Here is a 57,279-nt window from a genome sequence, read left to right on the forward strand (position 1 = left end):
GACGACAGATTTACAGTCTGCTCCCTTTGGCCGCTCGGGAACCCCGCCAGGGGTATGGGTGCTACAGATACTGACCAGAATAGTGGTGGCGGGGGAAGGATTCGAACCTTCGAAGTCGATGACGACAGATTTACAGTCTGCTCCCTTTGGCCGCTCGGGAACCCCGCCAGGGGTAATGCTTTTACTGGCCTGCTCCCTTTTGGGAAGCGGGGCGCATCATATCAAATGACGCGCCGCTGTAAAGACTTCCTTTCAGGAAAATGAACCGTTTGCGCGCTTTTTGCCCATAACGTTTAAAAGCGCTGCAACGGCCATTTGACTTACAGAATAATTGTCCGATTACCGTACACGAACACACGCTGGGCAAGAACCTGATACAACGCGCGGCTGAGGACGTTTTTCTCTACGTCTCGGCCCGCACGCATCATGTCTTCCGCGGTGTAGGTATGATCGACGTGAATGACGTCCTGCATGATGATTGGGCCTTCATCCAGATTGTCGTTCACGTAGTGCGCTGTAGCACCGATGATTTTCACGCCGCGATCGTAGGCCTGCTGATACGGGCGCGCACCGATAAACGCGGGCAGGAACGAATGGTGAATATTGATAATTTTATTCGGGAAGCGTGACACGAAGGCCGGGGTCAGGACTCGCATGTATTTCGCCAGCACCACGTAATCGGGCTGATGGGCGTCAATCGCGTCGGCCATCAGGGCATCATGCTCTTCGCGGGTGTGGCCTTCGTGGCTAACCAGCTCAAACGGCACGTCGAATTTCTCAACCAACGAACGCAGGGTGTCGTGGTTACCAATGACCGCGGCAATGTCAACATCCAGGCCGCCATAATTGGCTTTCATCAGTAGGTCGCCCAGACAGTGCGCTTCTTTGGTGACCAGAATCACCACCCGACGACGGCCTGCAGGCGTGAGTTCGCGAATGGAACCTTCAGGTAATGCGCTGTCCAGATCGGCCAGCAGCGTGGAGTCGTTGAAAATGCCTTCAAGCTCAGTGCGCATAAAGAAACGCCCGGTGCGATGATCGACGAACTCGTTGTTCTGCACGATGTTCAGTTCATGCTTGTAGCAAATGTTAGTAATACGTGCGATCAGCCCTTTTTGATCCGGGCAGATTGTACGCAACACTTTTCGTTGTAATGAGTGCATTGCGGGGGAAATCCTGTTGACGGTGTTTGCTGTTTTGGTGGCGGCTTGACTAACCGCAGCACTTTTTAAATTTTTTACCCGACCCGCAAGGGCAGGGGTCGTTGCGGCCGATTAAGGGACGTGTACCATCAATATAATACCATTGTCCATTTTCTTTTAAGAATCTTGAACGCTCAATCAGGGCACTACTCTTGCTATGTTCACTAAATCGGGCGACAAAGCTGACAAAGCCCTCATCCGGGGTCTTGCCATCTTCGGCGGCAAAAATAGTGAGTCCCAACCATTCGGTTGTCGCAAAGCTTTGTTCCAGACTCTGACGAAATTGCTGGGGCTCGCAGGACGGATGCCAGGTCTTGAGCAGATAATCTGCGTCCTTCATCACAAAGGCGCTGTAGCGTGAGCGCATGAGCTGTGACGGCGTAGGCGCAAGCGTGTTACCTGAAAGATATCGCTGGCAACATAGGCTATACTCCAGAGCGCTGCCGCAGGGGCAAAGTGAATGCATAAATGCCTTCCCGTTGGTGAATAAAGAAAGGCGCAACTGCGCCGGCGGCAAATATGTTAACTGACCAGTGGCAATGTGGCTACGTTGGGAATGGGGTTCAGTACTTGCAGGAATGAGAAAGCTTAAAATTGGTTTAGCCTTGGGGTCAGGCGCGGCGCGAGGATGGTCACACATCGGCGTCATCAACGCGCTGCAGAAAATGGGCATTGAGATTGATATCGTTGCAGGGTGTTCCATTGGTTCTCTGGTGGGCGCGGCTTATGCCTGCGATCGATTACCGGTGCTTGAGAAATGGGTGTGCTCCTTCAATTCATGGGACGTTTTACGCCTGATGGACCTCTCCTGGCGACGCGGTGGACTGCTGCGTGGAGAACGCGTGTTCAGCCACTTTCGTCAACTCATTCCCGTCGACAATATCGAATCTTGCCAACGTCGCTTTGCTTCCGTTGCCACTAATCTGAGTACTGGCCGCGAACTGTGGTTCACCGAAGGTGACCTGCATATGGCCGTGCGTGCTTCCTGCAGCATTCCCGGGTTGATGTCGCCCGTCATGCACAACGGCTACTGGCTGGTCGACGGCGCGGTGGTGAATCCGATTCCGGTGTCGCTCACGCGCGCATTGGGTGCCGATATCGTGATCGCTGTCGATTTGCAGCACGACGCGCATTTAATGCAACAAGATTTGTTATCCGTGAACCTTCAGCCCGATCCACAGTCTTCTGAAAGTGATGAGGCGCTGAGCTGGCATGAACGTTTTCGCGCAAGGCTGGGCCGCATGACATCGCGCCGGACGGCAATCACACCGACGGCTATGGAGATCATGACGACCTCTATTCAGGTGCTGGAAAACCGATTAAAGCGCAACCGTATGGCAGGTGATCCACCTGATATCCTGTTGCAACCTTTTTGCCCGCAGATTTCAACGCTCGATTTCCACCGTGCGCCCGCGGCCATCGCCGCCGGACAACTCTCGGTAGAGAAAAAAATGGACGAACTTTTACCGCTCGTCCGGAGCCAGGCTTAGGGCATTTTCGATTACTTCAGCAAATTCTGACAGGCGATAGCACGAATAGCGTGCCACTATTTACTTATCGTCTGCCAGGGGAGATATCATGACGCAGCCATTGGCGGGAAAACACATTCTTATCGTCGAGGATGAGCCGGTTTTCCGCTCACTACTGGATTCGTGGCTTTCATCGCTGGGCGCAGAAACCGCCCTGGCTGAAGACGGCCAGAGTGCCCTGGACTTAATGGCAGAGGTTAATCCTGATCTGATGATCTGCGACATCGAAATGCCACGGATGAACGGACTCAAACTGGTCGAATCTTTGCGTAACAGTGGCAATCAGTTGCCGATCCTGATTATCTCCGCGACCGAAAACATGTCTGATATCGCCAAAGCGCTGCGGCTTGGCGTGCAGGATGTGATGCTTAAACCTGTCAAAGATCTCAATCGTCTGCGTGAAACCGTTTTTGCCTGTCTCTATCCTGCGATGTTCAATTCCCGCGTTGAGGAAGAAGAGCGTTTATTTGAAGACTGGGATGCGCTGGTCAGTAATCCCTCAGCGGCAGCAAAATTATTGCAGGAACTTCAGCCACCGGTCCAACAGGTTATTTCGCATTGTCGTATTAACTACCGGCAGCTGGTATCAGCGGATAATCCCGGCCTGGTGCTCGATATTGCACCACTTTCAGATAAAGATCTGGCGTTTTATTGTCTGGACGTGACGCGTGCCGGTGATAATGGTGTGTTAGCCGCACTTTTATTACGTGCTTTATTTAACGGCTTGTTACAAGAACAGCTTGCTCATGAAGGTCAGCGTTTGCCTGAATTAGGCAGTTTGTTAAAACAGGTCAATCAATTGCTGCGCCAGGCCAATTTACCAGGACAATTCCCGCTACTGGTTGGGTATTACCATAGCGAAATTAAAAATCTGATCCTTGTTTCTGCGGGTCTTAACGGCACACTTAACACCGGCGAGCATCAAATACAGATCAGTAATGGCGTTCCGTTGGGGACGTTGGGCAATGCTTATTTAAATCAAATCAGCCAACGCTGCGAATCGTGGCAGTGCCAAATTTGGGGAGCGGGTGGGCGCTTGCGCTTAATGTTGTCTGCGGAATGAGCAATTAGCCGGGGAGCCCCGGTTATTGCTTTCTCTCCTTTCAGACAGTGGTGGTACTATCAGCAGGATTTATACGTAAAAATCCTAATTCAAGGTTAACGTGTCCTTTTCAGACCAGATTGACCAATCGGTACTGATATACTCAACGCGTTATTAATTAACGAGCACGTTCAAAAGTTGAACAGTTCAGGAGATTTCAATGGCTGCATTAAATTCGAAAGTCACTAAGGCCGTAATCCCGGTAGCGGGATTGGGTACCAGGATGTTGCCCGCCACTAAAGCGATTCCTAAGGAAATGCTGCCGCTGGTCGACAAGCCATTAATTCAGTATGTTGTCAATGAATGCATTGCTGCAGGTATTACTGAAATTGTGCTGGTGACCCACTCTTCGAAAAACTCGATCGAAAACCATTTTGATACCAGTTTTGAACTTGAAGCAATGCTGGAAAAACGCGTGAAGCGCCAGTTGCTGGAAGAAGTGCAGTCTATTTGCCCGCCACACGTGACCATTATGCAGGTCCGTCAGGGTCTGGCAAAAGGCCTGGGCCACGCAGTGCTGTGTGCCCATCCGGTCGTCGGTAACGAGCCAGTGGCCGTTATTCTGCCGGACGTGATTCTGGATGAATACGAATCCGATTTGTCTCGCGACAACCTCGCGGAAATGATTAAGCGTTTTGATGAGACAGGTGCCAGCCAGATTATGGTTGAGCCGGTTGATGACGTGACTGCGTACGGCGTGGTGGATTGCAAAGGTGAAGCCCTGAACCCGGGTGACAGCGTGCCAATGGTCGGCGTGGTTGAGAAACCTAAAGCTGACGTGGCCCCATCAAACCTGGCGGTCGTAGGCCGTTACGTGCTGAGCGCAGAAATTTGGCCACTGCTGGCGAAAACGCCTCCGGGAGCCGGGGACGAAATCCAGCTGACTGACGCTATCGATATGCTTATCGAGAAGGAAACGGTTGAAGCCTATCACATGAAAGGCAAGAGCCACGATTGCGGTAATAAACTGGGTTATATGCGTGCGTTTGTTGAATATGGTATTCGCCATAATTCACTGGGTGCGGATTTTAAAGCCTGGCTGGAAGATACCGTGGGCACTGGCAAGTAATTTGTCCGCCTGCCGTACCAACCGGGGTCCTGTAAAGGCCCCGGTTTTTTATTGCCTGTTGTCGGAGGTGCTTTAAAACCAGGCAGGTTATGCGTGCCCTCGGCCAATTTCAGGATAAAAAAAATCCCGCAGGGCGGGATTTTTCAACAAACGTGCATAAGAAACAAGGAAGATTAAATCAGGAAATCGTCCAGTGATTTACCCTGCTCATCCATTGCTTTTTTGATGATTGCCGGAGTACGACCCTGGCCGGTCCAAGTTTTGGTTTCGCCGTTTTCATCAACGTAGCTATATTTAGCCGGGCGAGCTGCACGTTTAGCTTTAGCACCAGATTTGCTCTGAGCAGCAATGCTGTTCAGCAGTTCATTTGGATCAATGCCATCAGCGATCAGCATTTCACGGTATTGCTGCAGTTTACGAGTGCGCTCTTCAACTTCAGCAGCGGCCGCGCTTTCTTCTTCGCGACGTTCGTTAACAACAACTTCTAATTTTTCCAGCATTTCTTCGAGCGTTTCGAGAGTGCATTCTCTTGCCTGCGCACGAAGAGTACGGATGTTGTTCAAAATTTTAAGTGCTTCGCTCATTGTAGTATTCTCAAACTTATATTGTGGGGTGGTTTGTTGAGGTAATAATAGAGCGTTAATTTCAGATGTGCAATAGGGGGGATTGTAAGGAAGTCAAAATATCGTGTTATTTAGCGGTATTATTAATTAGGTAAAGTTAAATTTTTCGCGTGAGTTCACATTTGATGCGCTTATTGTCTGGCCGTAATCTTAAGAACACCCTTACAAAGTAAGCTCTTTTGAATGTTTCACCGCAGGTATATATCCTTGGCTCACAAATATCAGCCTTTAGTATTAGTCGTAGGGTAAGCCCTCGTTTTCCTTCATTTCAATAGAAACTGAATCATAACCCAGGTAAACCCTTTTGTTGCCTAGAGGCACCCAGGCCCCCTCATAACGCAGGGTTATCTTTAGGTTGATGCAGAACAAAAACGTCTATCTGACTGTTATTATAGATAAGAAGAACTTAATATTTTACCTTCAGCCGTAATGGATTGTGACTTTCGTGAGCGCTGAAATTGGCCCGGAATATGGTACAATTCGTGCCGTTAAATCACGATGATTGGGGTGATGCTGCGAATGGCACAGCTTTATTTTTACTACTCTGCAATGAACGCAGGGAAGTCGACTGCGTTGCTGCAGTCTTCCTACAATTACCAGGAGCGCGGGATGCGTACCCTGGTTTATACCGCAGAAATTGATGACAGATTTGGTGCAGGCAAAGTAAGTTCCCGCATCGGCCTGTCGTCACCTGCGAAGCTCTACAACCAGCAGACGTCGTTGTATCACGATATCGCCGCTGAGCACGCGAAAGAGCCGATTCACTGCGTTCTGGTGGATGAGAGCCAGTTCCTGACCCGCGAGCAGGTTTACGCCCTGTCAGAGGTCGTGGATGAGCTGGATATTCCTGTATTGTGCTATGGCCTGCGTACGGATTTTCGTGGCGAGCTATTTATCGGCAGCCAGTATTTGCTCTCCTGGGCAGATAAGCTGGTAGAGTTAAAAACGATCTGCTTCTGTGGGCGCAAGGCGAGTATGGTTCTGCGGCTCGATCAGGAAGGGCGGCCTTACAACGAAGGTGAACAGGTGGTGATTGGCGGCAACGAACGCTACGTCTCAGTATGTCGTAAACACTACAAAGAGGCGCTAGTCGAAGGCTCTCTGAGCACCATTCAGCAGCGAGTAAGGGGCAGGGTGGAGGAGTAATCCTTTCGCTTCTTTCTTGCATACAGACATAAAAAAACCCGCCATTTTGGCGGGTTTTTTATTGGGCTTTCAATTAAGCGGTTTTCTTCGCTTTTTTGTCAGCTTTAACAGCTGGTGCAGCTGCTTTCTTGTCAGCAACGTCACCTTCAGAGAACTCACGACCGTAGTAAGTATCCATCAGGATCTGTTTCAGTTCGGAGATCAGTGGGTAGCGTGGGTTAGCACCGGTACACTGGTCGTCAAACGCGTCTTCAGACAGTTTGTCAACGTGTGCCAGGAAGTCAGCTTCCTGAACGCCAGCTTCACGGATGGACTTAGGAATACCCAGTTCAGCCTTGATGCTGTCGAGCCATGCCAGCAGCTTCTCGATCTTCGCCGCAGTACGGTCACCGGCAGACGTCAGACCCAGGTGGTCAGCGATTTCTGCATAACGACGGCGTGCCTGTGGACGATCGTACTGGCTGAATGCAGTCTGCTTAGTCGGGTTGTCATTCGCGTTATAGCGGATAACGTTGCTGATCAGCAGGGCGTTGGCCAGACCGTGTGGAATGTGGAACTGAGAGCCCAGTTTATGCGCCATCGAGTGACACACACCGAGGAAGGCGTTCGCAAACGCGATACCGGCGATAGTCGCTGCGTTGTGAACGCGTTCACGGGCAACCGGGTTTTTAGACCCTTCGTGGTAAGACGCTGGCAGGTTTTCTTTCAGCAGTTTCAGAGCCTGCAGAGCCTGACCATCGGAGAACTCAGATGCCAGTACCGACACATAAGCTTCCAGAGCGTGCGTTACCGCATCCAGACCACCAAATGCACACAGTGACTTCGGCATTTCCATGACGAGGTTGGCATCAACAATAGCCATGTCCGGGGTCAGCGCGTAGTCAGCCAGTGGATATTTCTGGCCAGTCGCGTCATCGGTTACTACCGCAAATGGGGTAACTTCAGAACCGGTACCGGAAGTGGTAGTGACCGCAACCATTTTGGCTTTAACGCCCATTTTCGGGAACTTGTAGATACGTTTACGGATGTCCATAAAGCGCAGTGCCAGTTCTTCGAAGTGGGTTTCTGGGTGCTCGTACATAACCCACATGATTTTCGCAGCATCCATCGGGGAACCACCACCCAGCGCGATGATCACGTCTGGCTTGAAGGAGTTCGCCAATTCTGCACCTTTACGCACAACGGTCAGCGTTGGGTCAGCTTCAACTTCGAAGAACACTTCGGTTTCAACGCCAGCTGCTTTCAGAACAGAGGTTATCTGGTCTGCATAGCCGTTGTTGAACAGGAAGCGGTCAGTCACGATCAGCGCACGTTTGTGGCCATCGGTAATCACTTCATCCAGCGCGATTGGCAGTGAGCCACGGCGGAAGTAGATAGATTTCGGAAGTTTATGCCACAACATGTTTTCAGCTCGCTTAGCAACGGTTTTCTTGTTGATCAGGTGTTTTGGACCAACGTTTTCAGAGATGGAATTACCACCCCATGAACCACAACCCAGAGTCAGGGAAGGTGCGAGTTTGAAGTTGTACAGGTCACCGATACCACCCTGAGAAGCAGGGGTGTTAATCAGGATACGCGCGGTCTTCATTTTGTCGCCGAAGAATTTAACGCGTTCTGGCTGGTTGTCCTGGTCGGTGTACAGGCAAGAGGTATGACCGATACCGCCCATCTCAACCAATTTTTCAGCTTTGATCACTGCATCTTCGAAATTCTTGGCGCGGTACATTGCCAGAGTCGGAGACAGTTTTTCGTGAGCAAACGGCTCGGACTCGTCAACAACGGTCACTTCGCCAATCAGAATTTTGGTGTCAGCTGGAACAGTGAAGCCTGCCAGTTCAGCAATTTTGGTTGCTGGCTGACCAACGATAGCGGCGTTCAGTGCGCCATTTTTCAGGATAATGTCCTGAACAGCTTTCAGCTCTTTACCCTGCAACATGTAACCACCGTGAGAAGCGAAACGCTCACGCACTGCAGCATAGGCAGAATCAACCACGATAACGGACTGCTCAGAAGCACAGATGACGCCATTGTCGAAGGTTTTAGACATCAGGATAGAAGCAACAACACGTTTGATGTCAGCGGTTTCATCAACCACGACAGGGGTGTTACCTGCGCCTACACCGATAGCGGGTTTACCGGAGCTGTAAGCGGCTTTAACCATGCCCGGGCCACCGGTGGCGAGGATCATGTTGATGTCTGGGTGATGCATCAGCGCGTTAGACAGCTCAACAGACGGCTGGTCAATCCAACCAATCAAGTCTTTCGGCGCACCCGCAGCGATAGCAGCCTGCAGTACGATGTCAGCGGCTTTGTTGGTCGCGTCTTTTGCACGTGGGTGTGGAGAGAAGATGATGGCGTTACGCGTCTTCAGGCTGATCAGCGATTTGAAGATAGCGGTAGAGGTTGGGTTGGTGGTCGGTACGATACCGCAAATGATGCCGATTGGCTCTGCGATGGTGATAGTCCCGAAAGTGTGGTCTTCAGACAGCACACCACAGGTTTTCTCATCTTTATAGGCGTTGTAGATATACTCAGAAGCGAAGTGGTTTTTAATCACTTTGTCTTCCACGATACCCATGCCAGATTCGGCAACGGCCAGTTTCGCGAGAGGGATTCGAGCATCTGCAGCAGCCAGAGCGGCGGCGCGGAAGATTTTATCAACCTGTTCTTGGGTGAAGTTGGCATATTCACGCTGGGCTTTTTTTACGCGCTCGACGAGTGCGTTCAGTTCAGCGACATTAGTAACAGCCATAATGCTCTCCTGGATAATGTTAAACTTTTTTAGTAAATCAGCTGCGCGATACGTCATTATAGACAGCCCGCCAACAGCTTGCGTAAGAGCCATAAAACCAACAGGTTACTAACGACCTTCAATCCACTGATTTACTAAAAGAGCCTTCCATTACACCCGAATGAGTGACCGGGCTACTCCCTGGTGCGAAATCAAGATTACCCACTTCTGAGTACAAATTGCGTGATCTAAATCAAGATTACACCAAGCTGACTCCTTTCAGCAGACCGTTTTTAGCGGATTGTATCAAGTGTTAAAAGATCGTAATTTCGAACGGGAGTTACAGTAGCATAATTTATACATCTGCATAACAATATGTATTGGTAGCGTTTAATCGTAGATTTGTGGTGAAGAATACCGCCAAACAGCGTATCTTCAGCGCGTTTTTCATAATTAATGACCGTCAACTACCACAATTGATGAGGCCGCGGGGATACCGTGATTCTATCGCTGTTCGATTTTCCAACTTATATCAAATTTTTCATTGGCTTATTTGCGCTGGTAAACCCGGTGGGTATCATCCCGGTGTTCATCAGCATGACCAGCTACCAGACTGCGCCTGCGCGCAACAAAACCAATCTGACGGCGAACCTGTCGGTAGCCATTATCTTGTGGACCTCGCTGTTTCTCGGAGACGGAATTCTCCAACTGTTTGGGATCTCCATAGATTCCTTCCGTATTGCGGGCGGTATCCTGGTGGTTACCATTGCGATGTCGATGATCAGCGGGAAACTCGGCGAGGATAAACAAAACAAGCAGGAAAAATCAGAGACGGCCATTCGTGAAAGCGTGGGCGTTGTCCCTCTGGCGTTGCCGTTGATGGCCGGGCCGGGGGCAATTAGCTCGACGATAGTGTGGGGTACGCGCTATCACAATATTCCCCACCTGATTGGCTTCTCGATTGCGATTGCGATTTTTGCCGCCTGCTGTTGGGGGTTGTTCCGTATTGCGCCGTGGCTGGTGCGTTTGCTGGGGCAGACCGGGATTAACGTCATCACCCGTATTATGGGATTATTGTTGATGGCGCTCGGGATCGAATTCATCGTAGCGGGCATCAAATCCATTTTTCCGGGCCTGCTCGGGTAATGACGACTCAGGAACGGGGCTAAGCGCCCCGTTCTTTGTTTCAATTATTAGCAAAACATATCAATAAATTTGAAAAAGCTGCCGGTAATAACCTCTTGCTATTCCTGGCTAACTTCATGTTAATCAATCGATTAGCCATAAAACCCTCCAGTAGTACCCTTTGCAATAATGTTATTTCATTAACATGACACTCTTACGCTTGCCGCGAGATAATTGAAATGTTATTAGTAATTTCAGCTTTCATGCAGTGGAATGTGCTAAATAATAATCAATTGTTAAATTATTGTGTAAAAAGGCATCAGATCAGTCGTGTGTGCAGGCTGAGAGACAGTGATCTCTTTAACGTGATGATATTCAATGGCTAATTTCTCTTTAACGCGATAGAACGCGACCTGCTTCATTTGAAACAGACTCAACAAAAGAGAATTGGTTAACAAATTTGCAAATTGTATTGGCGGGCGAGAAATGCATTTGATACTTTCCGCCCAGTCATATTGCGACACAAAACGCGGAAATGAGAATAATTTTCAAATAAATCTCCTGACGCGAAAAGAATGCCGGTTATCCCGCAGGGGGGATGACCTAAAGAATCGACGTAAGGTTGCCGAATAAAGAGTGACCGTAATAAAAGAAGTCGGTGATAGCAGAAGTACACCTGACAGCCGCATTCACTCCTGCGCTGTACAGGGAACCCTTCGGGGATAAACAAAACAGGCTGGCACAACCAGCAATTATAATGAGCGGAGTATCAACACAATGTCCATCATCACAAAAAAAAGCCTCGTCGCAGCAGGCGTATTCGCTGCACTTATCGCAGGAAGTGCAATGGCTGCAGACGTTCCTGCGGGCGTTAAGCTGGCAGATAAGCAAACCATGATCCGTAACAACGGCGCAGAACCGCAGTCGTTGGATCCGAATAAAATTGAAGGTGTTCCGGAAGCTAACGTCAGCCGCGACCTGTTTGAAGGCCTGCTGATCACTTCCACCAAAGATGGCCACCCGATCCCGGGCGTGGCAGAAAGCTGGGACAACAAGGATTTTAAAGTGTGGACCTTCCATCTGCGTAAAGACGCAAAATGGTCCAACGGTGAGCCGGTAACGGCACAAGATTTCGTTTATAGCTGGCAGCGTCTGGTCGACCCGAAAACCGCGTCCCCGTATGCGAGCTATCCGCAGTATGGTCATATCCTTAACGTTGATGAAATCATCGAAGGTAAAAAACCGACTTCCGAACTCGGCGTGAAAGCCATCGACGATCACACTCTGGAAGTGACGCTGAGCGAGCCGGTGCCTTATTTCTACAAACTGCTGGTGAACCCGGCGATGTCCCCGGTAAATAAAGCCGCTATCGAAAAATTCGGTGAGAAGTGGACGCAGCCTGCCAATATCGTTACCAACGGTGCTTATAAACTGAAAGACTGGGTGGTTAACGAACGTATCGTTATGGAACGTAACCCGAACTATTGGGATAACAAAGATACCGTTATCGATCAGATAACCTATCTGCCCATTTCTTCGGAAGTGACCGACGTTAACCGCTACCGTAGCGGCGAAATCGACATGACTTATAATAACCTGCCGATCGAGCTGTTCCAGAAACTGAAGAAAGAGATTCCAACGGAAGTACATGTTGATCCGTACCTGTGTACTTACTACTACGAAATCAACAACCAGAAAGCCCCATTCACTGATGCGCGCGTACGTACCGCACTGAAACTGGGTCTGGATCGTGACATTATCACCAACAAAGTCAAAGCACAGGGCGATCTGCCTGCGTTTGGTTACACTCCTCCGTATACCGATGGCGCAAAACTGACCAAACCAGAGTGGTTCACCTGGACTCAGGAAAAGCGTAACGAAGAAGCGAAGAAACTGCTGGCCGAAGCCGGTTACACCGCCGATAAGCCGTTGACCTTCAACCTGCTGTACAACACGTCTGACCTGCACAAGAAACTGGCTATCGCTGCCGCGTCCATCTGGAAGAAAAACCTCGGCGTCAACGTGAAGCTGGTGAACCAGGAGTGGAAAACCTTCCTGGATACCCGTCATCAGGGGACTTACGACGTAGCGCGTGCTGGCTGGTGTGCGGACTACAACGAACCGACGTCTTTCCTGAACACCATGCTGTCTGACAGCTCAATGAACACCGCGCACTATAAGAGCCCGGCGTTTGATGCGATCATGAAACAGACGCTACAGGTGACTGACGAAGCACAGCGTGTGGCGCTGTACGACAAAGCTGAACAACAGCTGGGTCAGGATTCTGCCATCGTTCCGGTTTATTACTATGTGAACGCCCGTCTGGTGAAACCGTGGGTTGGCGGTTATACCGGTAAAGACCCGATGGACAATATCTACACCAAAGACTTGTACATCATTAAGCATTAATGGCAATCCGTGGGGCAGCGTAACGTTGCCCCACTGTGTCTTATTTCACGCACTATCACATGACTGCATCAGCCAGACTGATCCGCGACATGTAAAGGCACACGCCAGAAGGTACGGGCAATGTTGAAATTTATTTTACGCCGCTGTCTGGAAGCGATTCCGACACTTTTTATCCTTATTACGATTTCCTTCTTTATGATGCGTCTTGCGCCGGGGAGTCCATTTACCGGTGAACGTACGCTGCCGCCTGAAGTTATGGCGAATATTGAAGCCAAATATCACCTGAACGACCCGATCGGCGTCCAGTACTTCAACTACCTGAAGCAACTGGCGCACGGCGATTTCGGACCGTCATTCAAATATAAAGATTATTCCGTCAACGACCTGGTGGCCGCGAGCTTCCCGGTGTCGGCCAAATTAGGCTTTGCAGCCTTCTTCCTGGCGGTAATCCTCGGTGTGACCGCAGGGGTCATCGCCGCACTCAATCAAAATACCAAGTGGGATTATGCCGTGATGGGGGTCGCGATGACCGGGGTGGTTATCCCGAGCTTCGTGGTTGCACCGTTGCTGGTGATGATCTTCGCCATCATGCTGCACTGGCTGCCGGGCGGGGGCTGGAACGGCGGGGCGCTCAAATACATGATCCTGCCGATGGTGGCGCTGTCCCTGGCCTATATTGCCAGCATCGCGCGTATCACTCGTGGCTCAATGATTGAAGTGCTGCACTCTAACTTCATCCGCACCGCACGGGCGAAGGGGCTGCCGATGCGTCGTATTATCCTGCGTCATGCGCTGAAACCGGCGCTGCTGCCGGTGCTCTCCTACATGGGGCCTGCTTTCGTCGGGATTATTACCGGTTCGATGGTGATTGAAACCATTTATGGTCTGCCGGGAATCGGCCAGCTGTTCGTTAACGGCGCGCTGAACCGCGACTACTCGTTGGTGCTGAGCCTGACGATTCTGGTAGGTGCTTTGACCATTCTGTTTAACGCGATCGTCGACGTGCTGTATGCCGTCATCGATCCGAAAATCCGTTACTGACACTGGAGTTCGCCATGATGTTGAGTAAGAAAAACAGCGAGGCGCTGGAACACTTCAGTGAAAAACTGGAAGTCGAAGGCCGTAGCCTTTGGCAGGATGCCCGCCGTCGTTTTATGCATAACCGTGCCGCGGTCGCCAGCCTCTGTGTGCTGGTGGTGATTGCCCTGTTTGTGACCCTGGCACCAATACTGTCACAATTTAGCTACTTCGATACCGATTGGGGCATGATGTCGAGTGCGCCAGATATGACGTCTGGTCACTATTTCGGTACCGATTCCTCTGGCCGTGACCTACTGGTCCGTGTCGCTATCGGCGGGCGTATCTCTCTGATGGTGGGTATTGCCGCCGCGCTGGTGGCGGTGATTCTGGGCACGCTTTATGGCTCACTTTCCGGCTACCTCGGCGGAAAAGTGGATTCGGTGATGATGCGTCTGCTGGAGATCCTGAACTCCTTCCCGTTCATGTTCTTCGTTATCCTGCTGGTGACCTTCTTTGGTCAAAACATCCTGCTGATTTTTGTGGCTATCGGGATGGTCTCCTGGCTGGATATGGCGCGTATCGTGCGCGGTCAGACGTTAAGTCTGAAGCGTAAAGAGTTTATCGAAGCGGCGCAGGTGGGCGGCGTTTCCACGGCCAACATCGTCGTACGTCATATCGTGCCAAACGTCCTGGGCGTGGTGGTGGTGTATGCCTCACTGCTGGTGCCGAGCATGATCCTGTTTGAATCGTTCCTGAGCTTCCTCGGTCTGGGTACCCAGGAGCCCCTCAGCAGCTGGGGCGCGTTACTGAGTGATGGTGCCAACTCCATGGAAGTGTCTCCGTGGCTGCTGCTGTTCCCGGCTGGTTTCCTGGTGGTAACCCTGTTTTGTTTCAACTTTATCGGCGATGGCCTGCGTGATGCCCTCGACCCGAAAGACCGCTAAGGAGTGATGCCATGAGCACGATTGAAATGGTTAACGCCCCGCAGCAGCAAAAGTCTGGACTGCTGCTGGATGTGAAAGATTTGCGTGTGACCTTTGCCACGGCAGACGGCGATGTGACGGCGGTAAACGACCTTAACTTCAGCCTCAAAGCGGGCGAAACGCTGGGGATCGTTGGCGAATCCGGTTCCGGGAAATCCCAGACCGCATTTGCCCTGATGGGCCTGCTGGCGCAGAACGGTCGCATTGATGGTGTGGCGGCGTTTAACGGTCGCCAGATCCTCAACCTGCCGGAGAGAGAGCTTAACCGCCTGCGCGCTGAGCAGATTTCGATGATTTTCCAGGATCCGATGACCTCGCTGAACCCGTATATGCGCGTTGGCGAGCAGCTGATGGAAGTCCTGATGTTGCATAAAGGCATGGGCAAAGCCGAAGCGTTTGAAGAGTCGGTGAAAATGCTGGATGCGGTCAAAATGCCGGAAGCGCGTAAGCGTATGCGTATGTTCCCGCATGAGTTTTCTGGCGGGATGCGTCAACGTGTGATGATCGCCATGGCGCTGCTGTGTCGGCCAAAACTGCTGATTGCCGATGAACCGACCACCGCGCTGGACGTGACCGTTCAGGCGCAGATCATGACCCTGCTGAATGAACTTAAGCACGAATTCAACACCGCCATCATCATGATCACCCATGACCTCGGCGTTGTGGCTGGCATTTGTGACAAAGTGCTGGTGATGTATGCCGGACGTACCATGGAATACGGTCAGGCGCGCGATGTGTTTTACAGCCCGGCGCATCCCTATTCGATGGGCCTGCTCAATGCGGTGCCGCGTCTGGATGCCGAAGGTGAAGCGCTGCTGACCATTCCGGGTAACCCACCCAACCTGATGCGACTGCCGAAAGGCTGTCCGTTCCAGCCGCGTTGCCCGCACGCGATGGAAATCTGTAACACTGCTCCGCCGCTGGAGGAGTTTGCGCCTGGCCGTTTACGCGCCTGCTTTAAACCGGTGGGGGATCTGGTATGAACGCCGTAACTAATGAAAGAAAAGTTCTGCTCGAAATTGCCGACCTGAAAGTCCATTTTGACATTAAAGATGGCAAACAGTGGTTCTGGCAACCCTCGAAAACCCTGAAAGCCGTCGACGGCGTGACCCTGCGACTGTACGAAGGCGAAACGCTGGGCGTGGTGGGGGAATCGGGCTGCGGTAAATCGACTTTTGCCCGCGCCATTATCGGCCTGGTGAAAGCCACCGAAGGCAAAGTGGCGTGGCTGGGCAGAGATTTACTGGGTATGAAACCCGATGAGTGGCGTGCCGTGCGCAGTGACATTCAGATGATTTTCCAGGATCCACTGGCATCGCTGAACCCGCGTATGAACATCGGGGATATCATTGCTGAGCCGCTGCGCACCTATCATCCGAAGATGTCGCGTCAGGAAGTGCGTGACCGTGTGAAGGCGATGATGATGAAGGTGGGGCTGCTGCCAAATCTCATCAACCGTTACCCGCATGAATTCTCCGGCGGTCAATGTCAGCGTATCGGGATTGCCCGCGCGCTTATCCTTGAACCGAAGCTGATTATCTGTGATGAGCCGGTGTCGGCGCTGGACGTGTCGATTCAGGCGCAGGTGGTAAACCTGCTACAACAGCTTCAGCGTGAAATGGGGCTGTCGCTGATTTTCATCGCACATGATTTGGCAGTAGTAAAACACATTTCCGATCGCGTGCTGGTGATGTATCTGGGCCATGCGGTAGAGCTGGGCACCTACGATGAGGTGTATCACAATCCGCTGCATCCTTATACCAAAGCCCTGATGTCGGCGGTGCCAATCCCTGACCCGGATTTGGAAAAAAACAAAAAGATACAATTGCTCGAAGGGGAGTTACCGTCGCCAATCAATCCGCCGTCAGGCTGCGTATTCCGCACCCGCTGCCCGATTGCTGGCCCGGAATGCGCGAAAACGCGACCAGTTCTGGAGGGTAGCTTCCGACATGCTGTTTCCTGTCTGAAGGTTGACCCGTTATAATCTCAAGGGCTGACAATTGTCAGCCCTTTTTTATTGTGAGGTTATTGTGTCCGTCGCTCCGGTTTCACTCCGCCTGCGCCTGTACCAAATTCTCTTTGACCAAAATACTCGTTCAGGACGTCGCATAGAGGCGCTCTGCGGTTTTTTTGCGTTATTCAGCGTGGTCATTATTTTTATCGAGTCGGGAGTAGACTCCCACTACCATTTGTCCTTCGACCAGTGGCACACGTTTATCTATCTGGAACTGCTGATAACCCTGGTCTTTACCGTTGAGTATGTACTTCGGGTACTGTGCTGGCCGCAGCCCGCTAAATATGTTTTCAGCTTTTGGGGCATCATCGATTTGGTGACGGTGCTGCCGCTGTATGTGCTGTGGCTATGGCCAGAAATCGGCGTGAATTATGTCTTCGCCTGGCGAGCCTTGAGGACCATTCGTGTCCTGCGGGTGCTCAAACTGCTGCGTTATATGTCGTCGCTGCGTATATTCTGGCTGGCGATTGTCAGCGCCCGCCATCAGTTGATGGTGTTCTATTTCTTAATTGCCATTGTGATGGTGGTATTTGGGGCGCTGATGTACGGCATTGAAGGCCCGGAGAATGGCTTTGTGACGCTGGGCGCATCGGTATATTGGGCAGTGGTGACAGCGACCACGGTCGGCTACGGCGATATTACCCCGCATACCCCGGTCGGGCGTATGATGGCGTCGATGCTGATTTTAATTGGCTACTCGGTGATCGCAATCCCAACCGGTTTGATTACAACCCATATGAGCAACGAATATCAGACCCGACGCAATGCGCGTATTTGCCCAAACTGTCGGCATACCGGGCATGATAAAGGGGCGCGTTTTTGTAACGCCTGCGGAACCGAATTACAAAGCGTGGAGGCCCGATAGGCATCAGCACCATCGGGCAAAAAAGAGATTACGGATTATTCACGCCACAGAATATGGCAGATTTTGTGGTCTTTATCGCGGCACAGCAGAACGCGGGCAAAGATATCGTTGATATCGCCGCCGTCGGTGTCGGCCAGGCCAATCACCACTTCTGCGAAAAAGTCAGGATTCAAATCGAAATCGACATGTTCCTGCCAGTCTTCCGCCGGGTCGAAAAGCTCGGCACCGCCACGTTCTTCAAACTGCAAATTAAAGAGAATGATATCCGCAGGATCGAGGTTATCTCCCGCCAGCTCAAGAAAAATATCGTAAGCCTGCTCGAGCGTTTCGTCTTCGGTCAGGCGATTGTTTAAATCCATATCCATGATGACACCTAGGTTTTCAGCTTATGGGCACGTTTTACAGCAACGGACTAAAGAAGTAAAACAGTCGCTCGGCGGCGCGATGCCACAGCGGACGTTTTAACCAGCGCTGCTCATCCAGCAGGCGTGAACGCGAAATATAGTCGTCCTGTACGGCGGCCAAATCACCACCAAAACCGGCATCGTCAATCGCCAGCGTAATTTCGAAATTCAGCCACAGACTGCGCATATCGAGGTTCACGGTGCCGACCAGACTCAGCTCACCATCGACCAGTACGCTCTTGGTGTGCAGTAACCCACCTTCGAACTGATAGATTTTGACGCCCGCCGCCAGCAGTTCCGTGAAGAAGGCCCGGCTGGCCCAGCCGACCAGCACCGAATCGTTCTTATGCGGCATGATAATGCTCACATCCACGCCGCGTTGGGCGGCGGTGCAGATAGCATGCAGCAGGTCATCGCTGGGCACGAAATAGGGCGTGGTCATAATCAGGTATTCACGCGCAGAATAGGCCGCGGTGAGGAGCGCCTGATGAATCAAATCTTCCGGGAAGCCGGGACCAGAGGCAATGGTATGGATTGTGTGCCCGCTGGCCTCCTCGAACGGCATAATATTGGCGTCGGGAGCTGGGGGTAAAATGCGTTTACCGGTTTCAATTTCCCAGTCGCAGGAGTAAACAATACCCATCGAGGTGGCGATAGGGCCTTCCATGCGGGCCATTAAATCCACCCACTGCCCGACGCCTGAATCCTGCTTGAAGAAGCGCGGGTCGACCATGTTCATGCTGCCGGTGTAGGCAATATAGTTATCGATCATCACCATTTTACGATGCTGACGCAGGTCCATCCGGCGCAGGAACACACGCATCAGGTTAACCTTCAGCGCTTCCACCACTTCGATACCGGCATTGCGCATCATGGTGACCCACGGGCTGCGGAAAAAGGCCACGCTACCGGCGGAATCCAGCATCAGACGGCAGTGTACGCCCCGACGCGCGGCGGCCATGAGTGATTCGGCGACCTGATCGGCCATTCCGCCCGGCTGCCAGATGTAGAACACCATTTCGATATTGTGGCGGGCGAGCTGGATATCGCGGATCAGCGCCTGCATTACGTCATCAGATTCGGTTAGCAGTTGAAGCTGATTACCCTTTACCCCCGCGATGCCCTGGCGGCGTTCACACAGTTTGAACAATGAGCTCGCCACGGCGCTGTTTGATTCAGCAAAAATATGATTGCAGGCTTTGAGATCGTTGAGCCACTTGGCGGTAGAGGGCCACATCGCGCGGGCGCGCTCGGCGCGTCGCTTCCCCAGATGCAGTTCGCCGAATGAAAGATAGGCGATGATCCCAACCAACGGCAGAATATAGATGATCAGCAACCATGCCATCGCTGAAGGTACCGCGCGTCGTTTCATCAGGATGCGCAACGTCACGCCTGCGATTAACAACCAGTACCCCAGAATGACCAGCCAACTCACCACGGTGTAGAAGGTTGTCATAAAAAATCCTTTTGAAAGCCTGTCGTGAGAGTTTACGCGTACGGATTCATCTGGCAAATAAAAACAGGCGGCAAAACCACTGGTCACCCGGGAACAAGGGTTTATAATGTGCGCTCTTTCATCTCTGAGATGTTGAAATGAAGCGTAGCAGAAACGAAGTGGGGCGTTGGCGGATGCAGAGACAGGCAAGCCGTCGTAAAGCGCGTTGGCTGGAAGCCCAGTCGCGACGCAACATGCGTATCCACGCCATCAGAAAATGTCTGGGGGCCCGGCAGCGAAATTCACTGCTTTTTGCCATCTACACTTTCTGAACACAAAAAAAGGGCACCGCATGCGGTGCCTCTTGTTTTTGGCGGTTCAGAAGACTTTTTTGTACGGACGCACTTTCACTTCAGCGTACACACCAGCGGCAACATAGGGGTCAGCTTCAGCCCAGGCCTGTGCCGCTTCAATAGATTCGAATTCCGCAATCACCGTCGAACCTTTAAAACCGGCCACACCCGGATCGTTACTGTCAACGGCGGGCATCGGGCCTGCGGTCAGCAGACGGCCTTCGTCATGCAGCAGCTGCAAGCGGGCGAGGTGAGCAGGACGGACCGACGAACGTTTTTCCAGAGAGTCGGCGACATCTTCAGCATAAATCACATAAAGCACGGGCACAGCTCCTTAATGATAAATAGTCGAAACACGTTATTTCAAAGCGCTGGCGACTGCAATGCAAAGATCCCTCAAGCCTGACGGGCGTGTGACGACTGTGCTTTTTTTCATCAACGGTTGCAGAAAGTTGACCCAGGATAAGATGGCTTATTGAATATGATTGCTATTTGCATTTAAAATCGAGGCATCATTTTTCAACCGCAGCGATTATGACTTCAATGACCCTCGATTTACCTCGCCGTTTTCCGTGGCCTACATTGCTCTCTGTGGCTATCCACGGAGCCGTAGTGGCGGGATTGCTTTATACCTCGGTACATCAGGTTATTGAACTGCCCGCGCCCTCGCAGCCTATCACCGTGACGATGGTCGCCCCGGCGGATCTGGAGCCACCGCAGGCGGTACAACCCCCACCGCAACCGGTCGTTGAACCTGAGCCAGAGCCTGAAGTGGTACCTGAACCGCCGAAGGAAGCGCCGGTGGTGATTCACAAGCCCGAGCCGAAACCTAAGCCAAAGCCTAAACCGAAGCCGAAGCCAGTCAAGAAAGTCGAGCCGCCGAAGCGTGAGACCAAACCGGTGGAGCCGCGTCCGGCCTCGCCATTTGAGAGTACCACCACCCAGAGCCGCCCGGCGACCAGCACAGCGCCTGCCACCACAAAACCTGTGGCGGCGGCCCCGACCGGGCCGCGTGCATTAAGCCGTGGTGAACCGCAATACCCAGCGCGCGCCTATGCGTTACGCATCGAAGGTAAAGTACGGGTGAAATTTGACGTCACTGGCGATGGGCGGGTTGAGAATGTGGAAATTTTATCGGCTCAGCCTTCCAACATGTTTGAACGCGAAGTGAAAGCCGCGATGCGCAAATGGCGCTACGAACCGGGTAAACCCGGTACCGGCTTGATCATGAACTTCGTCTTTAATATGAAAGGCATTCAGGTCAACTAACTGCCTGACGTTGTCACCGTTTTCTGGCTGACAGGGTCAATGTATTCCAGTTTGATAACCTTTGGTGACACGCCGCTGATAGTGGCGGCGTGAATATCCAGGCTTTCGTCGGCATACACACTTTTATTGATTTTGGTCCACCGGCAGTGGCTGCTATTGCGACAGTCGCCGACCCGGGTGACAACGGCGTGAATATTGCCCCGATTAACGAGACGTTGAGCGGAAGTATCTAACACCAGTTTGACCTCCGGATGCTCCGGTGGCACGTTCACGACCACCCCCCAACTCATCGCAATACCGACTGCCGTGCTGACATCGTCATTCCCTGCCGGGACGATCAGGTCTGGTGAGGATCCTGGCACGGCATTGAGCCATACCCGGTAAGAGACTTCTTTTTGCAGCGGTTGGATGTTCACTATGCGCAATGCCTGCGTGGCTCCGGCCGGAAGGGCAAAACGTGCGGGTGTGACCACCAGGCTGTCGGCGCTGCCCATTTTCACCTTCACTTCTTTTTCTTGCGCCGTAGCGGGATGATCAACTCGCCTGATGTCGACTGTCATAAAGCGGGTATCCGTGCTTTTTGATAGCACATGAACCACGCCGCTGCCTTGCGGGTTAAGCATCATTCGCATCGGGAATACGTTTACATTGGCCATTGCGGGTAGGTAACTGGTGGTCATTGCCAACACAAATAAGGCTTTTAGCTTAGTTTTCATCACAACCTCAGATTCACATTTCTGTCGTTAATTTCAGATGCAAAGTGCCGGTGTAACGCCCGGCAGTTTTACTGGTGAGCGTGAATCCTGGAGTGACAAAACGTAATACTGTAGGCACACAGACTACCGCCTGAGGGATGCCTGGAAGATGTACCGAGCGCAGCGGTGCTTGCGCAATATTCGTCGCAACATAATTTTGCCAGTTGTCGAGTTCGACAAATTTTCTGGATGTCAGATCTAATATCTGAAGTTGATAGTCAATACGGTTAGCATCATCGGTTTTACCGTTGTGATAAACGGAGTACTGGCCAAACTCACGTCCAGGAAGCCCCGCGTAATTATCTTTTGGCGAAATAATGAATTCACTACTATTGGAGTTGTAACCATCATAAAGGCACATATCCAGCGATGCCGTGCCGCTTAGCATAGTCTGGTTGTCAGACGTGCCAGGCAGCGGGCGAAGGTTTAGATCCACATGCGGTTCTGCGGTGCCAAATGCGGGCAGGTAGATTTGTTGATTGCCAAAATCCGTGACGTTTAACGTGATTTTCGCAGTCCAGTTATAGCGCTCTGATTCATTACTGTTAGATTCAATAATCTTTAACGTTGCTGTCCACACGCCACCCACAGGAATTTTATTGAGTTCACTCGCTTCGGCGTACAACATGAGCAAGGTTCCGCTGGTCTTTTGACCGCCGCAACTATTCTGCGCCTCAATATTCATTCGTTTCGGATCGCCCGTTGAACCGCAATCTGAACCTGGGACCCAATTCGCTGTACGAATCCCTTTGAGATTAAGGACGGTTTTTATTCCGCTGCGTTTCTCAGTAAATTCCAGCTCTATCGGTTCGTAGGTGCTATACCCTTGGCTAACGGTGGAACATTTGCCAAATTCGGCTGATTCATCCGACGTACATACCCAGTAATTGAGTCCCCAGCGAGCAGCGTTAGACGTATCGTAACCACCCTGTTGTTGATTCCAGATATAAAGGGTCCCAGCCGCACCGCCTTTAACAAACTCAGAAGTATTTGAAATATCCTGATTTGAAGGGGCGAGAATATCCGCCTTTACCTTGGGACAGGCCAAAAGCAATAGCATGCTCATGATCAGACAGATTAAGAACGTACGAATGAAATTCTGCATATTAATCTCGTGAATCCGCTGAGACCTGGCGCTGTGCCAATGTCTCCGGAAGTAAATTTTCAGGAAGCTCGGCGGGTGTTATTGGCGAGCAGCGTGTTTCGCCGATATAACGCACCACATCGCGTTTAGACTCTACTTTCACCGGGCACTGATACAGCGTGTTGTTATTTTTCAAATAGAGGTTTTTCGGCTGCTGGGTCAGTTCGGCGGTGAAACCACCGTCTTCTTCAGCGATAAAGGCGTGTGCATTCAACATTTTGCCTTCGATCAGCGGTTGACCTGTGGAGGTAAGCAGCGTACCGATGTAGGTATAGTGGGATTCCATCTGTACCTCGCGAACCTTCATCTTACCCGGCAACAGGAACACCGATTGGTTACCCGCTCCACGGGTAATGTCGACCATGCTGGTTTGACGTGGGTCGTTGTTCTCATTCACGGAAACCTTGTCAGCCTCAAATCCATTGACCGGGAACAACGCTTTACTGCCCTGGCTCATTTGCGCGGAGCCACCGCCGTCAACGTCAACGTTTACTAAGGCATCGTTATCTTCATTTGCTTCGTCGTCGGTCTTAACTTCGACCGCGACCGCAGCACCTGGGGAATTAGTTCCTGCTGGACCCCAGAAAAAGCCAGAACGTGATAAGGCCATCGACGAACTGTAGCTGCCACTGAATGCTGCCTGGTGGGTTTGCTGTGTGCGATCGTAACTGTCTGATAGCGTGGCCGAGGCGTCGCCGTACTGACCATTAATATGCCCATGCACGTCGGCGTTCATATTGGTGTTATTGTTGCCACCCACGGTCACGCCTATCTGTTGTTGATTGTTATCGCCCCAGTTCCAGTCCTGCGTTGCCGAATAATTGAACTCATCGTCACCGGATTGGCTGCTTTGATAATCGGTGCTGACTGACGTATGGCTGGCGCGGCCCTCGGTGTTGGCAGGTGTACTGCGTGTCAGGGTAAAACCAAGGTAAACGCCTTTATCATCATTGGCATCATCATCGCCGGTGCGGTTATACGCTCCCAAACGCGTACTGACTGACATGCCTTTCCACAGGAAGCTGCGGTTAAGCGTCAACTGCACCGTGCGAGAAGAAGAATCGGCTTGTGTTGCGTTGGCCATGTTGTCTTCAAAAGAGCGTGAAGTATCATAGTTATTATTGGTCAGGCTGGTGTTGGTATTGAGCGTATAGCCCAGAGACACCGACCATTCTTTTATCGGTACTGCAACCGTGGCATTCAGGGTCTCGTAGCACCCGATATCGGCATAATCCTGACGGTCACTCCCCGTTGTGCACTCGTTGCCATAGGCCGCGTTACGATACGCACTGAGGGATACACCATCGCTGTAACTGAGCTGTTCGGAGTCACCTTTTGTACCGTCGCTGCCGGTCAGAAGGTTGGTCTGAATATCAAGCACACCGTCTAATAATCGATTATCAAAGCCGTGTGTCCATTCGACACCGCCTTCAACAAAATGCTGATCGGCTATCTTCGCCACCCCTGCGGTTAACGTAGTCGACGTTCCGACGGGCAGACGAACGCCCGCCTGAAAAGCACTCTCATTATCAGTTTCATCGTGAGCACTTTCGTTACTGCTGACCTGACTGGCCACTTTGCCACCCTGAATAAACCACTGCATATGGCCATCCCCGATGCCGCCGGTTCGGCTGAAGGGTTGTACTTCGGTACGCGCCAGGGTGTTATCTTCGTATACTTTTAGCGTAACGCTGTAGCTACCAGCCGGAAAATTACCGGTATCAAGCGTGTTGGAGCCGCTATTGAGATAAAAGGTGCCAAGGAGCTGATTACCGCGATAGGCATCTACGCGGGATTTGCGCGACAGCAGAATGACAAGGGGTGAGCCTTTGCTGGCTTCCTCTCTGTTCAGGTAACTCAAGGAACTGCCAGCTCGTACGCCGTCGATGGCACCTAAGGGCAGCATACTGAAGCTGATATTGCCCCCCAGATTGCTGGATAAATCGCGGGAGTCCATACGCCCGACCTGGACGTAATGACGTTGGCCCAGGCTCTGGCGATAGTAAAAATCATCCACATTGACGGTTTGATCGGTAGCATCGTCGTTGCGATACGCATTCAGTGACCAGTCAAAACCGACATAACCGTTGGTCAGAATGCCGAGCGCACCTGCGCCTTGCAGTGAGAGGTTGCTGTACTCTTTTTCGGCGACCACATTGAGCGTTTGTTGATGGATAAAGGCGTTTTCGGTTTCGCGAGTGGGAGTGTAATAAAGCGCATGTTTATCCCCCTCTGGTAACAGTTTTTTGTCAACAAACACGCTGACTTTTGCATCGTTTTCATCATAAATGATCGCCAGTTTGTCGGTGGCAAGAAAGCCGCATCCTGTCGCGTTGTTGTTACTGCCACAAGCAAGATTGCCATTGCGAGCTAGCGGTAGTGTCATCGCATCGGCCAGTTGTTTATATTCCTGGCTTTCTTTTTTTATGGGTAGGTTCAAAGCGTTCAGCACATCCAGTGGCTTTACAAACTGTACGGTCTCAAGTGTGACATTGGCTTCAAACAGGCCCGCTGATTGGCCCAATAAATTGACATCAATCCAGACTTTTTGCCCGGTAACGAGTTCTTCAAAACCGGGAGGCACATCTGATGCAGCGAAAGCGGTGGCTCCGAACAAGGCGAAATGAATAGCGAGGCAGCAAAAAGATGCTTTCCATGAACTCATACATTTCCTCTTTTCGGAAAAATTTCAAAAAAAAACCTGCCACCCCGAAGTCGATAAGGGGGCAGGTTGGATGACAAATAATCAGGGCAAAACTTATTCAGTCGCCTGAGTAAGAACCAGAGACACCATGCCGGTGTAGTTACCTGAGTTTAATGGCTCGGTGGTCGCCTGAATAATTTCCAGTGGCAGGGTGACAGAACCTTGATCCACTTCCCCTGTAGGGAACAGGGTCGCGGAATCCAGAGTGGATGGGGCCGGCGTAATGGCCTGGGTACCCAATTTCACGGCCAGCGTGGCTGTACCGCTCCCGGTGGTATTGGTCAGAACAGGTGTGGCTGCGAGGCGGGCTTTAATATCTTTGCCTGCATCGTTTGACCAAATCTTAGTCTCCAGAGTGGTCGGAGCCAGACCTACGCCCGGGGTATACTGCATTTCGACACTGGAAGGTAACGGTTGACCGTCTGACAAAGTCATATCCAGGGTTGAATCCACGGTGGCATTCACTGTGATATCTTTCTCAACGGCAAAAGCATTTACTGCAACACCAAAAGCGATAGCCGCAATAACTGATTTCATAACAGCGTTCATAATAAAATTCCTTTAGATGAAGTTGATTTGCACAGTCACTGTGCATGAGAGTTTTTAAAAACAATGTGATAAATAAAATAACCAAGGGTTTTTTATTTAGGACACTGCAAATTCCTTTTTAGCCGAAGTCTTCTCTACCCAGTTATGATATTCCACTTTAATCACACCTGGTGATGTGATCGAGAAGGATGCGGGTAGTGTGAAAGATTGCTGTGGGTAAATCTTTTTGGTCATCGGCGTCCATTTACATCCAGTATCGCTATTCTGAGCTGGACATAATCCTATGCGAGATAATTCAATGTGAATTGTCCCTGTGTTATCGATACGCCTTTGCTGCGCATCAAATGTAAAGTTTATTTCTGGTTTCTGTGGTGGAACAAAAACCAACGCGCCCCAACTAATATTCACTCCAACTTTGTTCTTCACATTGGTGGTATCAGGCGCTTGTTCATTATCCAGGCTGGTGATTGGGCTGAAGTAGATGCGATAGACCTGTTCTGTTGTCGGTGTCTGCATATTGACGAGACGTGTAATGCGCGTTGTGCCGCCCGCTAATGCAAATTTTTCCGGAGTAATCACCAGGTTTTGGCTGTCACTTTTTGTCGCCTCTATCTCTTTCTCCTGGGGAGTTCCTGGGTTATTAATTTTTTTTATCGCAGCTTTGACATATTCAGTCTGCTTTGATCCGGAGATAACTTTAATTTGCCCGGCACCATGCTCATTCATTTTTACAGACATCGGGTAAACGGTAATGGCTGCAAATGCAGAGGAAGATATAAGCAGTCCTGCCACAGTGGCACTGGACGTGAAGCGTAAAAAGTTATTCATGTTTGGATTGCACTCATTACAAAATAATTATTAATTCCATTCTGGAGTGTTAACTATTCTAATTCAGGATGCTTTTCGCTGACTGATGATACTCTCAATACGGAGTGGGAAAACATCTTGAATTATTGGTCAGTCCGTTGTGTGAGATGAATCATACATATTTAATATGATTTAGGAAAGCGACTGGATTTCCGTGAATGAAATTTGACTCAATGCACGGACAAAAAATAACATAATGGATACCTACGTTGTATCCATCATCATGATGAATGCTAAAGATTAATTTTAGGCGGGGGAGGGTTATGTTAATGAAGTGTTCTTTCGGTTATTTGGTTATTAATTTATCTTAATAAATAATGAAGTTAAAAGAGATGGATTCCATCCTATATCCCATTTGTAGTTTTGATTTACAACTTTGATTTAAAATCAACGGGTTATGGCTGTTGATCCCTGCTGTTATATTGATGGTGTCTATAATGGGGTTCGCCATTCACATCTCAGGGATCGACGGTGAGGCCTTCAAACAGGCCTCACCGTGAGAACATTGACGTCATAAGAATGCTCTTTATGCGGCCAGTACCCGGTCCAGCGCTTTTTGCGCATTGACCAGGTGCTGTCCCCCAAACAAAATCGCGCGGTTGAGCAGCGTATACAGTTGATACACCGGCTGACGTTCAAGGAAGTCTGGTGGCAGCGGGGACACCGACTGATACCCATCGTAGATTTGCGGCGGTTGTTCGGGGTGAAGTGGCAGCATTGCCAAATCACACTCTCGGTCGCCCCAATAGCAAGCCGGGTCGAAAATATAGGGACCGGAAGGCCCAAGCGCGCAGTTACCAGACCACAAATCGCCGTGGAGTAAAGATGCCTGAGGTTGATGAGAGCTTAACCGCTGATGGATGTGCTCAACGATGCTATCAATATTGCCGAAGGCTAAGCCTTTCTCCGCCGCGAGTTCTAGCTGCCAGCCGATGCGCTGTTCTGCAAAGAACGTCGACCAACGGCGCTGCCAGGTATTGGGTTGGGGTGTGGTGGAAATGTCATTGTCGAAGTCGAGGCCGAACTGCGGCTGATCGCTCCATTGATGAAGGTGTGCTAACTGCTGGCCCAGTAAAAACGCATTATGGGCATCCAGCGGGCGGGGAGGGAGAAATTCCATCACCACGAAGCTGTAATCGCGGTCGCTGCCCACGGCGTACACCTCGGGTACGGCGACGGTGTTACTGCGTGAAAGCAGCTCGAGTTGATCGGCCTCCGCAGTGAAGATGGGCAACATGGCCCGCTCATCGCATTTGACGAAATAATCCTGACCGCTAATGCGCAAATGCCAGGCAGCATGTATTTCGCCCCCCGGCAACTCGGTGCGCAGCTCGATTTCGCCGTCTCCGTGCTCTTTCAACAGGCTACAGATCGCTTGCCACATGCTCTCTCTCCCCATGTTTTCTGCCAGATCATAAGGTTAGTGCATAAATGCAGTGGAAAAACTCGAACTGACGCACAACTGTGCGTTTTAACGTGTCGTATTGGTCGCGTTATTTTGCAACCAGTGCTCAAACGTCACAATATTGACATCAGGCCGCTGTCCGATCGCCGTCTCTGCCAGACCCACTGTCAGGGCTTTAATATCGTCTTCACTTTGTGGGCTGACAAGTCCGAAGGTATTGATACCCAGATCGTGTACTTTACCGTCGTCGTCGCTCAGCGTCAGGGTAAACCCCGCGCGCGTCAGATGATTGTTTAACTCATTGATTTCGGTCAGCGTCCGTTCATGAAAATTGACCGTCACCACATAACGCGTGATATCACCGCTCATCAGCAACCTCGTTGTTAACAATGGAGTTTTGATAGCATAGTCGATTACCCACATTTTTCGACTCCCGCCACGTTAGCAGCGGGAGCCTACCGGCATCAATGTCGGCAAAGATAATCATAAATGTTGCGCGTATTTTCCAGGGAGCACAAACGGGTGCCCTGATTGATGGTTGCGGCACTACCCGCGGCTACACCGTAGCGAATCATTTCATCCAGCGGGGCATTTTCGGCGAGTTTCAGCGTCATCGCGCCGACCATGCTGTCACCCGCTCCGACAGTACTTTGGCTTTTGACCGGGGGCGGAACCACCTGCACGCTGCCGCTGGCATCGACGCCCAACGCACCCTGTGGCCCCAGTGAGACCACCACGCGTTTCGCCTTGCCGCTGCGAACGATCTCCTCGGCCGCTTTACGCACGTCATCCGGTTGGGTTAATTCCCGCTGCACCAGGGCGCTGAGCTCTTTTTGGTTCGGCTTCACCAGTTCAATCGCGCCGACTTCAAGCGCAGCGGCCAATGCGTCACCGGAACTGTCGACCACGCAGCGGATCCCATGCTGTTGCGCGGAACGAATCAACGCGACCAGGTTTGATACTTCCACTCCCGGCGGCAGGCTCCCGCTGACAACTAAAATTGCGCCAACTTCTATTTGCAGCACCTTATGTTCGAGCTGATGGAATTCTTCTGTACTTAACGTCGCCCCCGGCATGACGAAGCGGTACTGTTCGCCGCTGGTCTCCACATGCACGTGCAGGTTTTGACGCGTCCAGTCATGGGCTTGCACTGCATCGACAGGAACGTGCTCATCGGCCAACAACGATACCAGATGTTCCCCCGTGGCACCGCCTGCCGGGAAAATCGCCGTAGCCTCCCCGCCCAGAAAGGTAATCGCCCGGGCGACGTTGATTCCGCCCCCGCCGGGTTCAAAAATGGGGGCGCTACAGCGGAGTTTACCTTCTGGATAGATTTGCGGCGTCTGCGTTGCGCTGTCGAGGGACGGTGCCAGCGTAAGCGTATAGATTTTAACCATTCGATTACCTCCATTTATGACCCTGACGAGTCGCCGATTTAATGGCTAGCGCTAAGCCTGGCATCTGAAAGCCGTTTAAGAAAGTGACAAGGATATGATTTTGCGCATTTTTACAATACTTTTTGCCCGGATAGCTATATGAAATAAAAGCTGTTTTGAGATCCTTCTTATTCAAAAAATGAAATAAGAATTCATTGCTATGTTATTCACGCCTTTTTATAATTTGTTACCTTTCTTAGGACCGCCTGTCGTTGATCCTCGCGAAAGTTTCCGGGACCGTAATGGTCTCTTTTTTTGTTGTACGGACTCTTAATAAATGAAGCTTTTCAAGACAGTACCCGCAGTTGTAGTTCTGGCGGGGGGCCTTTTTGCGTCATTGCACGCGCTGGCTGATAATACCGTTTTTACTGTCATGGATGACCCTTCCACGGCGAAGAAACCGTTTGAAGGTAAGATCAACGGGGGTTACCTGGCACAGTCTGGCAATACTAAAAGCTCTTCCCTGACTGCTGACTCCACGCTAACCTGGTACGGCGACACCACCGCTTGGTCGCTGTGGGGAAATGCCAGCAACACGTCTTCTAACGATGAACGTTCTTCTGAAACTTATTCAGTCGGCGGTCGTTCGCGTTACAACATGACTGACGCAGATTATTTGTTTGGTCAGGCCAGCTGGCTGACAGACCGTTATAACGGCTACCGTCAGCGTGATATTTTCACCGCCGGTTACGGTCGTCAGATCCTCAATGGGCCGGTACACAGCCTGCGTTTTGAATTCGGTCCTGGTGTGCGTTATGACGAATACACCAATGACGAAACCAAAACTCAGCCGCTGGGTTATGCTTCCGGCACTTACGCCTGGCAGATGACCGACACCACTAAATTCACGCAGGGTCTTTCGGTATTTGGTGCAGATGACACCACCCTTAACTCCGAGACCGCGCTGGATGTCGCCATCAATGATAATTTTGGTCTGAAAGTGGCCTATAACGTGACCTGGAACTCCGAACCGCCAGCCTCGGCACCGGAGCATACCGATCGCCGCACCACGGTGACGCTGGGCTACAAGATGTAATTTTTCAGGCCGGAGCAATCCGGCCTGATTGTTTCTGCGTTATGAGAAAAGATTCGCCAGCCAGGGAATGCCCAGGGCACCAGGTGCCAGAATACCGAATGCCCACACCATCGCCGAGGTGATATTGGCGAGCTGGAATTTAGCCGATGGCATTCTGCAAATCCCGGCAACCAGCGGAACGACTGCCCGTAGCGGCCCAAAGAAACGTCCGATAAACACCCCCCAGGCACCCCAACGCTCAAAAAAAGTATGTCCTCTCTGCACGAGCATCGGCTTGCGCGATAGCGGCCAGACGGTAACTGCGCGGTGGCTATAATGAAAACCAATCCACCAGGAAAGCCAGTCACCGACAAATGCTCCCAGTGCCGCCGCCAGCCAGACCGGGAAAAAGCGGAGTTCGCTTTCGCCGATCAGTGCCCCGGTTGCCAGCAGGATAACCGTCGCGGGCAGCAGTAAAGAAATAAACGCCAGCGATTCTCCAAACGACAGGATGAAGATAACCCCCAGAGCCCATTGCGGGTGGGCGCTGATAAAATCAGTGATGGTCTGTATCATTCCGGTGAAGTCCATTTTTTGTCCCTCGTGGTAAAACGGATGATTCAGTGATACACCGTTAAACCTTAACGAAAGCCGAACAGTCTGGAGATCCTCAGATGTCTGTTGTGCGATACATCGATTTAAATAGCGACCTGGGCGAAAGCTACGGTCAGTGGAGGATGGGGGACGATGCCGCCATTTTACCGCTAATCAGCAGTGCCAACGTGGCCTGTGGCTTTCATGCGGGTTCTCCGGCAGGCATCCTGGCAACGCTTCGTGCCGCACAACGCCTGGGTGTTACCGTCGGGGCGCATGTTTCTTATCCCGATTTGGTCGGTTTTGGTCGGCGTAATATGGATGTCGCGAGCGATGAACTGACGGCAGACGTCATATATCAGATAGGTGCATTGCAGGGATTAGCGGCAGCGGCAGGTACGCGGGTGAGGTACGTCAAACCGCATGGTGCGCTGTATAACACCATTGCCCACGATGAACGACAGGCGAGGGCGGTTATTGATGCCTTACTGGCGCTGGATAATTCCTTCTCCCTTGTTGCGCTGGCGGGGTCACCGTTGATCGGTTGGGCACAGGCGTCAGGGATTCATACCGTGGCGGAGGCTTTCGCAGACCGGGCTTACCATCGCAATGGAACGCTGGTTTCGCGGCGTGCAGCCGGCGCGGTTATCCACGATCCGCAGGAGGTCGCCCGGCGAGTGGTCCAGATGGTAACGGAAGGGGGCGTAACGTCTGTCGAGGGCGAATTTACCGTCATCAGGGCTGATTCCGTGTGCATTCATGGTGACAGCCCTGACGCAGTCGAAATGACTCGCCAGATCCGTCAGCGTTTGGATGCCGAAGGCATCTTGATCCGCGCGTTTAAGCAGGGCACATAACGTACCCTGAGGCGAGTCATCAGCAGGCCAGCGCTTCAGGACGAAGATCGTTCCCGGAAGGGCGCTGGTAAATGCGCAGGCCAAATTCTTCAATTACCGCGTAGATGTGGTCGAAAATATCGGCCTGAATCGCTTCGTATTTCAGCCATTCAACGGTGTTGGTGAAGGCATAAATTTCTAGCGGAAGGCCTTCAGCACCGGGCGGAAGCTGGCGCACCATCAGCGTCATGTCTTTACGAATTTTTGGATGCTGATGCAGATACTCTGTCAGCCAGGCACGGAAGGCACCAATATTGGTGATACTTTCGCCATTGAGTACGCTGTTGTTCGTATCACAATGAGCGATTTTTTGGTTTTGCTCTTTCAGCCATGGCTTCAGCAGGTCAACCTGACCCAGACGCTGCTGCTCATCGGCAGAAATAAAGTGAATACTGGTGCTATCGATGAACACGCTGCGCTTGATGCGACGCCCGCCGGAGGCAGACATATTGCTCCAGTTTTTAAATGCATCAGATACCAGCGCATAGGTCGGGATGGTGGTAATGGTGTTATCCCAGTTCTGTACTTTAACCGTCGTCAGGCCGATATCTATAACCGTGCCGTCTGCGCCGTATTTCGGCATTTCCAGCCAGTCACCCATATGCAACATGGTATTCGCAGAAAGTTGAATTCCCGCCACCAGGCCGAGGAGCGGATCTTTAAATACCAACATTAATACCGCAGCCATTGCACCAAGGCCGCTGAACAGAATGGTTGGGGATTTACCAATCAGCAGAGAAATCATCAGGATCGCGACAATCGATGCGGCGACCAGTTTTACGCCCTGGAAAATCCCGCGCAGCGGGAGCTGACCGGCAAACTTATACTGACGGGAAAGCTTGAGAATAACGTCCAAAAGCGAAAAGAAAGAGAGCAGGGAGAACAGCAGAACCCACAGCTGTGTGCAAATGCTGAGTAGCGTTCCGGCGTGACTGCCCGTCGCCAGGTAAAACATTAACTGCGCATTGACCAGAACGCCCTGCAACATCAGCGATACGCGGTGAAATAATTTATGTTGGGCAAATATTTTCAACCACGGTTTTGAACCGCTTTCTGCGTGTTTTTCTATTTTGCGCAGTGTCAGTTTGAAAATAAAATGCACCACAACTGCAGTGATAAAAATATATCCGAAGACAATGACTAAGGATGAAGGGTCGTTCAGGTCAATGCCATAGCGTTGGAGGATAGCCAGAAGGTGACGCATAACTGCTCCGGTCAAAGGCAGTTATGATGGGGAAACGCGTGTTGGCTGGCAATCAACGTGCTGTTTCAAATCTTTTATTACATTTCCACAATTAAAGGCGGGCTTTTAACCCAGGCCCAAGACGTGTAGTATGTCCGGGTACTTAATGGCACCTATCGGGCTGGCCGAGGGCGATATATCGTTCAGACGTCTTTTTCCGCAGAGTGAAGCGAGAAACCCGGTAATCCCTGCTGTTAACTTTTCAAAAATTGTTTTGCATGTGCTCTTTCGTGCGGGGCACCACTGCGAATAAGGATATAACATGCCTGTAATTACTCTTCCTGATGGCAGTCAACGCCATTACGACAACGCGGTAAGTCCAATGGATGTTGCCCTGGATATTGGTCCGGGTCTGGCGAAAGCCACCATTGCTGGCCGTGTTAACGGTGAGCTGGTTGATGCTTCCGATCTCATTGAACAGGACGCTACGCTGTCGCTGATTACCGCGAAAGATGAAGACGGTCTGGAGATCATTCGTCACTCCTGTGCGCACCTGCTGGGACACGCAATCAAACAGCTTTGGCCGCATACCAAAATGGCTATCGGTCCGGTCATTGATAACGGTTTCTACTATGACGTTGACCTTGACCACACCCTGACTCAGGAAGATATCGACGCCCTCGAAAAGCGCATGCACGAGCTGGCGGAGAAAAACTACGATGTCATCAAGAAAAAGGTGAGCTGGCACGAAGCGCGCGAAACGTTTGTATCGCGTGGTGAAAGCTATAAAGTCTCCATTCTCGATGAAAACATCGCCCATGATGACAAGCCTGGCTTGTATCATCACGAAGAATACGTCGACATGTGCCGCGGTCCGCACGTGCCGAATATGCGTTTCTGCCATCACTTCAAACTGATGAAAACTGCCGGTGCCTACTGGCGTGGCGACAGCGATAACAAGATGCTGCAACGCATCTACGGTACCGCTTGGGCAGATAAAAAAGCGCTTAATGCCTATTTGTTGCGTCTTGAAGAAGCCGCCAAACGTGACCACCGTAAAATCGGCAAGCAGCTTGACCTGTATCACATGCAGGAAGAAGCGCCGGGTATGGTGTTCTGGCATAACGATGGCTGGACTATTTTCCGTGAACTGGAAACTTTCGTACGCTCTAAGCTGAAAGAGTACCAGTATCAGGAAGTGAAAGGCCCGTTCATGATGGACCGTGTCCTGTGGGAAAAAACAGGTCACTGGGACAACTACAAAGATGCGATGTTCACCACCTCTTCTGAGAACCGTGAATACTGTATCAAGCCGATGAACTGCCCGGGCCACGTGCAGATCTTCAACCAGGGTTTGAAATCCTATCGCGATCTGCCGCTGCGTATGGCGGAGTTCGGTAGCTGCCATCGTAACGAGCCATCAGGTGCGCTGCATGGTCTGATGCGTGTTCGTGGGTTTACCCAGGACGATGCACATATCTTCTGTACTGAAGACCAGGTGCGTGACGAAGTTAACGCCTGTATTCGTATGGTCTACGATATGTATAGCACCTTTGGCTTCGAGAAAATCGTGGTCAAGCTGTCGACTCGTCCGGAAAAACGTATCGGTAGCGATGAAACATGGGATCGTGCGGAAGCCGATCTGGCCGTGGCTCTGGAAGAAAACAACATCCCGTTTGAGTATCAACTGGGTGAAGGTGCCTTCTACGGCCCGAAAATTGAATTTACACTGTATGACTGCCTCGATCGTGCTTGGCAGTGCGGAACAGTACAGCTGGACTTCTCCCTGCCGCAGCGTCTTAACGCCTCTTATGTAGGTGAAAGCAACGAGCGTCAGGTGCCTGTGATGATTCACCGCGCCATTCTGGGTTCCATCGAGCGCTTCATCGGTATTCTTACCGAAGAGTTCGCTGGATTCTTCCCAACATGGCTGGCACCGGTGCAGGTCGTGGTGATGAATATCACTGATTCTCAGGCTGAATACGTTAACGAATTGACGCATAAACTACAAAATGCAGGCATTCGCGTAAAAGCAGACTTGAGAAATGAGAAGATAGGCTTTAAAATCCGCGAGCACACATTACGTCGTGTCCCGTATATGCTGGTTTGTGGCGACAAAGAGGTTGAAGCAGGCAAAGTTGCCGTGCGCACCCGTCGCGGAAAAGACCTCGGCACTGTGGACGTAAACGAAGTGATCGAGAAGCTGCTGACAGAAATACGCAGCCGTAGTCTTCAACAACTGGAGGAATAAAGTATTAAAGGCGGAAAACGAGTACAAACGGCACGTCCGAATCGTATTAATGGCGAGATTCGAGTTCAGGAAGTTCGCTTAACAGGTCTGGAAGGCGAACAGCTTGGTATTGTGAGTCTGAGAGAAGCTCTGGAAAAAGCTGAAGAAGCAGGAGTGGATCTGGTAGAGATCAGCCCTAACGCCGAACCGCCAGTTTGCCGAATCATGGACTACGGCAAATTCCTCTATGAAAAGAGCAAATCTTCTAAGGAACAGAAGAAGAAGCAAAAGATTGTTCAGGTTAAGGAAATTAAATTCCGTCCTGGCACCGACGATGGCGATTACCAGGTAAAACTCCGCAGCCTGGTACGCTTTCTCGAAGAGGGCGATAAGGCCAAAATCACACTGCGTTTCCGCGGTCGTGAAATGGCCCACCAACAGATTGGTATGGAAGTGCTTAACCGCGTCCGTGACGATCTGAGTGAACTGGCAGTAGTCGAATCCTTCCCAACGAAGATCGAAGGCCGTCAGATGATCATGGTGCTCGCGCCTAAGAAGAAACAGTAAGGCCTTCAAGTAGCATTGACCGTGGGGCTCTCGGGCCTCGCAGTCTTTGTTCGCCTATGTTTCATTTTTCAACAATGCGAAGTGGAAGTTATTAAAATGCCAAAGATCAAGACCGTACGCGGTGCTGCTAAGCGCTTTAAAAAAACCGGTAAAGGTGGTTTTAAGCACAAGCACGCTAACCTGCGTCATATTCTGACCAAAAAAGCTACTAAGCGTAAACGTCACCTGCGTCCAAAAGCCATGGTTTCTAAAGGCGATTTGGGTCTGGTAATCGCGTGCCTTCCGTACGCATAAGTCGTTAACGTTTAACTTTTTTAACTAAGAATATAGAGACAGGAGAGCACATATGGCTCGCGTAAAACGTGGTGTAATTGCACGTGCACGTCACAAGAAAATTTTGAAACAAGCTAAAGGCTACTACGGTGCGCGTTCACGCGTATACCGCGTTGCCTTCCAGGCTGTTATCAAAGCTGGTCAGTACGCTTACCGTGACCGTCGTCAACGTAAGCGTCAGTTCCGTCAACTGTGGATTGCGCGTATCAACGCAGCAGCACGTCAGAACGGCATTTCTTACAGCAAATTCATCAATGGCCTGAAAAAAGCCTCTGTTGAAATTGACCGTAAGATCCTGGCTGACATCGCAGTATTCGACAAAGTAGCGTTCACCGCTCTGGTCGAAAAAGCGAAATCAGCTCTGGCTTAAGCCAGTTGAAGAGGGAGGCTTGCCTCCCTCTTTTCGTTCGGACCGTCACTCACCGTATCAGACAAGGTAATGCAAGCATGAATGCTGCTATTTTCCGCTTCTTTTTTTACTTTAGCACCTGATTCCAGGAGGCTAGCGCGTGAAAGACGAAACGGAAAACAGCGCCAGAAAGCCTCCCCAGGGAGGCTTTTTTCGTATCTGTGCTCGTATTAGTTAGGACAAATCGGTCTCGGTACCTATACCGACATTATTGAGGAAAACCATGTCACATCTCGCAGAGCTGGTTGCCAGTGCCAAGGCAGCCATTAACGAAGCTTCAGATGTTACCGCGCTGGACAACGTGCGCGTCGAATATCTGGGTAAGAAAGGGCACCTGACCCTTCAGATGACCACCCTGCGTGAACTGCCGGCGGAAGAACGTCCGGCTGCGGGCGCCGTTATCAACGAAGCGAAAGAGCAGGTTCAACAGGCGCTGAACGCGCGTAAAGCCGACCTCGAAGGCGCTGCGCTGAATGCCCGTCTGGCTGCAGAAACCATCGACGTTTCTCTGCCTGGCCGTCGCATTGAAACCGGTGGCCTTCACCCGGTCACGCGCACCATCGACCGCATTGAAAGTTTCTTCGGTGAGCTCGGCTTTACCGTGGCGACTGGCCCGGAAATCGAAGATGATTATCACAACTTCGATGCCCTGAACATTCCAGGCCACCACCCGGCACGTGCTGACCACGACACTTTCTGGTTTGATGCGACCCGTCTGCTGCGTACCCAGACATCTGGCGTGCAGATCCGCACCATGAAAAACCAGCAGCCACCTATCCGTATCATTGCACCGGGCCGCGTCTATCGTAATGACTACGATCAGACTCACACCCCGATGTTCCATCAGATGGAAGGCCTGATTGTTGATACCAACATCAGCTTTACCAATCTGAAAGGCACCTTGCATGATTTCCTGCGTAACTTCTTTGAAGAAGACCTGCAGATCCGTTTCCGTCCTTCCTATTTCCCGTTCACCGAACCCTCTGCGGAAGTTGATGTGATGGGTAAAAACGGCAAGTGGCTGGAAGTGCTGGGTTGCGGCATGGTGCATCCGAACGTACTGCGCAACGTCGGTATTGACCCGGAAGTCTATTCCGGTTTCGCCTTTGGGATGGGAATGGAGCGTCTGACCATGTTGCGTTACGGCGTCACCGATCTGCGTGCATTCTTCGAAAACGATCTGCGTTTCCTCAAACAGTTTAAATAAGGGCAGGACAGAACAATGAAATTCAGTGAACTGTGGTTACGCGAATGGGTCAACCCGGCAATTGACAGCGAAGCGCTATCGGGCCAAATCACGATGGCGGGTCTGGAAGTCGATGGCGTTGAGCCAGTCGCTGGCGCATTCAACGGCGTGGTTGTCGGTGAAGTGGTCGAGTGCGGTCAACACCCGAACGCAGACAAACTGCGTGTCACCAAAATCAACGTCGGTGGCGAACGCCTGCTGGATATCGTCTGCGGCGCTCCAAACTGCCGTCAGGGCCTGAAAGTAGCCGTCGCTACCATCGGTGCGGTTTTGCCGGGCGATTTCAAAATCAAAGCGGCAAAGCTGCGCGGCGAACCGTCCGAAGGCATGCTGTGCTCGTTCTCAGAGCTGGGTATTTCCGACGATCACAATGGCATTATCGAACTGCCTGCTGATGCGCCGCTGGGAACCGATATCCGTGAATACCTGAAGCTTGATGACAATACCATCGAGATCAGCGTCACCCCAAACCGTGCAGACTGCCTGGGAATTATCGGTGTGGCTCGCGATGTCGCGGTACTTAACCAGCAGCCGCTGAACGTGCCAGAAATGGCTCCAGTTGCAGCGACCATCAATGATACTGTCTCCATCAAGGTTGAGGCCGCTGAGGCCTGCCCACGCTATCTGGGCCGCGTGGTTAAGGGCATTAACGTTAAAGCCGCAACGCCACTGTGGATGAAAGAAAAACTCCGTCGCTGCGGGATCCGTTCCATCGATGCGGTTGTCGATGTAACTAACTATGTGCTGCTCGAACTGGGTCAGCCGATGCATGCTTTTGATCTGGATCGCATTGACGGCGGGATCGTAGTACGTATGGCGAAAGAGGGTGAAACCCTGGTGTTGCTGGACGGCAACGAAGCCAAACTGAACGCGGATACGCTGGTTATTGCCGATCACAGCAAAGCACTGGCGATGGGCGGCATCTTCGGTGGCGAGCACTCTGGCGTCAATGACGAAACGCAAAACGTACTGCTGGAATGTGCCTTCTTCAGCCCGCTGTCCATCACCGGTCGTGCGCGCCGCCACGGTCTGCATACTGATGCATCCCACCGCTACGAGCGCGGGGTGGATCCGGCGTTGCAGTATAAAGCCATGGAGCGAGCTACCCGCCTGCTGGTTGATATCTGCGGCGGCGAAGTTGGCCCGGTTATCGATGTGACGAACGATGCCACGCTGCCGAAACGTGCCACCATCACGCTGCGTCGTAGCAAACTGGACCGCCTGATTGGCCATCATATTGCCGATGAACAGGTCAGCGATATCCTGCGCCGTCTGGGCTGCGAAGTGACTGAAGGTCAGGACCAGTGGCAGGCCGTTGCGCCGAGCTGGCGTTTCGATATTTCAATCGAAGAAGACCTGGTAGAAGAGGTGGCCCGCGTATACGGCTACAACAATATCCCGGATGCGCCGGTTCAGGCGGGTCTGATCATGGGTCATCATCACGAGGCTAACCTGTCCCTCAAGCGTGTGAAAACCATGCTGAATGACAAAGGCTACCAGGAAGTGATCACCTACAGCTTCGTCGACCCGAAAGTGCAGCAGCTTGTTCATCCAGGTGAAGAAGCACTGATCCTGCCAAGTCCAATTTCCAGCGAAATGTCGGCCATGCGTCTGTCGCTGTGGACCGGCCTGCTGGGCACCGTGGTCTACAACCAGAACCGTCAGCAGAGCCGCGTGCGTATCTTTGAAAGTGGTCTGCGCTTCGTGCCGGACACCCAGGCCCCGTTGGGCATCCGCCAGGATGTGATGCTGAGCGGCGTTATCTGCGGTAACCGTTATGATGAACACTGGAACCTGGCGAAAGAGACAGTTGATTTCTATGATTTAAAAGGCGATCTCGAATCCGTTCTGGAGCTGACCGGCAAACTCGGTGATATCCGGTTCAAAGCCGAAGCCAACCCAGCGCTGCATCCGGGGCAGTCCGCGGCGATTTATCTGAAAGGCGAACGTATTGGTTTCATTGGGGTTGTTCATCCAGAGCTAGAACGTAAACTGGACTTGAACGGTCGCACGATGGTATTTGAGCTGGAGTGGAACAAGCTCGCAGACCGCGTGGTTCCTCAGGCGAAAGAGATTTCTCGCTTCCCGGCGAACCGTCGCGACATCGCTGTGGTCGTGGCTGAAAACGTCCCAGCCGCTGATATTCTCAACGAGTGTAAGAAAGTTGGCGTAAATCAGGTAGTTGGCGTAAACTTGTTTGACGTGTACCGCGGTAAGGGCGTAGAGGAAGGTTTCAAGAGCCTCGCTATCAGCCTAATCCTTCAGGATACCAGCCGTACACTCGAAGAAGAGGAGATTGCCGCTACCGTTGCCAAATGTGTAGAGGCATTAAAAGAGCGATTCCAGGCATCATTGAGGGATTGAACCTATGGCGCTTACAAAAGCTGAAATGTCAGAATATCTGTTTGATAAGCTTGGGCTTAGCAAACGGGATGCCAAAGAGCTGGTAGAGCTGTTTTTCGAAGAGATCCGTCGCGCTCTTGAAAACGGTGAGCAGGTAAAACTCTCCGGTTTTGGTAACTTCGATTTGCGCGATAAAAATCAACGCCCCGGGCGCAACCCGAAGACGGGCGAAGATATTCCCATTACAGCCCGGCGCGTGGTGACCTTCAGACCCGGCCAGAAGTTGAAAAGCCGAGTCGAAAACGCTTCGCCCAAAGCAGAATAATTTCTGATTAACTAAAAAGGCCGCTCCTGCGGCCTTTTTTCTTTCCTGCGGCCGTCAGGCACAATAAAATCAGACACTTCACCTCAACATTTCAGGACGCTATGCAACGACTCGCCCAACGCCAGCAGCAACGAAACCAGCGATGGCTGGGTGTCTTACTGTTGCTGCTCTTGCTCGCCGTATTCATCAGCCTGTGCGCGGGTGAACAGTGGATAGCCCCCGGCGATTGGTTTACGCCGCGTGGCGACCTGTTCGTGTGGCAGATTCGCCTGCCGCGTACCGTAGCGGTAGTGCTGGTTGGTGCGGCGCTGGCGGTCTCCGGGGCTATCATGCAGGCGTTGTTTGAGAACCCGCTGGCGGAGCCCGGGCTGCTCGGGGTTTCTAACGGCGCGGGCGTCGGGCTGATTGCAGCGGTGCTGCTGGGGCAAGGGCTATTGCCCGGCTGGGCGCTGGGCCTGTGTGCCATCGCGGGTGCGCTGATTATCACCGTTATCCTGCTGCGCTTTGCCCGTCGTCATCTGTCGACCAGCCGTTTGCTGTTAGCCGGCGTGGCGCTGGGGATCATCTGTAGCGCGGCGATGACCTGGGCGGTCTATTTCTCAACGTCTTTTGACCTGCGCCAGCTGATGTACTGGATGATGGGCGGGTTTGGCGGCGTAGACTGGCATCAGGGCTGGCTGATGGTGGCGCTGCTACCGGTTATCGGCTGGATTTGCCTGCAATCGCAGCCGCTGAATTTGCTGTCGCTCGGCGAAACCTCTGCCCGGCAATTGGGCCTGCCGCTATGGTTATGGCGCAGGCTGCTGGTGCTGGCGACAGGCTGGCTGGTGGGCGTCAGCGTGGCGCTCTCGGGTGCCATCGGCTTTATAGGCCTGGTTATCCCTCATATTTTGCGCCTGTGCGGCCTGACCGATCACCGTGTGCTGCTCCCGGCCTGCGTTTTGGCAGGAGGGGCAGCGTTGTTGTTCGCTGATATTATTGCCCGTCTGGCGCTGGCCTCGGCAGAGTTGCCGATCGGCGTCGTCACCGCTACCCTGGGCGCACCTGTATTTATCTGGCTACTATTAAGGGCTGGCCGTTAGGCGCTAGCTGATAACCCAAGAGGACGCTATGCAACACGATATTCTCAACACAAATGTCACCACCATCGACGGTGAAAACGTCAGTCTCGAGCAGTTTAAAGGTAACGTGCTGCTGGTGGTGAACGTCGCCTCCCAGTGTGGGCTGACGCCACAATACGAACAACTGGAGAACATCCAGGAAGCATGGAGTAAAGAGGGTTTCACCGTCCTCGGTTTCCCATGCAATCAGTTCCTTGGTCAGGAACCGGGCAGCGACGAAGAGATCAAAACCTTCTGCAGCACCACCTACGGCGTGACGTTCCCCATGTTCAGTAAAATCGATGTGAATGGCGAGCATCGTCATCCGCTGTATCAGAAGCTGACCAGCGCCGCCCCTGTCGCCGTCGCGCCGGAAAGCAGCGGGTTCTATGAACGCATGGCCAGCAAAGGCCGCGCGCCAAAAGTACAGGGCGATATCCTATGGAACTTCGAAAAATTCCTGATTGGTCGTGATGGCGAAGTCGTCCAGCGCTTCTCGCCGGATATGACCCCGGAAGATCCGATCGTGATGGAAGCCATCAAGCTGGCGCTGGCGAAATAATCGTGTCGCTGATGCAGTTGCAGGGCGTGCAGGAGGCAGGGCGGTTACAGCCACTTAACGCGGAGGTTTGCTCCGGTGAAATGGTGCATCTTGTAGGTCCAAACGGTGCCGGGAAAAGCACGCTGCTCGCCAGAATGGCCGGTTTGAGCCAGGGCAAAGGGCAGATAACGCTAGAGGGCAAACCGATAACCGACTGGCCAGCGCCAGAGCTGGCACGTCATCGGGCGTATCTGATGCAACATCAGACCCCGCCGTTTGCCATGCCGGTCTGGCATTACCTGACGCTGCATCAGCCCGATAAAACACAGCACGCCCTCCAGCAAGAAATCGCTGAAAAATTGGGCCTTGACGATAAGCTGGCGCGTCAGGTTAACCAGCTTTCGGGTGGCGAATGGCAGCGCGTGCGCCTTGCGGCGGTGGTGCTGCAAATTCATCCGCGAGGCAATCCACACGGGCAATTATTGCTGTTGGATGAGCCAATGAATAGCCTCGATGTCGCACAACAAGCGGCGCTGGATCGGTTGCTGGCAGAACTCCGGCTCGCTGGAATCACCATTGTGATGAGCAGTCATGACCTGAATCACACGCTACGTTTTGCCAGCCAGACATGGCTAATGCGTCGCGGGCAACTGTTGGCCAGCGGTGAAACGCCGCACGTTTTGACCGTCGAAAATTTGACGGCTGCGTATGATATGCCGTTCAAAAAGCTTAATGCGGATGGCGTACAAGTATTGATTTCTGCGCTATAACCGGAAGGTTTCTTGCAAAATCACAAATTCGCAGGCTACATTATTTCTATAAAAAATATCAGAGGAAACGCCAGGATATGCGTCTCTTATTTATTTTCGTGGCAGCGTTAATTTTAGCAGGATGTAGCAGCCACCGGGCACCGCCACCGAACCCGCGGCTTTCGGACTCTATAACCGTCATCGCCAACCTTAATGAACAGTTGGCGAACTGGCGTGGAACACCGTATCGCTACGGCGGCAGCACACGTCGAGGCGTGGATTGTTCCGCGTTCGTGATGATGACATTCCGCGATAAGTTTGATTTGCAGCTGCCACGAGAAACGAAGCAGCAGTCGAAAATTGGCACCGAAATCGACAAGGACGATTTATTGCCGGGGGACCTCGTTTTCTTTAAGACCGGATCCGGGGGCAATGGTCTGCATGTCGGGATCTATGATACGGATAATCAGTTTATCCATGCCTCAACCAGTCAGGGCGTCACCCGTTCCTCGCTGGATAATGTGTACTGGCGCAAGAACTTCTGGCAAGCCAGACGCATTTAGCAGAAAACAAAAAGGGGCTAGCAGCCCCTTTTTAGTGGTGAAAATAAAATATAAAAACCGTCAGGGAAATAATTATCGATCGCCATCTCATTCAGCTAATGAATCTCTGGATTGTGCGGCTATACGAATATGGATTACAATCATCCTAATGATAATGCAAAGGAATTCCTGAAGTAAAAAGGAACGAATGAAATTAAACTTCTTAAAATCAAAGATTTTGTTTTCTACTGGATCAACACAGCCGCGACCAGGGATGTCCCTTGAACAGGGGTGGGCGCAATGATTGTTACTCTCGATAAAGCCTGGAAAACCGAATTGTTATTCGTGCCTGCCAAAAATGGCGGGGGTCAACTCATGGGTCTGGAAATAATCGCCAACTTTGTTGGCGTCGACGACGGGGTACGCACCCCGACCAGTCTGGTGACAGCACGACTTAACGGTGAACAGGAAATCTCTCTGTTTCGTGAAAAACTTGCGGTCCTTGAAAACTGTCAGATCTTTTTTATTCAGCAGAAAATCATTGCGTGGATTAATATAACCCCCGCAATTGCCTTGGCGTTGTTAACACAAAAAGCCCTGGCAGATGAAGCCGCTCGGTTTTCCTTTTTGGAATTGACGGTTGAAGAAAACTTTCCCGAACTGAACGCGGTCGATAACACTCATTTGCTGGCTCAGTTAGCGAATCATTTTCCTCTGGTACTGGCCAATTTTGGTGCCGGACATGCCTCAACGCAGGCCGTTTTTTTCGGGCTGTTCAAACGTGTCGTGCTGGATAAAAACTTTATTCAGCAGCAGGCGTTATTATTATCTTTTGATCCCTTTATGCGGGCGATCATTGCCCAGGTTCAGCCCTGTTGCAGTGCCATCATGGCCGCTGGGGTCGATAATCAACAAATCCTCGAACGCCTTGAGCCATGGGGCCTGAGCGCTATGCAGGGCGCACTGTGGCCCGCCGTGGATATGGCCGCCTTAACCCGCCTGGTGCAGCAATAACCCTGCATCCCGCCCGTGTTTTTCCACTCGCACAGGCACTACACTACAGACAGGAGGAACCATGACCCTGTCTTTTACCCATCACTGGCGCGATGAGCTGCCAGATTTTTATACCGAACTGTCACCAACCCCGCTGACTAACGCGCGGCTGATATGGCATAACGCTCCGCTAGCCGAGAGCCTCGCGCTACCGCCTGCATTGTTCAGCCCTGAGAAGGGGGCAGGCGTGTGGGGCGGTGAAGTGCTACTCCCCGGGATGCAACCGCTGGCCCAGGTCTATAGCGGACATCAGTTTGGCGTCTGGGCCGGGCAACTGGGTGACGGGCGCGGGATCTTGCTCGGCGAACAGCAACTGGCGGATGGTCGTCGCTACGACTGGCACCTGAAAGGTGCGGGCCTGACGCCGTATTCCCGCATGGGTGACGGGCGCGCTGTACTGCGTTCGACGCTGCGTGAAAGTCTGGCCTCCGAGGCGATGTTTGCCCTTGGCATCGCGACCACTCGTGCGCTGTCGGTAGTCACCAGCGATACGCCGGTGTACCGCGAAACGGTTGAGCAGGGCGCGATGCTGATGCGTCTGGCAGAAAGCCATGTCCGTTTCGGTCACTTCGAACATTTCTATTACCGTCGTGAGCCTGAGAAGGTTCGTGAGCTGGCAGATTATGTGATTCGTCATCACTGGGCGCACCTGCTGGAAGAGGCCGATAAATACACCCTGTGGTTTCGTGACGTTGTCACAAAAACGGCGCAGATGATTGCCCGCTGGCAGACCGTCGGCTTTTGCCACGGGGTGATGAACACCGACAATATGTCGATTCTCGGGCTGACTATGGACTACGGTCCGTTTGGATTCCTTGACGATTATCAGCCCGGCTTTATCTGTAACCATTCTGATCATCAGGGTCGCTACAGCTTTGATAATCAGCCTGCGGCGGCGCTGTGGAATCTTCAGCGGCTGGCGCAGTCGCTATCGCCGTTTATTGCGGTGGATGCGCTTAACGACGCCCTCGACGGCTATCAGGAAGCGCTGCTGGTGGAATACGGACAGCACATGCGCCGCAAACTCGGTCTGATCACTGAGCAGAAGGGCGATAATGAATTGCTCAACGGCCTGTTTGGCCTGATGGAGCGCGAAGGGAGTGATTACACTCGTACCTTCCGGATGCTGGGTGAAACCGAACAGCACAGTGCGGCTTCGCCGTTGCGCGATGAATTTATCGACAGGGCGGCATTTGATGCGTGGTTTAGCGGTTATCGGGCACGTTTGCAGCAGGATCAGGTGGATGACGCGACTCGTCAGCAGAGCATGAAGCAGCATAACCCGGCGATCGTGCTGCGCAACTGGCTGGCACAGCGCGCTATAGAGCAGGCGGAACGCGGAGAGTATGAAGAGTTTATTCGTCTGCATGACGCGCTGCGTAACCCGTTTGCCGACTGCGGCAGCGATTACGCCAGCCGCCCACCCGAGTGGGGCAAGCGGCTGGAAGTAAGCTGTTCGAGCTGAGGTTACGGGGCTAAAAAGACCTGTGGCGTCGGGCTGCCGGGGTGCTGACCGATATGCACCTCGGCACCGTACCAACGGCGCAATGTATCGGCCTGCAGCACCTGCTGCGGGCTACCCTGGGCGACAATTTCGCCCTGATGCAACAGCAGCAGTTTATCTGCCCACAGTGCGGCGAGGTTCAAATCGTGTAGCACGGCGCAGACGTGAAGCTGACCCGTGGCGGTGAGTTGTTTAAGTAAGCGCAGCAGATGCTGCTGATGATACAAATCCAGCGCCGAGGTCGGTTCATCCAGAAACAACCAGCCCTGAGGCGCATCTTTCACCCATAGCTGTGCCAGGGCTCGTGCCAGCTGAACCCGCTGCTGTTCTCCGCCGGAAAGGGTGTTGTATTTCCGCGCTGAAAGCGGTGCACAGCCGGTGAGATCCATCACCTGTTTGACTACCCGACGGCTGTCGGCCTGTTCCCAAGGCGCACGCCCCATCGCAATTACCGCATCAACCGGCCAGTCAAACCCGAGCTGGCTTTGTTGGCGCATCACCGCCCGATGGCGGGACAGTGCCTGTGCAGACCATTCGCAAAGGGATTTTCCGTGCAGCAGGCACTGTCCGTTATCCGGCGACAAATAACCGGTCAGTACCCGCAGCAGGGTGGACTTCCCGGCACCATTAGGGCCAATCAGCGCCACCAGCTCGCCGGGTTCAAGGCTGAGGTTGATATCACGTAGCACGGGCGAATAGCAGAGATTCAGGGCCTGTAAGTGATTAGCCATGCTGGCCCCCTCGACGGAAAATCATCCATAAGAACCACGGCGCGCCCATCAGACTGGTGAGCAGCCCGACCGGCATCTCCGCCGGTGCAACCAGCGTGCGTGCCAGTGTATCGGCCACCAGCAGCAGAATGGCACCGACTAACACCGAACCGGGGATCACCGCTCGATGGTCAGCCCCGAGCCACATCCGGAGTAAATGTGGTACGACCAGGCCAATGAAGCCAATTACCCCGCTGACGGCCACCGCCGCTGCGACCAGCAGGGCGCTGCACAGCAACAGCCGCCGCTGGATCTGCTGGACGTTGACCCCGAGGTAATGCGCTTCTTCATCCCCGAGCTGCAACAGATTCAGCGGTTTCGCCAGCCGCCAGATAATCGTCACCGTCGGCAGCATGACTGAGGCGGTCACCAGTAGGGTTGACCATTGCGCCTGACCCAGGCTGCCCATTCCCCACAGCGAAAGCTGACGTAGCTGCGCGTCGTTACTCAACCACGACAGTACGCCCACCGCCGCGCCGCATAGGGCATTGATAGCAATCCCGACCAGCAGCAGGCGCGATAACGAATTTTCATGCCTTTGGCTGAGAACAAAAATCACCATCGTCACCGCCAGGCTGCCGAGAAATGCCGCCAGCATCGGGGCGTAGAGCATTAACACCAGCGGCAACGAGAAAGGTAATACCACCCACAGCGCGACCGCCAGCGCCGCACCGCTGCTGATCCCCGGCAGGCCCGGATCGGCTAACGGGTTGCGAAATAAGCCCTGCATCACGCAGCCCGCCAGCGCCAGCGACCCGCCAATGGTCAACGCCAGCAGCACGCGCGGCAGACGAATGGTGAACCAGATCTGGCGCAGTACGCTGTCGCCGTGCCAGAGCAAATCCAGCGGCAGCTTCAGCGCACCAAAAGTGGTAGCAGCCAGTGTTAATAGCATCAGTAGCGCCAGCAGCGACCACAGCGAGCGGTAAATCCACGGCGTCATCAGGGGAGTTGCTCCGCTTTATGACGCAATTGTTGGATAGCCTCCGCGGTGCGGATGCTGAAACCAAGCAACGCCATATCATCAACCAGCAGAACCTGCTTATTGCGCCCGGCAGGCGTCTGCGCCAGACCCGGAAGTTGCCACAGCCCGGCTTCACCGCCCATGCCTTTGACGCCGTCGGACGAAATCACCACCAAATCCGGCTGGCTGGCGATCACGCCTTCCTGCGAAAGCGGCTGGTAGCGGTTAACGCCCTGCATGGCATTTTGCAAGCCCGCCGCGCGAATCGCCGCGTCCGCACCGGTTTGCTGTCCTGCAGCCATGGCACTCATGCCGCCGTGGCTGAGAATGAATAGCACCCGCTTATTAAGTCGCGTTTTAGGTAATGCCTCCAGTGCCTGTTTCAAATTCTTGCGAAGCTGTTCACCTTCGGCATCTTTATGCAGCGCCGCGGCAACGATCCGGACTTTGTCATCAATCACCGACAAATCGTTATTGCCGGGAATACTCACGACGGTCACGCCGTTTTGCGCCACCTGCTTTAGCGCTAGCGATGGCTGTGCCTGCACGCTTGCCAGCACGGTGGTTGGGCGGGTGGCAAGAATACCTTCGGCGTTCAGCTGGCGCAGGTAGCCGACGTCCGGCAGCTGGAGTGCTTCAGGGGGCCACTGGCTGGTGCTGTCTCGCGCCACAAGGGCGCTTTGCGCCCCTAGGGCATAGACAATCTCGGTCACGTCGCCGCCAAGCGTCACCACTTTTTGTGCTGCCGCACCTGCCAGTAACGGCAGGATGGCTGTCAATGCGACGACGGCTCTCATGCGGCTAACCCTTTCGCCATCAGCGCTTCAATCTGTGCGCGCCACTGCGTTTGCTCCGGTTCGCCTTCGGTCCGCTGGCCGTACAACTGCGCAATCTGCGTCCCATCGGCGGCGAACAGCTCCAGGCTGGTGACGTGCCCATCGGCGGTCGGTTTACGGGTCACCCAGGTTTCGGCGATGGTGTCTTCCCGCAGATGCAGGGTAAACGCAGGGTTGAAGATGTTCAGCCAGCCTTTCATGGGCACCACTTTTTCGACTGCACCGGTGAAAATCTGTACGCAGCCACGGTTGCCGACGAAAATCATAATCTCGTTGGCATCCTGATGGGCGCTGGCTAACAGACGGGTGACCGCGTCGTTATCAACCTGACAGGCCAAATCGTCGGCGACCAGACGGAACGCCTGCTGGCGGCTGAGATTGTGACGCTTGAGCAGGGTGAAAAACTGATGCACATCGGTCATTGCTCGCCATTCGCCATCGAGTGTTTTTCCGTCAATTTCGCCGCGGGTAGCGGGGGTGTCGGCTGCTTTCAGTTCGAGTGGCGGGTTATCAGCATGGATAAAGCGGGCCAGAATATTGCCCCATGCGGTCATATCGGTGGCGTCAGTGGGGTAAACCTTCAATAGCGCGTCACCCTGATTATCGAAGAACTGAATGCTCTGACGTTCCCCATGGGCGCTGGTTTCGCTAATGTGGAACATGCTGGCCCACTGGTTAAGGAACAGACGCAGATCCAGCGCGCGCGGGTTCAGCACCAGCCCAGCGTGACCGCTGAGATGCTGGTTGGTGAAACTGCCCGTCTGTTCGTGGACGGCATATTTGTTGCGGCAGATGCACTTCACGTCCCCGGCGGATTCCAGCGCTGCCAGCACGTCGCGGATGGCACCCTGTAAGCGCCAGGCATCGTGGCCTACGCGCGCCTGAGTCAGTTCGGCTTCGCTGATGTGCATCATCGCGGCGATCTCACGTGCGTATGTGCCGGGGTTTTCTTGTTTAAGGGCGAGCCAACGAGTGTAGAGAGTCATAGTTCTTTTCCTTGCAGATAAAATGCCCCGGCGAACCGGGGCCGGGCGATTACCACTGATAACTCACGAAAATTTTTCCATTACGACCATCCTGCGGGATGCCCTGCGGCGAGGAGTATTGCTTGTCGAAGGCGTTACCGAACACCAGTGAGGTGGTCAGGCCGCGCAGCTGCTGTTGGCCTTTGTAGCTGACGTAAAAGTCATTCACGCCATAGCCTGCCTGCGGCGTAGCGCTGATGCTCTTCGTATCGTCTGCGAAGGTCCCGACCCAGCCCACGGAGAAACCGCTGTGCGCCACCGGCACGTCGAGGCGGGAGGTGACGGTATCCGGATTAATGGCGGTCAGCCAGTCGCCGGTATCGGTGTCTTTCCCACGGGTACGGTTGTACGCCAGGTCGAGGCTGAACAGGTCGGTGGTATATTTTGTCATCAGGTCCCAGCCCCAGATTTTGGCGTTAGGCACGTTGATGGAAGTGGTCGTGGCCGCAGCGAAATCAACCGAGGTGGTGATGTAATCTTTGGCATTGGTGTCGAAGTAGCTGGCTTTAAACTCAAGGCCGTCGTTGGCCATCAGCAGATCCTCAAAGCGCAGACCGAAACCATACTCCTGCGTTTCGTTGGTTTCCGGGCGAAGATTGGGGTTCGGCACCCAGTAGTTAGTGTAGAAACTGCTAATGGAGAAGTGTTTTGAATCGTTATACATCTCGCCCATCGTCGGGGCGCGAAACGCCTGGGCGTAAGAGCCAAACAGCATCAGCCAGTCGGTCGGGTTGATGGTCATACCCGCCCGGGACGACCATTTATCGGCGTCAACGTCGTCGTAACCGTCGCTGCTGCCGCGATAGTTGTCGTAGCGCGTGCCGCTAAGCAGGGTGACCGGCAGGTCGCGCAAGGTAATTTCATCCTGCAACCAGCCGGAGCTGAAGTTGATGCGCGCATCAGGGAAGCCGGTGGTCATGCCGCCAGGGTTTTGCTCCTGGCGATAGTACTCGCCGCCGTAGGTCAGCAGGTGGGAGGCGAAGCTGTCGGTGAACAGGCGGGTGCGGTTCTCAACCTTGGCACCTTTGGTGGTTTGCTTGCGGAATTCCCCGGAGCCGTCGAGATTTTCCGCATTGATGCGTGCTTCGGACCAGTAGCCCGTCAGGTTGGCGTTCAGCCAGTCATTGCCTGCTGGCGCAATCTTGTAGTTCACCTGTGCGTCACGCTGAATGGTTGAGCGATCGGTCATTGGGTTACTGCTGGTGGATGCGCCCGGCGTTTGCGGATTTTTCGGCTCCTGGGCGGCGTTATTATAGTAGCGCAAGGAACCGGTCAGCGTCTGCGCCGGGTCGATTTTCCAGCTGCCTTTGGCGAGGAAGTTGCTGATGCTTTCGTCGTTAGGGGCGGTGAAACCGTCGCTCTGCTTCAAATCACCACGATCACGGCTGGACCACGACACGATCCCGTCGAGGGTGTCGGTGCGACCAAAGGCGCTGGCACCCATACCCAGGCTGTGATCGCCTGTACCGCCGGTGCCAAACACGCGGTAGCCGCTGTTCTGACCGAGATAGAGTAGGTCGGCCGCATCAACGGTTTGATAGGAAATCACCCCGCCAAGTGCACCGCTGCCGTACAGCAGAGCCCCCGGGCCGCGCACCACTTCGATACGCTTGATCAACGCTGGATCGAGGAAGGTACTGTTCAGGTGTCCGGTGTCGGTGCCCTGACGAATGCCGTCGACCATCACCAGCACACCGCGACGATCGTAGCCGCGCAGATTAATATCCTGACCGTTGGTGCGACCGGTGCCGTCCAGGGTGATGCCCGGCACCTGACGCAGCATATCGGCGGCGGAACGGGCGGTTTGGCCTTCAGGGGTGTCGGCGTCAATCACCGAGACCATCATCGGCGCTTCAAACGCGCTGCGCTCGTTCCCGGTGGCGGTGACGGTCATTTGTTCAGAGGCGGCAAGCGCCGGGTGGCTGATGGCACCGAAAACAGCTAACGCAACCAGAGACGGGCGCAGCGATGCGCAATGCAGGTGTAGCATGCAACTCTCCATAAAGTGAAAAGCGCTGGCTGCCTCGGCATGTGTCCTGGGTGGCTGGCGAAATGTTGTGGTGGTGTAAATCTATTATTTGGTGAGGATCAGTTTTCCGGCGTGGGTCTGGCGCAGTAGATACTGGTGCCCGTCATGCTCGATGATAACCCGGCCTTCCTTGCCAAGCAGGCTTTGGCTGCTCACTCGACGATCGGTAGGCTGCGGTGTCGGGGACGCTTTGCCGGGGGCGGTAGTGGTATCCAAAGATGTCATAATGTTAAAAATAGCAATCAAAGTAACAATGATAATCATTATCAACAAATCAAAAAACTCAGCAACCTTTTTTATGAAAAATAGGTGAGTGGATCAAAAAAAGGGTTATGTGACGCGGGTATAGGTCGGGTGACAGGGTGCCACCCGACTGAAAAACAGACTCAGAAGCGGGTATCAATGGCGGCGGAAAGTTTATCCAGCAGAATTTCGCTATCTTCCCAGCTCAGGCATGGATCGGTAATCGACTGGCCGTACACCAGCGGCTGTCCGGCGACGATTTTCTGGGTTCCTTCACGCAGGAAACTTTCAGCCATTACCCCAGCAATTGCGCTGGAACCGTTGCGGATCTGCTGGCAAATATCGTCACACACGTCGAGCTGACGGCGATGCTGTTTCTGGCAGTTGCCGTGGCTGAAATCAATAACCAGCTGCTCCGGCAGGTCAAACTCATGCAGCGTATCGCAGGCGGCAGCGATATCCGCCGCATGATAGTTCGGCTGTTTACCGCCGCGCATGATGATGTGCCCGTACGGATTACCGCTGGTCTGGTAAATGGTCATCTGACCGTTTTTATCCGGCGACAGGAACATATGGCTGGCGCGGGCAGCACGAATCGCATCCACCGCAATACGGGTGTTGCCGTCGGTGCCGTTTTTAAAGCCAACCGGGCAGGAGAGCGCCGAGGCCATTTCACGGTGGATCTGGCTTTCGGTGGTGCGGGCACCAATCGCGCCCCAGCTGATTAAATCGGCGATGAACTGACCGGTCACCATATCAAGAAACTCGGTGGCAGTCGGGACACCCAGCTCGTTAACCTGCAACAGTAGTTTACGCGCCTGCTCGATACCGTGATTTACGCGATAGCTACCGTTGAGGTCCGGATCGGAAATCAGGCCTTTCCAGCCCACCACGGTGCGCGGTTTTTCAAAATAGGTGCGCATCACGATTTCCAGACGTGTCTGGTGCTTCTCACGCAGCGCCTGCAAACGGCGGGCGTACTCCATGGCCGCATCCAGGTCATGGATCGAGCACGGGCCAATGACCACCAGCAGGCGGTTATCTTCACCGTTAAGGATTTTTTCAATGCGACGACGGGAGGCGGTGACGTGGCTCGCGACCTCAGACGAGACAGGGTAGCGCTGCGCCAACTCAGCAGGCGTTACCAGACTGTCGATGCGCGCCGAACGCAGTTCATCAGTTTTGTTCATTGTGGCTCTCAGAATTGGGTGGCTTCTACGGCAGGAATACCGGAAGTGATGCGCATCACGATAAACCAATCCCCGATGAATTCAAGGTTGAAAAATTTTCAGTGACCTGATGCGCAATCATTGCAAACGGATTCTAGCGTATTTCACCATGCTGTACTAGTGTATTAGTACATGCGCCGACTGAGACCCATAATGTCGAGGATTTTGGTGGCAATTTCTTCCACCGAATAGTTGGTGCTGTTCAGCCAAGGGATCTGATTCTTGCGGTACAGCGCCTCAACTTCGGTGACTTCCATCCGACACTGGCGCATTGAGGCGTAGCGACTATTTTCACGGCGTTCTTCGCGAATGGCGGCGAGGCGTTCCGGATCGATTGTCAGGCCAAATAATTTGTGCTGCAACGGTTTCAGCGCGGCGGGCAACACCAGGTTATCCATATCGTCGGCGATGAACGGATAGTTGGCCGCGCGGATACCAAACTGCATCGCCAGATAGAGACTGGTCGGGGTTTTGCCACAGCGTGAGACGCCGAGCAAAATCACCTGCGCCTGATCAAGGTTTCGCAGTGAAATGCCGTCATCATGCGCTAACGTGTAGTCAATGGCGGCGATACGGGCATCATATTTGGTGAGGTTGCCAGGGGTCAACCCGTGGGTACGATGGGCGATAGGCGTCGGGTCGAGTTTCAGTTCTTCCTGCAACGGAGCCACCAGCGCCTGCACGATATCCTGACAGAAGCCTTCGCTTTGTAAAATGATGGTGCGAATTTCTGGCAGAACGATGGAGTAGAACACCAGCGGACGCACGCCAGATTGCTGATAGATGGCATCAATTTGTTCTTTCACCGCCTTCGCCCGGCCTTCGCTTTCGACAAACGGCAAAGTAATGCTGTTTACCGACACCGGGAATTGCGACATCACCGCATGCCCCAGTACCTCGGCGGTAATCGCGGTGCCGTCTGAAATGTAAAATACGTGGCGATCGACATTTATATCCATTTTGACCATCCGGTAAGATTAAGTTAATTCGCTGAAGCCTATATTTATTTTAATCATATCCGTGTCGGTTTTGTCTTAAATTTAAAAATGAAAGCGTGTTTTTATTTTTAGTGAAAAGGGGTGTTCATTTTTCGGGATGCGGGCTATAGACCGCCATTCTTTGTGGGATTTCTCATAAATCATGGGGTTAAGGCCAGCAGGGGAACAGTCTTAAAAAACAAAAAAATAATTTGCTTGAACGATTCACCGTTTTTTTAAGCGGGTTAATTATGACAGTATAAATAACGAAGCCGGTTCATTTCTGGCACTTTTCTTAAATAACTTATCTTAAATAATTCGAGTTGCAGGTAGGCAGCAAAAGAGCGAATCCCGGGAACTTACTGAAGTAGGTAACTGGGGGGAGCGAGGGTCGCCAACACCCCTGCAACTTGAAGTATGACGGATATAGAAGGAATTGTTTCGATGTCCAACAATAGCTCGTCACCGCTGGTGCTTTGGTACAACCAACTCGGCATGAATGATGTAGATAGCGTTGGGGGCAAAAATGCCTCCCTGGGTGAAATGATTACGAATCTGTCCGATTTGGGTGTATCCGTGCCCAACGGGTTTGCTACCACGGCTGATGCCTTCAATCAGTTTCTCGACCAGAGCGGCGTTAACCAGCGCATATATCAACTGCTGGATGAAACCGACATTGACGACGTGACCGCACTGGCGAAAGCCGGGACGCAGATCCGTCAGTGGATCATCGATACACCGTTTACGCCAGAGTTGGAGAAGGCCATTCATCAGGCTTATGACCAGCTCTCTGCTGACGATGCCGACGCGTCGTTTGCCGTGCGTTCTTCTGCCACCGCTGAAGACATGCCTGATGCCTCCTTTGCCGGGCAGCAGGAAACCTTCCTCAACGTGCAGGGCTACGACGCCGTGCTGGTGGCGGTGAAGCATGTGTACGCCTCACTGTTTAACGACCGGGCGATTTCTTACCGCGTGCATCAGGGCTATGACCACCGTGGCGTGGCGCTCTCTGCGGGCGTCCAGCGAATGGTGCGTTCAGACCTCGCGTCTTCCGGGGTGATGTTCTCCATCGATACCGAATCCGGCTTTGACCAGGTGGTGTTCATCACTTCCGCCTTCGGTTTGGGCGAAATGGTGGTGCAGGGCGCGGTCAACCCGGACGAATTCTACGTCCACAAACCGACGCTGGAGAAAGGTCGCCCATCGATTGTGCGCCGTACCATGGGCTCGAAAAAGATTCGTATGGTATATGCCCCGACCCAGGAACATGGCAAACAAGTCCGGATTGAAGATGTACCGCAGGCTGACCGCGATCGCTTCTCGTTGACCGACGACGAGGTGCAGGAACTGGCGAAGCAGGCGGTGCAGATCGAGAAACACTATGGCCGCCCGATGGACATCGAGTGGGCGAAAGACGGCCACACCGGGAAACTGTTTATCGTGCAGGCACGTCCTGAGACGGTGCGTTCCCGTGGCCAGGTGATGGAGCGTTACACCCTGCATTCTCAGGGGAAAATCATTGCCGAAGGCCGCGCGATCGGCCATCGCATCGGCGCGGGGCCGGTGAAGGTTATCCACGACATCAGCGAAATGAACCGCATACAGCCTGGTGATGTGCTGGTGACCGACATGACCGACCCGGACTGGGAACCGATCATGAAAAAAGCGGCGGCGATTGTTACTAACCGTGGCGGACGTACCTGCCATGCGGCAATTATCGCCCGTGAACTGGGGATCCCGGCCGTGGTTGGTTGTGGGGATGCCACCGAGCGCATGAAAGATGACGAGAAAGTCACCGTCTCCTGTGCCGAAGGTGATACCGGCTACGTTTATGCAGAAATGCTCGACTTTAGCGTGAAAAGTTCCAGCGTCGATACCATGCCGGATCTGCCGCTCAAAATCATGATGAACGTCGGTAACCCGGACAGGGCCTTCGACTTTGCCTGCCTGCCAAATGAGGGCGTAGGGCTGGCGCGTCTGGAGTTCATCATCAACCGTATGATTGGCGTGCATCCGCGTGCGCTGCTGGAGTTTGATGCCCAGGAGCCGAAGTTGCAGAACGAAATTCGCGAAATGATGAAGGGCTACGACTCGCCGAAAGAGTTCTATGTGGGGCGTCTCACCGAAGGGATCGCCACCCTTGGCGCGGCGTTTTATCCGAAGCGCGTGATTGTGCGTCTGTCTGACTTCAAATCCAACGAATACGCCAACCTGGTGGGCGGCGAACGTTACGAGCCGGAAGAAGAAAACCCAATGCTCGGTTTCCGGGGGGCAGGACGCTACGTGGCTGATAGCTTCCGCGATTGCTTCGCACTGGAATGCGATGCGGTAAAACGCGTACGTAACGAGATGGATTTAACCAACGTCGAAATCATGATCCCCTTCGTGCGCACCGTGGACCAGGCGAAAGCGGTGATTGATGAACTGGCGCGTCAGG

At 52.8% G+C, this 57,279-nt stretch carries 55 protein-coding genes, 1 tRNA gene and 1 other annotated feature (1 of these 57 only partly in view); of the genes, 30 read left to right on the plus strand and 26 right to left on the minus strand.

Going from position 1 to position 57,279, the window contains the following annotated elements; translation table 11 throughout:
* Positions 1-83: 83 nt before the first annotated feature.
* From SIK69_RS14795 to SIK69_RS14805, 3 genes are all read right to left on the minus strand, one after another.
* Positions 84-168: transfer RNA gene (locus SIK69_RS14795), tRNA-Tyr, on the minus strand.
* 152 nt (positions 169-320) lie between these two features.
* Positions 321-1,163 (minus strand): formyltetrahydrofolate deformylase, encoded by an 843-nt coding sequence (gene purU, locus SIK69_RS14800; protein ID WP_319627542.1) that lies wholly within the window; start codon positions 1,161-1,163, stop codon positions 321-323.
* A 49-nt stretch (positions 1,164-1,212) separates the two neighbouring features.
* On the minus strand, positions 1,213-1,668 hold the full coding sequence (locus SIK69_RS14805) for a YchJ family protein (RefSeq protein ID WP_319786430.1): 456 nt from the start codon (positions 1,666-1,668) through the stop codon (positions 1,213-1,215).
* A gap of 112 nt (positions 1,669-1,780) precedes the next feature.
* On the opposite strand from SIK69_RS14805, the gene rssA reads away from it, so the two are divergent.
* The 3 genes from rssA (at position 1,781) to galU (ending at position 4,902) form a co-directional block, all read left to right on the plus strand.
* Positions 1,781-2,692 carry a patatin-like phospholipase RssA gene (gene rssA / locus SIK69_RS14810; RefSeq protein ID WP_319627540.1) on the plus strand — a complete coding sequence of 304 codons (912 nt, stop codon included), beginning with the start codon at positions 1,781-1,783 and terminating at the stop codon, positions 2,690-2,692.
* An 88-nt stretch (positions 2,693-2,780) separates the two neighbouring features.
* Positions 2,781-3,794 (plus strand): two-component system response regulator RssB, encoded by a 1,014-nt coding sequence (rssB, locus tag SIK69_RS14815; protein ID WP_319627539.1) that lies wholly within the window; start codon positions 2,781-2,783, stop codon positions 3,792-3,794.
* Positions 3,795-3,993: 199 nt separating this feature from the next.
* Positions 3,994-4,902, plus strand: coding sequence for a UTP--glucose-1-phosphate uridylyltransferase GalU (gene galU / locus SIK69_RS14820; RefSeq protein ID WP_319627538.1), 909 nt, complete (start codon positions 3,994-3,996; stop codon positions 4,900-4,902).
* 173 nt (positions 4,903-5,075) lie between these two features.
* On the opposite strand, the gene hns is transcribed toward galU, so the two are convergent.
* Positions 5,076-5,486: a histone-like nucleoid-structuring protein H-NS gene (gene hns, locus SIK69_RS14825; protein WP_319627537.1), complete on the minus strand. Its 411-nt coding sequence runs from the start codon at positions 5,484-5,486 to the stop codon at positions 5,076-5,078.
* Between the two features lie 558 nt (positions 5,487-6,044).
* Between hns and tdk the strand changes: the two genes are divergently transcribed.
* Positions 6,045-6,671: a thymidine kinase gene (tdk, locus tag SIK69_RS14830; protein WP_319627536.1), complete on the plus strand. Its 627-nt coding sequence runs from the start codon at positions 6,045-6,047 to the stop codon at positions 6,669-6,671.
* Positions 6,672-6,744: 73 nt separating this feature from the next.
* On the opposite strand, the gene adhE is transcribed toward tdk, so the two are convergent.
* Complete coding sequence (gene adhE / locus SIK69_RS14835) at positions 6,745-9,423, minus strand: bifunctional acetaldehyde-CoA/alcohol dehydrogenase (RefSeq protein WP_319786431.1); 2,679 nt, start codon at positions 9,421-9,423, stop codon at positions 6,745-6,747.
* Between the two features lie 477 nt (positions 9,424-9,900).
* Between adhE and SIK69_RS14840 the strand changes: the two genes are divergently transcribed.
* The 7 genes from SIK69_RS14840 (at position 9,901) to SIK69_RS14870 (ending at position 17,818) form a co-directional block, all read left to right on the plus strand.
* A complete protein-coding gene (locus SIK69_RS14840; protein ID WP_319627534.1) occupies positions 9,901-10,548 on the plus strand; it encodes a YchE family NAAT transporter in 648 nt (215 codons plus the stop codon).
* Positions 10,549-11,304: 756 nt separating this feature from the next.
* Positions 11,305-12,936: an oligopeptide ABC transporter substrate-binding protein OppA gene (gene oppA, locus SIK69_RS14845; protein ID WP_319627533.1), complete on the plus strand. Its 1,632-nt coding sequence runs from the start codon at positions 11,305-11,307 to the stop codon at positions 12,934-12,936.
* Between the two features lie 120 nt (positions 12,937-13,056).
* Positions 13,057-13,977, plus strand: a complete 921-nt coding sequence (gene oppB / locus SIK69_RS14850; RefSeq protein WP_319627532.1) for an oligopeptide ABC transporter permease OppB — start codon at positions 13,057-13,059, stop codon at positions 13,975-13,977.
* Positions 13,978-13,991: 14 nt separating this feature from the next.
* Positions 13,992-14,900: an oligopeptide ABC transporter permease OppC gene (gene oppC, locus SIK69_RS14855; protein WP_319627531.1), complete on the plus strand. Its 909-nt coding sequence runs from the start codon at positions 13,992-13,994 to the stop codon at positions 14,898-14,900.
* A gap of 11 nt (positions 14,901-14,911) precedes the next feature.
* Positions 14,912-15,922, plus strand: coding sequence for an ABC transporter ATP-binding protein (locus tag SIK69_RS14860; RefSeq protein WP_319627530.1), 1,011 nt, complete (start codon positions 14,912-14,914; stop codon positions 15,920-15,922).
* Positions 15,919-16,923 (plus strand): murein tripeptide/oligopeptide ABC transporter ATP-binding protein OppF, encoded by a 1,005-nt coding sequence (gene oppF, locus SIK69_RS14865; RefSeq protein ID WP_319627529.1) that lies wholly within the window; start codon positions 15,919-15,921, stop codon positions 16,921-16,923. Before SIK69_RS14860 ends, oppF begins: the two co-directional genes overlap by 4 nt.
* Before the next feature lie 46 nt (positions 16,924-16,969).
* On the plus strand, positions 16,970-17,818 hold the full coding sequence (locus SIK69_RS14870; RefSeq protein ID WP_319786432.1) for an ion transporter: 849 nt from the start codon (positions 16,970-16,972) through the stop codon (positions 17,816-17,818).
* A 35-nt stretch (positions 17,819-17,853) separates the two neighbouring features.
* Here SIK69_RS14870 and SIK69_RS14875 read toward each other — a convergent pair whose 3' ends face one another.
* Both SIK69_RS14875 and cls read right to left on the minus strand, forming a co-directional pair.
* Positions 17,854-18,183 (minus strand): HI1450 family dsDNA-mimic protein, encoded by a 330-nt coding sequence (locus SIK69_RS14875; protein WP_319627527.1) that lies wholly within the window; start codon positions 18,181-18,183, stop codon positions 17,854-17,856.
* A gap of 34 nt (positions 18,184-18,217) precedes the next feature.
* On the minus strand, positions 18,218-19,678 hold the full coding sequence (gene cls / locus SIK69_RS14880; RefSeq protein WP_319627526.1) for a cardiolipin synthase: 1,461 nt from the start codon (positions 19,676-19,678) through the stop codon (positions 18,218-18,220).
* 137 nt (positions 19,679-19,815) lie between these two features.
* Here cls and SIK69_RS14885 point away from each other — a divergent pair, with 137 nt between their 5' ends.
* Positions 19,816-19,989, plus strand: coding sequence for a YciY family protein (locus SIK69_RS14885; RefSeq protein WP_319627525.1), 174 nt, complete (start codon positions 19,816-19,818; stop codon positions 19,987-19,989).
* 46 nt (positions 19,990-20,035) lie between these two features.
* Here SIK69_RS14885 and SIK69_RS14890 read toward each other — a convergent pair whose 3' ends face one another.
* A complete protein-coding gene (locus SIK69_RS14890) occupies positions 20,036-20,332 on the minus strand; it encodes a YciI family protein (RefSeq protein WP_319627524.1) in 297 nt (98 codons plus the stop codon).
* A gap of 221 nt (positions 20,333-20,553) precedes the next feature.
* Here SIK69_RS14890 and tonB point away from each other — a divergent pair, with 221 nt between their 5' ends.
* Positions 20,554-21,279 (plus strand): TonB system transport protein TonB, encoded by a 726-nt coding sequence (gene tonB / locus SIK69_RS14895; protein ID WP_319786458.1) that lies wholly within the window; start codon positions 20,554-20,556, stop codon positions 21,277-21,279.
* Here the strand turns inward: tonB and SIK69_RS14900 are convergent.
* From SIK69_RS14900 to pfkB, 8 genes are all read right to left on the minus strand, one after another.
* Complete coding sequence (locus tag SIK69_RS14900; RefSeq protein ID WP_319786433.1) at positions 21,276-21,995, minus strand: hypothetical protein; 720 nt, start codon at positions 21,993-21,995, stop codon at positions 21,276-21,278. The genes tonB and SIK69_RS14900 overlap by 4 nt on opposite strands.
* Positions 21,996-22,008: 13 nt before the next feature.
* Complete coding sequence (locus tag SIK69_RS14905; protein ID WP_319786434.1) at positions 22,009-23,139, minus strand: CblD like pilus biogenesis initiator family protein; 1,131 nt, start codon at positions 23,137-23,139, stop codon at positions 22,009-22,011.
* Between the two features lies 1 nt (position 23,140).
* Complete coding sequence (locus SIK69_RS14910) at positions 23,141-25,843, minus strand: TcfC E-set like domain-containing protein (protein WP_319786435.1); 2,703 nt, start codon at positions 25,841-25,843, stop codon at positions 23,141-23,143.
* Between the two features lie 93 nt (positions 25,844-25,936).
* Positions 25,937-26,431: a CS1 type fimbrial major subunit gene (locus SIK69_RS14915; protein WP_319786436.1), complete on the minus strand. Its 495-nt coding sequence runs from the start codon at positions 26,429-26,431 to the stop codon at positions 25,937-25,939.
* Positions 26,432-26,527: 96 nt separating this feature from the next.
* Positions 26,528-27,259 (minus strand): pilus assembly protein PapD, encoded by a 732-nt coding sequence (locus SIK69_RS14920; protein WP_319786437.1) that lies wholly within the window; start codon positions 27,257-27,259, stop codon positions 26,528-26,530.
* A gap of 565 nt (positions 27,260-27,824) precedes the next feature.
* Positions 27,825-28,682: a fructosamine kinase family protein gene (locus SIK69_RS14925; RefSeq protein ID WP_319786438.1), complete on the minus strand. Its 858-nt coding sequence runs from the start codon at positions 28,680-28,682 to the stop codon at positions 27,825-27,827.
* Positions 28,683-28,769: 87 nt separating this feature from the next.
* Positions 28,770-29,075 carry a type V toxin-antitoxin system endoribonuclease antitoxin GhoS gene (ghoS, locus tag SIK69_RS14930; RefSeq protein WP_319786459.1) on the minus strand — a complete coding sequence of 102 codons (306 nt, stop codon included), beginning with the start codon at positions 29,073-29,075 and terminating at the stop codon, positions 28,770-28,772.
* Between the two features lie 92 nt (positions 29,076-29,167).
* Complete coding sequence (gene pfkB, locus SIK69_RS14935; protein ID WP_319627516.1) at positions 29,168-30,100, minus strand: 6-phosphofructokinase II; 933 nt, start codon at positions 30,098-30,100, stop codon at positions 29,168-29,170.
* Between the two features lie 316 nt (positions 30,101-30,416).
* Between pfkB and SIK69_RS14940 the strand changes: the two genes are divergently transcribed.
* Positions 30,417-31,175, plus strand: a complete 759-nt coding sequence (locus tag SIK69_RS14940) for a DUF481 domain-containing protein (RefSeq protein WP_319627515.1) — start codon at positions 30,417-30,419, stop codon at positions 31,173-31,175.
* Positions 31,176-31,214: 39 nt separating this feature from the next.
* Here SIK69_RS14940 and SIK69_RS14945 read toward each other — a convergent pair whose 3' ends face one another.
* A complete protein-coding gene (locus SIK69_RS14945; protein ID WP_319627514.1) occupies positions 31,215-31,745 on the minus strand; it encodes a DedA family protein in 531 nt (176 codons plus the stop codon).
* An 83-nt stretch (positions 31,746-31,828) separates the two neighbouring features.
* On the opposite strand from SIK69_RS14945, the gene SIK69_RS14950 reads away from it, so the two are divergent.
* The gene (locus tag SIK69_RS14950; RefSeq protein ID WP_319786439.1) at positions 31,829-32,605 is read left to right on the plus strand and encodes a LamB/YcsF family protein; all 777 of its coding nucleotides are present in this window, start codon (positions 31,829-31,831) and stop codon (positions 32,603-32,605) included.
* Positions 32,606-32,624: 19 nt separating this feature from the next.
* Here SIK69_RS14950 and SIK69_RS14955 read toward each other — a convergent pair whose 3' ends face one another.
* The gene (locus tag SIK69_RS14955) at positions 32,625-33,848 is read right to left on the minus strand and encodes a mechanosensitive ion channel family protein (RefSeq protein WP_319786440.1); all 1,224 of its coding nucleotides are present in this window, start codon (positions 33,846-33,848) and stop codon (positions 32,625-32,627) included.
* Positions 33,849-34,149: 301 nt separating this feature from the next.
* Between SIK69_RS14955 and thrS the strand changes: the two genes are divergently transcribed.
* From thrS to selO, 14 genes are all read left to right on the plus strand, one after another.
* Positions 34,150-36,078 (plus strand): threonine--tRNA ligase, encoded by a 1,929-nt coding sequence (gene thrS, locus SIK69_RS14960; protein WP_319627511.1) that lies wholly within the window; start codon positions 34,150-34,152, stop codon positions 36,076-36,078.
* 3 nt (positions 36,079-36,081) lie between these two features.
* The gene (infC, locus tag SIK69_RS14965) at positions 36,082-36,624 is read left to right on the plus strand and encodes a translation initiation factor IF-3 (protein ID WP_319627598.1); all 543 of its coding nucleotides are present in this window, start codon (positions 36,082-36,084) and stop codon (positions 36,622-36,624) included.
* Positions 36,625-36,720: 96 nt separating this feature from the next.
* Positions 36,721-36,918 carry a 50S ribosomal protein L35 gene (rpmI, locus tag SIK69_RS14970; protein WP_001124225.1) on the plus strand — a complete coding sequence of 66 codons (198 nt, stop codon included), beginning with the start codon at positions 36,721-36,723 and terminating at the stop codon, positions 36,916-36,918.
* Between the two features lie 52 nt (positions 36,919-36,970).
* Entirely contained in the window at positions 36,971-37,327 is a 357-nt protein-coding gene (gene rplT, locus SIK69_RS14975) for a 50S ribosomal protein L20 (RefSeq protein WP_000124852.1), read from the plus strand.
* A 72-nt stretch (positions 37,328-37,399) separates the two neighbouring features.
* Positions 37,400-37,523: a sequence feature (Phe leader region), on the plus strand.
* Positions 37,405-37,449, plus strand: coding sequence for a pheST operon leader peptide PheM (pheM, locus tag SIK69_RS14980; RefSeq protein WP_001386830.1), 45 nt, complete (start codon positions 37,405-37,407; stop codon positions 37,447-37,449). It overlaps the preceding feature by 45 nt.
* Positions 37,524-37,589: 66 nt before the next feature.
* Positions 37,590-38,573, plus strand: coding sequence for a phenylalanine--tRNA ligase subunit alpha (pheS, locus tag SIK69_RS14985; RefSeq protein WP_319627510.1), 984 nt, complete (start codon positions 37,590-37,592; stop codon positions 38,571-38,573).
* A 15-nt stretch (positions 38,574-38,588) separates the two neighbouring features.
* A complete protein-coding gene (gene pheT, locus SIK69_RS14990; protein WP_319627509.1) occupies positions 38,589-40,976 on the plus strand; it encodes a phenylalanine--tRNA ligase subunit beta in 2,388 nt (795 codons plus the stop codon).
* A gap of 4 nt (positions 40,977-40,980) precedes the next feature.
* The gene (ihfA, locus tag SIK69_RS14995; RefSeq protein ID WP_006820203.1) at positions 40,981-41,280 is read left to right on the plus strand and encodes an integration host factor subunit alpha; all 300 of its coding nucleotides are present in this window, start codon (positions 40,981-40,983) and stop codon (positions 41,278-41,280) included.
* Positions 41,281-41,381: 101 nt separating this feature from the next.
* Positions 41,382-42,362 (plus strand): vitamin B12 ABC transporter permease BtuC, encoded by a 981-nt coding sequence (gene btuC / locus SIK69_RS15000; RefSeq protein ID WP_319627508.1) that lies wholly within the window; start codon positions 41,382-41,384, stop codon positions 42,360-42,362.
* 28 nt (positions 42,363-42,390) lie between these two features.
* The gene (locus tag SIK69_RS15005; RefSeq protein ID WP_319786441.1) at positions 42,391-42,942 is read left to right on the plus strand and encodes a glutathione peroxidase; all 552 of its coding nucleotides are present in this window, start codon (positions 42,391-42,393) and stop codon (positions 42,940-42,942) included.
* On the plus strand, positions 42,942-43,691 hold the full coding sequence (gene btuD, locus SIK69_RS15010; RefSeq protein WP_319786460.1) for a vitamin B12 ABC transporter ATP-binding protein BtuD: 750 nt from the start codon (positions 42,942-42,944) through the stop codon (positions 43,689-43,691). Before SIK69_RS15005 ends, btuD begins: the two co-directional genes overlap by 1 nt.
* A 77-nt stretch (positions 43,692-43,768) precedes the next feature.
* Positions 43,769-44,233, plus strand: coding sequence for an NlpC/P60 family protein (locus tag SIK69_RS15015; RefSeq protein WP_319627506.1), 465 nt, complete (start codon positions 43,769-43,771; stop codon positions 44,231-44,233).
* 279 nt (positions 44,234-44,512) lie between these two features.
* Positions 44,513-45,226, plus strand: a complete 714-nt coding sequence (locus SIK69_RS15020) for an EAL domain-containing protein (RefSeq protein WP_319786442.1) — start codon at positions 44,513-44,515, stop codon at positions 45,224-45,226.
* A gap of 61 nt (positions 45,227-45,287) precedes the next feature.
* Positions 45,288-46,730 (plus strand): protein adenylyltransferase SelO, encoded by a 1,443-nt coding sequence (selO, locus tag SIK69_RS15025; RefSeq protein WP_319786443.1) that lies wholly within the window; start codon positions 45,288-45,290, stop codon positions 46,728-46,730.
* A 2-nt stretch (positions 46,731-46,732) separates the two neighbouring features.
* Here selO and SIK69_RS15030 read toward each other — a convergent pair whose 3' ends face one another.
* From SIK69_RS15030 to ppsR, 8 genes are all read right to left on the minus strand, one after another.
* Positions 46,733-47,458: a heme ABC transporter ATP-binding protein gene (locus SIK69_RS15030; protein ID WP_445582685.1), complete on the minus strand. Its 726-nt coding sequence runs from the start codon at positions 47,456-47,458 to the stop codon at positions 46,733-46,735.
* A 34-nt stretch (positions 47,459-47,492) separates the two neighbouring features.
* A complete protein-coding gene (locus SIK69_RS15035) occupies positions 47,493-48,482 on the minus strand; it encodes a FecCD family ABC transporter permease (RefSeq protein WP_319786445.1) in 990 nt (329 codons plus the stop codon).
* Positions 48,482-49,300: a heme/hemin ABC transporter substrate-binding protein gene (locus SIK69_RS15040; protein WP_319786446.1), complete on the minus strand. Its 819-nt coding sequence runs from the start codon at positions 49,298-49,300 to the stop codon at positions 48,482-48,484. The genes SIK69_RS15035 and SIK69_RS15040 overlap by 1 nt, the downstream gene beginning before the upstream one ends.
* Entirely contained in the window at positions 49,297-50,325 is a 1,029-nt protein-coding gene (locus SIK69_RS15045; RefSeq protein WP_319627500.1) for a hemin-degrading factor, read from the minus strand. The genes SIK69_RS15040 and SIK69_RS15045 overlap by 4 nt, the downstream gene beginning before the upstream one ends.
* A gap of 49 nt (positions 50,326-50,374) precedes the next feature.
* On the minus strand, positions 50,375-52,354 hold the full coding sequence (locus tag SIK69_RS15050; RefSeq protein WP_319786447.1) for a TonB-dependent hemoglobin/transferrin/lactoferrin family receptor: 1,980 nt from the start codon (positions 52,352-52,354) through the stop codon (positions 50,375-50,377).
* An 84-nt stretch (positions 52,355-52,438) separates the two neighbouring features.
* Entirely contained in the window at positions 52,439-52,657 is a 219-nt protein-coding gene (hemP, locus tag SIK69_RS15055; RefSeq protein ID WP_319786448.1) for a hemin uptake protein HemP, read from the minus strand.
* Between the two features lie 122 nt (positions 52,658-52,779).
* Positions 52,780-53,826, minus strand: coding sequence for a 3-deoxy-7-phosphoheptulonate synthase AroH (gene aroH / locus SIK69_RS15060; protein WP_319627498.1), 1,047 nt, complete (start codon positions 53,824-53,826; stop codon positions 52,780-52,782).
* Between the two features lie 164 nt (positions 53,827-53,990).
* On the minus strand, positions 53,991-54,824 hold the full coding sequence (gene ppsR, locus SIK69_RS15065) for a posphoenolpyruvate synthetase regulatory kinase/phosphorylase PpsR (protein ID WP_319627497.1): 834 nt from the start codon (positions 54,822-54,824) through the stop codon (positions 53,991-53,993).
* Between the two features lie 462 nt (positions 54,825-55,286).
* Between ppsR and ppsA the strand changes: the two genes are divergently transcribed.
* Positions 55,287-57,279, plus strand: partial view of a phosphoenolpyruvate synthase gene (gene ppsA, locus SIK69_RS15070; protein WP_319627496.1) — the 5' portion only. The gene runs 386 nt beyond the window's last position; 1,993 of the gene's 2,379 nt are visible here — the first part of the coding sequence; it begins with the start codon at positions 55,287-55,289; the stop codon falls past the right edge of the window.

It is taken from the genome of Scandinavium lactucae (assembly GCF_033843265.1).
Taxonomy (GTDB): domain Bacteria; phylum Pseudomonadota; class Gammaproteobacteria; order Enterobacterales; family Enterobacteriaceae; genus Scandinavium; species Scandinavium lactucae.

What these genes read in the sequence shown, in the direction of transcription:
- pheS (WP_319627510.1), top strand. Translation starts at nt 37,590, where the DNA reads ATGTCACATCTCGCAGAGCTGGTTGCCAGTGCCAAGGCAGCCATTAAC.
- hns (WP_319627537.1), bottom strand. Translation starts at nt 5,486, where the DNA reads ATGAGCGAAGCACTTAAAATTTTGAACAACATCCGTACTCTTCGTGCG.
- hemP (WP_319786448.1), bottom strand. Translation starts at nt 52,657, where the DNA reads ATGATTATCATTGTTACTTTGATTGCTATTTTTAACATTATGACATCT.
- rssB (WP_319627539.1), top strand. Translation starts at nt 2,781, where the DNA reads ATGACGCAGCCATTGGCGGGAAAACACATTCTTATCGTCGAGGATGAG.
- SIK69_RS15045 (WP_319627500.1), bottom strand. Translation starts at nt 50,325, where the DNA reads ATGACTCTCTACACTCGTTGGCTCGCCCTTAAACAAGAAAACCCCGGC.
- SIK69_RS14905 (WP_319786434.1), bottom strand. Translation starts at nt 23,139, where the DNA reads ATGCAGAATTTCATTCGTACGTTCTTAATCTGTCTGATCATGAGCATG.
- rssA (WP_319627540.1), top strand. Translation starts at nt 1,781, where the DNA reads ATGAGAAAGCTTAAAATTGGTTTAGCCTTGGGGTCAGGCGCGGCGCGA.
- selO (WP_319786443.1), top strand. Translation starts at nt 45,288, where the DNA reads ATGACCCTGTCTTTTACCCATCACTGGCGCGATGAGCTGCCAGATTTT.
- SIK69_RS14955 (WP_319786440.1), bottom strand. Translation starts at nt 33,848, where the DNA reads ATGCGTCACCTTCTGGCTATCCTCCAACGCTATGGCATTGACCTGAAC.
- ihfA (WP_006820203.1), top strand. Translation starts at nt 40,981, where the DNA reads ATGGCGCTTACAAAAGCTGAAATGTCAGAATATCTGTTTGATAAGCTT.
- oppB (WP_319627532.1), top strand. Translation starts at nt 13,057, where the DNA reads ATGTTGAAATTTATTTTACGCCGCTGTCTGGAAGCGATTCCGACACTT.
- galU (WP_319627538.1), top strand. Translation starts at nt 3,994, where the DNA reads ATGGCTGCATTAAATTCGAAAGTCACTAAGGCCGTAATCCCGGTAGCG.
- SIK69_RS14925 (WP_319786438.1), bottom strand. Translation starts at nt 28,682, where the DNA reads ATGTGGCAAGCGATCTGTAGCCTGTTGAAAGAGCACGGAGACGGCGAA.
- tdk (WP_319627536.1), top strand. Translation starts at nt 6,045, where the DNA reads ATGGCACAGCTTTATTTTTACTACTCTGCAATGAACGCAGGGAAGTCG.
- cls (WP_319627526.1), bottom strand. Translation starts at nt 19,678, where the DNA reads ATGACAACCTTCTACACCGTGGTGAGTTGGCTGGTCATTCTGGGGTAC.
- SIK69_RS14805 (WP_319786430.1), bottom strand. Translation starts at nt 1,668, where the DNA reads ATGCATTCACTTTGCCCCTGCGGCAGCGCTCTGGAGTATAGCCTATGT.
- tonB (WP_319786458.1), top strand. Translation starts at nt 20,554, where the DNA reads ATGACCCTCGATTTACCTCGCCGTTTTCCGTGGCCTACATTGCTCTCT.
- SIK69_RS15040 (WP_319786446.1), bottom strand. Translation starts at nt 49,300, where the DNA reads ATGAGAGCCGTCGTCGCATTGACAGCCATCCTGCCGTTACTGGCAGGT.
- SIK69_RS14885 (WP_319627525.1), top strand. Translation starts at nt 19,816, where the DNA reads ATGAAGCGTAGCAGAAACGAAGTGGGGCGTTGGCGGATGCAGAGACAG.
- SIK69_RS14940 (WP_319627515.1), top strand. Translation starts at nt 30,417, where the DNA reads ATGAAGCTTTTCAAGACAGTACCCGCAGTTGTAGTTCTGGCGGGGGGC.
- rpmI (WP_001124225.1), top strand. Translation starts at nt 36,721, where the DNA reads ATGCCAAAGATCAAGACCGTACGCGGTGCTGCTAAGCGCTTTAAAAAA.
- SIK69_RS15035 (WP_319786445.1), bottom strand. Translation starts at nt 48,482, where the DNA reads ATGACGCCGTGGATTTACCGCTCGCTGTGGTCGCTGCTGGCGCTACTG.
- SIK69_RS14915 (WP_319786436.1), bottom strand. Translation starts at nt 26,431, where the DNA reads ATGAACGCTGTTATGAAATCAGTTATTGCGGCTATCGCTTTTGGTGTT.
- SIK69_RS15015 (WP_319627506.1), top strand. Translation starts at nt 43,769, where the DNA reads ATGCGTCTCTTATTTATTTTCGTGGCAGCGTTAATTTTAGCAGGATGT.
- SIK69_RS14910 (WP_319786435.1), bottom strand. Translation starts at nt 25,843, where the DNA reads ATGAGTTCATGGAAAGCATCTTTTTGCTGCCTCGCTATTCATTTCGCC.
- oppC (WP_319627531.1), top strand. Translation starts at nt 13,992, where the DNA reads ATGATGTTGAGTAAGAAAAACAGCGAGGCGCTGGAACACTTCAGTGAA.
- btuC (WP_319627508.1), top strand. Translation starts at nt 41,382, where the DNA reads ATGCAACGACTCGCCCAACGCCAGCAGCAACGAAACCAGCGATGGCTG.
- SIK69_RS14920 (WP_319786437.1), bottom strand. Translation starts at nt 27,259, where the DNA reads ATGAATAACTTTTTACGCTTCACGTCCAGTGCCACTGTGGCAGGACTG.
- SIK69_RS15050 (WP_319786447.1), bottom strand. Translation starts at nt 52,354, where the DNA reads ATGCTACACCTGCATTGCGCATCGCTGCGCCCGTCTCTGGTTGCGTTA.
- SIK69_RS14900 (WP_319786433.1), bottom strand. Translation starts at nt 21,995, where the DNA reads ATGAAAACTAAGCTAAAAGCCTTATTTGTGTTGGCAATGACCACCAGT.
- SIK69_RS15020 (WP_319786442.1), top strand. Translation starts at nt 44,513, where the DNA reads ATGATTGTTACTCTCGATAAAGCCTGGAAAACCGAATTGTTATTCGTG.
- rplT (WP_000124852.1), top strand. Translation starts at nt 36,971, where the DNA reads ATGGCTCGCGTAAAACGTGGTGTAATTGCACGTGCACGTCACAAGAAA.
- SIK69_RS15005 (WP_319786441.1), top strand. Translation starts at nt 42,391, where the DNA reads ATGCAACACGATATTCTCAACACAAATGTCACCACCATCGACGGTGAA.
- oppA (WP_319627533.1), top strand. Translation starts at nt 11,305, where the DNA reads ATGTCCATCATCACAAAAAAAAGCCTCGTCGCAGCAGGCGTATTCGCT.
- ppsR (WP_319627497.1), bottom strand. Translation starts at nt 54,824, where the DNA reads ATGGATATAAATGTCGATCGCCACGTATTTTACATTTCAGACGGCACC.
- pheT (WP_319627509.1), top strand. Translation starts at nt 38,589, where the DNA reads ATGAAATTCAGTGAACTGTGGTTACGCGAATGGGTCAACCCGGCAATT.
- SIK69_RS14875 (WP_319627527.1), bottom strand. Translation starts at nt 18,183, where the DNA reads ATGGATATGGATTTAAACAATCGCCTGACCGAAGACGAAACGCTCGAG.
- purU (WP_319627542.1), bottom strand. Translation starts at nt 1,163, where the DNA reads ATGCACTCATTACAACGAAAAGTGTTGCGTACAATCTGCCCGGATCAA.
- SIK69_RS14950 (WP_319786439.1), top strand. Translation starts at nt 31,829, where the DNA reads ATGTCTGTTGTGCGATACATCGATTTAAATAGCGACCTGGGCGAAAGC.
- SIK69_RS14945 (WP_319627514.1), bottom strand. Translation starts at nt 31,745, where the DNA reads ATGGACTTCACCGGAATGATACAGACCATCACTGATTTTATCAGCGCC.
- thrS (WP_319627511.1), top strand. Translation starts at nt 34,150, where the DNA reads ATGCCTGTAATTACTCTTCCTGATGGCAGTCAACGCCATTACGACAAC.
- SIK69_RS14860 (WP_319627530.1), top strand. Translation starts at nt 14,912, where the DNA reads ATGAGCACGATTGAAATGGTTAACGCCCCGCAGCAGCAAAAGTCTGGA.
- oppF (WP_319627529.1), top strand. Translation starts at nt 15,919, where the DNA reads ATGAACGCCGTAACTAATGAAAGAAAAGTTCTGCTCGAAATTGCCGAC.
- pfkB (WP_319627516.1), bottom strand. Translation starts at nt 30,100, where the DNA reads ATGGTTAAAATCTATACGCTTACGCTGGCACCGTCCCTCGACAGCGCA.
- adhE (WP_319786431.1), bottom strand. Translation starts at nt 9,423, where the DNA reads ATGGCTGTTACTAATGTCGCTGAACTGAACGCACTCGTCGAGCGCGTA.
- aroH (WP_319627498.1), bottom strand. Translation starts at nt 53,826, where the DNA reads ATGAACAAAACTGATGAACTGCGTTCGGCGCGCATCGACAGTCTGGTA.